The 56,927-nt window shown below is 70.7% G+C and carries 52 protein-coding genes (2 of these 52 only partly in view); 25 read left to right on the top strand and 27 right to left on the bottom strand.

The genetic code is table 11. The features are described from left to right. Positions 1-555: the 3' end of an alpha/beta hydrolase gene (locus DVK44_RS14860; protein ID WP_114660110.1), read on the top strand. Its footprint begins 576 nt before the window's first position; 555 of the gene's 1,131 nt are visible here — the last part of the coding sequence; the start codon falls outside the window, past its left edge; its stop codon occupies positions 553-555. Between the two features lie 44 nt (positions 556-599). Here DVK44_RS14860 and DVK44_RS14865 read toward each other — a convergent pair whose 3' ends face one another. Beyond that, a complete protein-coding gene (locus DVK44_RS14865) occupies positions 600-2,588 on the bottom strand; it encodes a YncE family protein (protein ID WP_114665138.1) in 1,989 nt (662 codons plus the stop codon). Between the two features lie 251 nt (positions 2,589-2,839). Here DVK44_RS14865 and DVK44_RS14870 point away from each other — a divergent pair, with 251 nt between their 5' ends. Next, a complete protein-coding gene (locus tag DVK44_RS14870; RefSeq protein WP_162793831.1) occupies positions 2,840-3,364 on the top strand; it encodes a GNAT family N-acetyltransferase in 525 nt (174 codons plus the stop codon). Between the two features lie 22 nt (positions 3,365-3,386). Here the strand turns inward: DVK44_RS14870 and DVK44_RS14875 are convergent, their stop codons facing one another. The 4 genes from DVK44_RS14875 to DVK44_RS14890 all read right to left on the bottom strand — a co-directional run bounded on the left by DVK44_RS14875 (position 3,387) and on the right by DVK44_RS14890 (position 5,480). Next, positions 3,387-3,752 (bottom strand): prevent-host-death family protein, encoded by a 366-nt coding sequence (locus DVK44_RS14875; RefSeq protein ID WP_228447152.1) that lies wholly within the window; start codon positions 3,750-3,752, stop codon positions 3,387-3,389. 71 nt (positions 3,753-3,823) lie between these two features. Continuing rightward, a complete protein-coding gene (locus DVK44_RS14880; protein ID WP_114660112.1) occupies positions 3,824-4,081 on the bottom strand; it encodes a hypothetical protein in 258 nt (85 codons plus the stop codon). After that, positions 4,078-4,425 (bottom strand): hypothetical protein, encoded by a 348-nt coding sequence (locus tag DVK44_RS14885; RefSeq protein ID WP_114660113.1) that lies wholly within the window; start codon positions 4,423-4,425, stop codon positions 4,078-4,080. Before DVK44_RS14885 ends, DVK44_RS14880 begins: the two co-directional genes overlap by 4 nt. Before the next feature lie 86 nt (positions 4,426-4,511). Beyond that, the gene (locus tag DVK44_RS14890) at positions 4,512-5,480 is read right to left on the bottom strand and encodes a helix-turn-helix domain-containing protein (protein ID WP_114660114.1); all 969 of its coding nucleotides are present in this window, start codon (positions 5,478-5,480) and stop codon (positions 4,512-4,514) included. Between the two features lie 414 nt (positions 5,481-5,894). Here DVK44_RS14890 and DVK44_RS14895 point away from each other — a divergent pair, with 414 nt between their 5' ends. Further along, on the top strand, positions 5,895-6,776 hold the full coding sequence (locus DVK44_RS14895; RefSeq protein WP_114660115.1) for a helix-turn-helix domain-containing protein: 882 nt from the start codon (positions 5,895-5,897) through the stop codon (positions 6,774-6,776). Continuing rightward, positions 6,773-6,982 carry a DUF397 domain-containing protein gene (locus DVK44_RS14900; protein WP_114660116.1) on the top strand — a complete coding sequence of 70 codons (210 nt, stop codon included), beginning with the start codon at positions 6,773-6,775 and terminating at the stop codon, positions 6,980-6,982. Before DVK44_RS14895 ends, DVK44_RS14900 begins: the two co-directional genes overlap by 4 nt. Before the next feature lie 20 nt (positions 6,983-7,002). Here the strand turns inward: DVK44_RS14900 and DVK44_RS14905 are convergent, their stop codons facing one another. Then, a complete protein-coding gene (locus DVK44_RS14905; RefSeq protein WP_114660117.1) occupies positions 7,003-7,860 on the bottom strand; it encodes a phosphotransferase in 858 nt (285 codons plus the stop codon). A gap of 114 nt (positions 7,861-7,974) precedes the next feature. Between DVK44_RS14905 and DVK44_RS14910 the strand changes: the two genes are divergently transcribed. The 9 genes from DVK44_RS14910 (at position 7,975) to DVK44_RS14950 (ending at position 19,978) form a co-directional block, all read left to right on the top strand. Beyond that, complete coding sequence (locus DVK44_RS14910; protein ID WP_114660118.1) at positions 7,975-8,391, top strand: hypothetical protein; 417 nt, start codon at positions 7,975-7,977, stop codon at positions 8,389-8,391. Positions 8,392-8,545: 154 nt separating this feature from the next. After that, a complete protein-coding gene (locus tag DVK44_RS14915) occupies positions 8,546-8,968 on the top strand; it encodes a PepSY domain-containing protein (protein WP_114660119.1) in 423 nt (140 codons plus the stop codon). An 88-nt stretch (positions 8,969-9,056) separates the two neighbouring features. Further along, the gene (locus tag DVK44_RS14920; protein WP_228447154.1) at positions 9,057-10,046 is read left to right on the top strand and encodes a serine hydrolase; all 990 of its coding nucleotides are present in this window, start codon (positions 9,057-9,059) and stop codon (positions 10,044-10,046) included. A gap of 321 nt (positions 10,047-10,367) precedes the next feature. Further along, on the top strand, positions 10,368-11,858 hold the full coding sequence (locus DVK44_RS14925; RefSeq protein ID WP_114660121.1) for a diaminobutyrate--2-oxoglutarate transaminase family protein: 1,491 nt from the start codon (positions 10,368-10,370) through the stop codon (positions 11,856-11,858). Between the two features lie 6 nt (positions 11,859-11,864). After that, on the top strand, positions 11,865-13,604 hold the full coding sequence (locus tag DVK44_RS14930) for a pyridoxal phosphate-dependent decarboxylase family protein (RefSeq protein ID WP_114660122.1): 1,740 nt from the start codon (positions 11,865-11,867) through the stop codon (positions 13,602-13,604). A gap of 77 nt (positions 13,605-13,681) precedes the next feature. Further along, positions 13,682-15,550: an IucA/IucC family protein gene (locus DVK44_RS14935; protein ID WP_162793833.1), complete on the top strand. Its 1,869-nt coding sequence runs from the start codon at positions 13,682-13,684 to the stop codon at positions 15,548-15,550. Beyond that, entirely contained in the window at positions 15,547-16,992 is a 1,446-nt protein-coding gene (locus tag DVK44_RS14940) for a lysine N(6)-hydroxylase/L-ornithine N(5)-oxygenase family protein (protein WP_181957460.1), read from the top strand. The genes DVK44_RS14935 and DVK44_RS14940 overlap by 4 nt, the downstream gene beginning before the upstream one ends. Further along, positions 16,989-18,494 (top strand): IucA/IucC family protein, encoded by a 1,506-nt coding sequence (locus DVK44_RS14945; protein WP_114660124.1) that lies wholly within the window; start codon positions 16,989-16,991, stop codon positions 18,492-18,494. Before DVK44_RS14940 ends, DVK44_RS14945 begins: the two co-directional genes overlap by 4 nt. A gap of 77 nt (positions 18,495-18,571) precedes the next feature. Continuing rightward, positions 18,572-19,978: a cation:dicarboxylate symporter family transporter gene (locus DVK44_RS14950; RefSeq protein ID WP_114660125.1), complete on the top strand. Its 1,407-nt coding sequence runs from the start codon at positions 18,572-18,574 to the stop codon at positions 19,976-19,978. Here DVK44_RS14950 and DVK44_RS14955 read toward each other — a convergent pair. From DVK44_RS14955 to DVK44_RS14965, 3 genes are all read right to left on the bottom strand, one after another. Continuing rightward, positions 19,959-20,699, bottom strand: coding sequence for an MFS transporter (locus tag DVK44_RS14955; protein WP_181957461.1), 741 nt, complete (start codon positions 20,697-20,699; stop codon positions 19,959-19,961). The two genes, DVK44_RS14950 and DVK44_RS14955, sit on opposite strands and share 20 nt — an antisense overlap. 84 nt (positions 20,700-20,783) lie before the next feature. Next, complete coding sequence (locus tag DVK44_RS14960; protein WP_114660126.1) at positions 20,784-21,779, bottom strand: ABC transporter substrate-binding protein; 996 nt, start codon at positions 21,777-21,779, stop codon at positions 20,784-20,786. Positions 21,780-23,473: 1,694 nt separating this feature from the next. Beyond that, positions 23,474-24,022 carry a hypothetical protein gene (locus DVK44_RS14965; RefSeq protein WP_228447155.1) on the bottom strand — a complete coding sequence of 183 codons (549 nt, stop codon included), beginning with the start codon at positions 24,020-24,022 and terminating at the stop codon, positions 23,474-23,476. Positions 24,023-24,153: 131 nt separating this feature from the next. Between DVK44_RS14965 and DVK44_RS14970 the strand changes: the two genes are divergently transcribed. The 5 genes from DVK44_RS14970 (at position 24,154) to DVK44_RS14990 (ending at position 29,776) form a co-directional block, all read left to right on the top strand. Further along, positions 24,154-25,185 (top strand): hypothetical protein, encoded by a 1,032-nt coding sequence (locus DVK44_RS14970; protein ID WP_228447156.1) that lies wholly within the window; start codon positions 24,154-24,156, stop codon positions 25,183-25,185. A gap of 168 nt (positions 25,186-25,353) precedes the next feature. Then, positions 25,354-25,812, top strand: coding sequence for a DUF7144 family membrane protein (locus DVK44_RS14975; RefSeq protein ID WP_114660127.1), 459 nt, complete (start codon positions 25,354-25,356; stop codon positions 25,810-25,812). 251 nt (positions 25,813-26,063) lie between these two features. Next, the gene (locus DVK44_RS14980; protein WP_228447157.1) at positions 26,064-27,257 is read left to right on the top strand and encodes an endonuclease/exonuclease/phosphatase family protein; all 1,194 of its coding nucleotides are present in this window, start codon (positions 26,064-26,066) and stop codon (positions 27,255-27,257) included. Positions 27,258-27,277: 20 nt separating this feature from the next. Continuing rightward, complete coding sequence (locus DVK44_RS14985) at positions 27,278-27,544, top strand: DUF2630 family protein (RefSeq protein WP_114660129.1); 267 nt, start codon at positions 27,278-27,280, stop codon at positions 27,542-27,544. A gap of 57 nt (positions 27,545-27,601) precedes the next feature. Continuing rightward, positions 27,602-29,776, top strand: a complete 2,175-nt coding sequence (locus DVK44_RS14990; protein WP_114660130.1) for an FUSC family protein — start codon at positions 27,602-27,604, stop codon at positions 29,774-29,776. On the opposite strand, the gene DVK44_RS14995 is transcribed toward DVK44_RS14990, so the two are convergent. Both DVK44_RS14995 and aspS read right to left on the bottom strand, forming a co-directional pair. Continuing rightward, a complete protein-coding gene (locus tag DVK44_RS14995; protein WP_114660131.1) occupies positions 29,759-30,334 on the bottom strand; it encodes an ATP-binding protein in 576 nt (191 codons plus the stop codon). The genes DVK44_RS14990 and DVK44_RS14995 overlap by 18 nt on opposite strands. Positions 30,335-30,567: 233 nt before the next feature. Continuing rightward, positions 30,568-32,361, bottom strand: a complete 1,794-nt coding sequence (gene aspS / locus DVK44_RS15000) for an aspartate--tRNA ligase (protein ID WP_114660132.1) — start codon at positions 32,359-32,361, stop codon at positions 30,568-30,570. A 160-nt stretch (positions 32,362-32,521) separates the two neighbouring features. Here aspS and DVK44_RS15005 point away from each other — a divergent pair, with 160 nt between their 5' ends. Further along, complete coding sequence (locus DVK44_RS15005) at positions 32,522-34,810, top strand: ATP-binding SpoIIE family protein phosphatase (protein WP_114660133.1); 2,289 nt, start codon at positions 32,522-32,524, stop codon at positions 34,808-34,810. A gap of 24 nt (positions 34,811-34,834) precedes the next feature. Here DVK44_RS15005 and DVK44_RS15010 read toward each other — a convergent pair whose 3' ends face one another. From DVK44_RS15010 to DVK44_RS15020, 3 genes are all read right to left on the bottom strand, one after another. Then, positions 34,835-35,938, bottom strand: a complete 1,104-nt coding sequence (locus tag DVK44_RS15010) for an AI-2E family transporter (RefSeq protein WP_114660134.1) — start codon at positions 35,936-35,938, stop codon at positions 34,835-34,837. A gap of 395 nt (positions 35,939-36,333) precedes the next feature. Beyond that, positions 36,334-37,281, bottom strand: coding sequence for a pirin family protein (locus DVK44_RS15015; RefSeq protein WP_114660135.1), 948 nt, complete (start codon positions 37,279-37,281; stop codon positions 36,334-36,336). Between the two features lie 169 nt (positions 37,282-37,450). Beyond that, a complete protein-coding gene (locus DVK44_RS15020; RefSeq protein ID WP_114660136.1) occupies positions 37,451-37,921 on the bottom strand; it encodes an SseB family protein in 471 nt (156 codons plus the stop codon). 151 nt (positions 37,922-38,072) lie between these two features. Between DVK44_RS15020 and DVK44_RS15025 the strand changes: the two genes are divergently transcribed. Together DVK44_RS15025 and DVK44_RS15030 are read left to right on the top strand one after the other, a co-directional pair. Next, the gene (locus DVK44_RS15025) at positions 38,073-39,899 is read left to right on the top strand and encodes an acyl-CoA dehydrogenase (protein ID WP_114660137.1); all 1,827 of its coding nucleotides are present in this window, start codon (positions 38,073-38,075) and stop codon (positions 39,897-39,899) included. 272 nt (positions 39,900-40,171) lie between these two features. Continuing rightward, positions 40,172-41,545, top strand: coding sequence for a M18 family aminopeptidase (locus tag DVK44_RS15030; RefSeq protein WP_114660138.1), 1,374 nt, complete (start codon positions 40,172-40,174; stop codon positions 41,543-41,545). An 85-nt stretch (positions 41,546-41,630) separates the two neighbouring features. On the opposite strand, the gene DVK44_RS15035 is transcribed toward DVK44_RS15030, so the two are convergent. Genes DVK44_RS15035 through DVK44_RS15045 form a run of 3 tightly spaced genes read right to left on the bottom strand, consistent with a single transcriptional unit; the run spans position 41,631 to position 43,885 of the window. Continuing rightward, entirely contained in the window at positions 41,631-43,442 is a 1,812-nt protein-coding gene (locus DVK44_RS15035) for an NHL domain-containing thioredoxin family protein (protein WP_114660139.1), read from the bottom strand. Between the two features lie 51 nt (positions 43,443-43,493). Continuing rightward, positions 43,494-43,691, bottom strand: coding sequence for a hypothetical protein (locus tag DVK44_RS15040; RefSeq protein ID WP_228447158.1), 198 nt, complete (start codon positions 43,689-43,691; stop codon positions 43,494-43,496). Continuing rightward, complete coding sequence (locus DVK44_RS15045; protein ID WP_114660140.1) at positions 43,688-43,885, bottom strand: hypothetical protein; 198 nt, start codon at positions 43,883-43,885, stop codon at positions 43,688-43,690. Before DVK44_RS15045 ends, DVK44_RS15040 begins: the two co-directional genes overlap by 4 nt. Positions 43,886-44,166: 281 nt before the next feature. Here DVK44_RS15045 and DVK44_RS15050 point away from each other — a divergent pair, with 281 nt between their 5' ends. Continuing rightward, the gene (locus DVK44_RS15050) at positions 44,167-44,748 is read left to right on the top strand and encodes an XRE family transcriptional regulator (RefSeq protein ID WP_114665143.1); all 582 of its coding nucleotides are present in this window, start codon (positions 44,167-44,169) and stop codon (positions 44,746-44,748) included. Positions 44,749-44,815: 67 nt separating this feature from the next. Here the strand turns inward: DVK44_RS15050 and DVK44_RS15055 are convergent, their stop codons facing one another. The 4 genes from DVK44_RS15055 to DVK44_RS36350 form a co-directional block, all read right to left on the bottom strand. Continuing rightward, positions 44,816-45,394 (bottom strand): recombinase family protein, encoded by a 579-nt coding sequence (locus tag DVK44_RS15055; RefSeq protein WP_114660141.1) that lies wholly within the window; start codon positions 45,392-45,394, stop codon positions 44,816-44,818. A gap of 336 nt (positions 45,395-45,730) precedes the next feature. Then, complete coding sequence (locus DVK44_RS37885) at positions 45,731-46,654, bottom strand: HNH endonuclease (RefSeq protein WP_114660142.1); 924 nt, start codon at positions 46,652-46,654, stop codon at positions 45,731-45,733. 154 nt (positions 46,655-46,808) lie between these two features. Further along, on the bottom strand, positions 46,809-48,350 hold the full coding sequence (locus tag DVK44_RS15065) for a recombinase family protein (RefSeq protein ID WP_114660143.1): 1,542 nt from the start codon (positions 48,348-48,350) through the stop codon (positions 46,809-46,811). Positions 48,351-48,382: 32 nt separating this feature from the next. Next, on the bottom strand, positions 48,383-48,547 hold the full coding sequence (locus tag DVK44_RS36350) for a thioredoxin domain-containing protein (RefSeq protein ID WP_162793575.1): 165 nt from the start codon (positions 48,545-48,547) through the stop codon (positions 48,383-48,385). Between the two features lie 138 nt (positions 48,548-48,685). Between DVK44_RS36350 and DVK44_RS15070 the strand changes: the two genes are divergently transcribed. After that, positions 48,686-49,180, top strand: a complete 495-nt coding sequence (locus tag DVK44_RS15070) for an LURP-one-related/scramblase family protein (RefSeq protein ID WP_114660144.1) — start codon at positions 48,686-48,688, stop codon at positions 49,178-49,180. 72 nt (positions 49,181-49,252) lie between these two features. Here the strand turns inward: DVK44_RS15070 and DVK44_RS15075 are convergent, their stop codons facing one another. Beyond that, the gene (locus tag DVK44_RS15075) at positions 49,253-50,092 is read right to left on the bottom strand and encodes a carbon-nitrogen family hydrolase (RefSeq protein WP_114660145.1); all 840 of its coding nucleotides are present in this window, start codon (positions 50,090-50,092) and stop codon (positions 49,253-49,255) included. Positions 50,093-50,288: 196 nt separating this feature from the next. On the opposite strand from DVK44_RS15075, the gene DVK44_RS15080 reads away from it, so the two are divergent. Continuing rightward, a complete protein-coding gene (locus tag DVK44_RS15080; protein WP_114660146.1) occupies positions 50,289-51,113 on the top strand; it encodes a maleylpyruvate isomerase family mycothiol-dependent enzyme in 825 nt (274 codons plus the stop codon). Between the two features lie 86 nt (positions 51,114-51,199). Here DVK44_RS15080 and DVK44_RS15085 read toward each other — a convergent pair whose 3' ends face one another. From DVK44_RS15085 to DVK44_RS15095, 3 genes are all read right to left on the bottom strand, one after another. After that, positions 51,200-52,513 carry an MFS transporter gene (locus DVK44_RS15085; RefSeq protein WP_114660147.1) on the bottom strand — a complete coding sequence of 438 codons (1,314 nt, stop codon included), beginning with the start codon at positions 52,511-52,513 and terminating at the stop codon, positions 51,200-51,202. Next, entirely contained in the window at positions 52,510-53,184 is a 675-nt protein-coding gene (locus tag DVK44_RS15090) for a GntR family transcriptional regulator (protein ID WP_114660148.1), read from the bottom strand. The genes DVK44_RS15085 and DVK44_RS15090 overlap by 4 nt, the downstream gene beginning before the upstream one ends. Before the next feature lie 81 nt (positions 53,185-53,265). Continuing rightward, a complete protein-coding gene (locus DVK44_RS15095) occupies positions 53,266-54,519 on the bottom strand; it encodes a glycosyltransferase (RefSeq protein WP_114660149.1) in 1,254 nt (417 codons plus the stop codon). A gap of 226 nt (positions 54,520-54,745) precedes the next feature. Here DVK44_RS15095 and DVK44_RS36355 point away from each other — a divergent pair, with 226 nt between their 5' ends. Then, positions 54,746-56,479 carry a hypothetical protein gene (locus DVK44_RS36355; RefSeq protein ID WP_162793837.1) on the top strand — a complete coding sequence of 578 codons (1,734 nt, stop codon included), beginning with the start codon at positions 54,746-54,748 and terminating at the stop codon, positions 56,477-56,479. A gap of 58 nt (positions 56,480-56,537) precedes the next feature. Here DVK44_RS36355 and DVK44_RS37890 read toward each other — a convergent pair whose 3' ends face one another. Next, positions 56,538-56,729 carry a ferredoxin gene (locus DVK44_RS37890; RefSeq protein ID WP_408055319.1) on the bottom strand — a complete coding sequence of 64 codons (192 nt, stop codon included), beginning with the start codon at positions 56,727-56,729 and terminating at the stop codon, positions 56,538-56,540. A gap of 171 nt (positions 56,730-56,900) precedes the next feature. After that, positions 56,901-56,927, bottom strand: partial view of a GNAT family N-acetyltransferase gene (locus tag DVK44_RS15110; RefSeq protein ID WP_331461601.1) — the end only. 516 nt of this gene lie beyond the right edge of the window; only the last 27 of its 543 coding nucleotides appear in the window; its start codon lies beyond the right edge, outside the window; its stop codon occupies positions 56,901-56,903.

Here is a 56,927-nt window from a genome sequence, read left to right on the forward strand (position 1 = left end):
CACCCCGACACCGGCGGGCTGTACTGGGACGCCAGCGACATCCCCGGCCAGCCGAAGATGGGCACCTGGCTCACCGAGGACGTGCCCGACCTCATCAAGGCCAACTTCCGCACCCTCAGGTCCCGGGCCGGCTGGGGCATCATGGGCTCCTCCACCGGCGGGTTCGCCGCGCTGAAGTCCGTCCTCCAGAAGCCGCGCCGCTTCGAGGCCGCCATCGCCTCGGGCCCCGACATCAGGCCGGACTCCCGGCTCTGGGCCGGGCACGCGGCGCAGCAGCGGGCCAACGATCCGACGGTGCTCGCCCCGGAGCTGATCCGGGCCGGCGGCCCCGATGTCTACCTCGCCTTCCAGGTCGGCACGGTCGGCTCGGACGCCGAGGACCGGCCGAAGGTCGAGGACTTCGTCCGTACGTATACGAAGGGGCCGGTGCGGACGAAGCTCAGCGTGATCCAGGGCGGCGGCCACAACGCCCGTACGTACGTGCCGAACATGGCGGCCGGGGGGCTCATCCAGTGGATCAGCGCGCACATGCGGGGCCCGGTCCCATCGACCTGACCCCGCACGCAACGTAACTACCTCACCTACTTCACCTACTTCACCTACTTCGTGAAGATGAAGTACTTCCAGGCGCCGTGCGTCGTGTAGTTGACGTTGTCCCCGGAGCCGCCCTTGATGTACGAGGAGCGCGTACGGATCCGCAGGTCGGTGTCCCGCTCGCCGGCCAGCTCGATGGCCGACTTCCCGTTGGTCCCGATCAGGAAGTACTCGGTGCCGACGTCGTACCACCGGCCCTCGTAGTAGATCTCCAGCGCGAACCGCTGCGACCGGCCCTTGTAGTAGGTCATGGTCGTCGTGAAGAGCGGGTTCGTCTTCTTGTGGAAGTACGCGTACGTCGTGGAGCCGATCTTGCCCGTCTTGTAGTGGCGGGAGACGGTGGTGGTGACCTTCGCCCGCGCCTGCGCCGTCGACTTCACCGACTTCGAGGTGTAGCGCGCGTCGCCCGCGAAGACGGCGGTGACCGTGGTGTTGCGGGTCATCTTGACGGTCGCGGACAGATTGCCCTTGGAGTTGACCTTGCCGCTCTTGATCAGCTTCTTGGGCTTGTCGGCGCCGTACGGGTCGGCCCAGATCTCGACCACGCGGTTCTTGTAGGTGGTGCCGAGATGGGCGGTGAAGGCGACGTTCTTGGCGTAGTCGTACACCTTGCCGTTACGGTCCAGCGACAGCTTGGGCGTCGCCCGAGAGACGTTGACCTTGGCGGACGCGGCGGCGGCGGTGTGCGTGGCGCTGCCCGCGTACGTCACCTTGTAGGTGACCTTGCCGCCGGCCGGCGGGGTGTCGGTGAAGGAGAACGTGCCCTTCGCGTCGGTGGTCTTCTTCGTCCCGAGCGACTTGCCCTTCGGGGACTCCACATCCGTACGGGTGACGGTCAGCGGGGTGCCGGCCGGGAGCGCGACGGACGCGGTGATCTTCCCCTTGACCGTGAGGGACTTGGCGCGGGGCGCGGAGGCGGGGGCGGTGACCGTGAGGGTCGGGACCGACTTGGTGGGGTCGGTCAGGACCCGCAGGGAGTACACCCCCTCGCTGTTGCTGGACACGGCGAACAGCCGGCCGCCGCCGGGCTCCCAGGCGAGGGCGCCGTTGGCCAGGGTGTCGCTGCCGCTGTGTGTGCCGGTGTTGGGGAAGTCGTACTGCCGTACCGCCTTCTTGGCGTTGGGCAGGAAGACATTGACGTCCGTGCTGTACCAGGAGGAGCTGCCGGCCGCGACCGTACCGTCGGCCGCGACATCCACGGCGTTGGCGGAGTCCGAGGTGGTGTAGGACCCGGTCTCCGCGAGGTCGGACGTCCGCTTGATCCAGTGGTGGCCGCCGCCGTTGGCCGTGATGAGCCGGCTGCCGTCCGGGGTGAGCGCGAAGTCGACGTACCGGCCGCGCGACCCGGCGTCCGTGGCGGTACGGACCGCCGTGCCGCCCGAGACGTCGTACACACCGAGCCGCGACGAGGACGTGTTCGGGTCCCCGACGACCAGCAGGCCCGGGGCGCCGGGCGTGGCGTCGAGCTTCGGGGTGCCGTACCAGCCGCTCTCGTCGTCCTGGCCGAGGGCGACCACGGGCTCCTCGCCGGACACCTCCAGCGAGCCGATGTTGCCGCTCGTCCCGGAGCTGTACGAGAACCAGATCTTGCCGCCGGCGAGGGCGATGTCCTCCGGGGCGGTGTCCTCGCCGGTCGAGTAGCGGGCGGACGGGGCGAACGTCCGCGTGGAGACGGCCACGACGGAGTCGTCCCCGGGCACCGCCGCGTACAGCTGCTCCGAGTCGTCGGAGAGCGCGAGCCCTTCCACGCTGGGCAGCCCGGAGACGGTCCCGAGGACCTTGCCCGCGTAGTCGGTCGCGACGACCTTGCCCTGGGACGGGTCGCTGATGAAGACCCGCTTGTGGACGCCGTCCACGACGATGTCCCCGGTGGAGCGGACCGGCAGGACCTTGCTGGAATCGGCCGCCGCCGTGCCCGAGGCGAGCACCACCGATCCGAAGAGGACCGCGAGCGCTGTCGCGGTCGGAAGTACTGCGCTTCTGCGCGTACGCATGATGAGTTGGCCCCCCATACTCATAACCCGCCCCTGAACCGGGGCAGGCGGATGAAGTGCAGATTAGGTCATGGCTCTGACAACTCGGACACGGGCCCCGTACTGCTTCACCCCTCCGCCCCGGCGGTGGTGAACTCGCGTGCGGTATTCACGTACCCCTCTCTGTCCTGCGACGATGTACCTCCGCGCGGTGGTGCACCGCGCGACGGGCGCGGGAGGGGCACGCGGTGGCAGAGGTGTTCATTCGACGCTTGAGCCGGTGGCAGGCGGAGTCGCAGCGGGAAGCCGTGGCGAAGGTGTACGTCGAGTCGTACGGCACGGAAGATAGCGCGGCGGATCGCGCGTCAGATCGCGAGGAGTTCCTGGAAACCTTCGCCGACGATGTGCAGCGGCCCGGCTTCGACATGGTGGTCGCCGCGAGCGGCCCCCGCCCGGTCGCATACGCGTACGGGTTCCCGGTGGGCGACGACGGCCCGTCCGGCATCGCGGAACTGACGTCCGGCGGCCCGGTTTCCGGTCCCGTCTTCGTACTCGCCGAACTGATGGTCCTGCCGGACTTCCGACGCGACGGGGTGGCGACGCGCCTGATCGAACAACTGCTGATGCGCACGAACGCGGCGCAGGTGACCGTACGGGTACATCCGGCGAACGAGTCGGGCGTGAGCGCGCTGCGGGCGTGGGGCTGGACACGGTTGGGGACGGTCGAGCCGACGGGAGGCGTGGTGACGGCGGTGGACACAGCGGTGGAGATCTGGAGCCGCACCCTCACAACCTGAACTTCCGCCCGCCCTCCCGGCTTTAGGGTTGCTCCGGCTTCAGGGCTTGCCCGGCTTCAGGGTTGCTCCGGCCTGGTTCGTCGTGCGGTTCACTGTTGATACGGGCCGTGGCCCGCCAGGAAATGATCGCGCGCTGCACAGCCTCCCCCGCGTCCAGCTCCGCAGCGTCGGAAAACGCCCCGAGAAGCTCGACGGTGAAGGCCCGAACCTCCTCCGCGTCAAGATGCCGCACCCAGGGAAACACCTCGGGCAGCGCGAGGAGGGGAGACCCGGCGCCGTCATCCTGCTTCATCAGCGGGAGACGCCCCAGGGCAGCGGCTCTGGCCGCGACGCCCTTGGGGTTACGGGAGAGGTCGGTGAAGGAGACGGACTCGGTCTCTGATTTCAAGTGGGCTCCATCGTTCAGGTGCCACCGATACGGTGACCGGGCACCCAAGCGGGGACAGTGAAAACTGCTGGTCAGAAGCCCAGGTACGTGATCTGGACGATGTAGACGCGTTCGCTGCGTACGACGATCTGGTACGTGAACATGCCACCGGGAACGGGAAGATCCCCGCCCTTCGGATCGAGACCTTCGTGGCTTCGGCCATGCACGTGGAGTGCCTCGGCCGCTCTGACCAGCTCAGCCGCTTTCTTCTCCACTCCGGCCAGGAAGGAGCGCGGTGCGGTGCGGGCCGCTTCCTCCGCCCCGAAGGCGTACTCCCAGGTCCAGCTCAAGCGCGTACTGCTGTCATCGCCTCGTCCAGCACCATGCTCAGCTCCCGCAGCGCCTCCCGGGCGACGGCCGGATCCTCGCTCTCCAGGTTGCTGTTCGCCCGGTAGTGCCGGGCGGACAGGTCAGGACGGCGGGCGATCTCGATATCCCGGGCCCAGGCCAGCACCCAGCCGCGCACCGGGCTGAGCGACTGCCACTCGACAGCCTTGGCAAAGGCATCGTCCTTTGTCCGCTGCATCTCGGCCAGGCGGCCGGGGGCCACGACGGCGAGGGCGGCCCGCAGGGCGTCCGGCGTCTGCTCGGGGCGGGGGACCAGCTCATGTCCGTGGTCGGCCTGGGTGCTCATGGTGTCCTCCTGGGAGTGCACGGGCCAGGTTAGTCGTCCGGGACGGCTGGGACATGTTGTCGCGACCATGGATCTCAAGGTCCTGTTCATGGGTGGATGGAAGGGTCGAGAACGCCCTGGCAGCCGCCGCAGGACCCCGGTTCCGGTCCGCGATAGGCGCGGTCGCAATGGTCGCAGTTACGGAGCGGATACCGGACGGCGGCGGGGGCGGCCGGCGCGCGGAAGGGGGGTGCCGGGGGCAGTTGGTTGGTCAGGCGGTACGCGAGCAGGGCGGCTGGGCGTCGGGGGCCGTCGGCCGGGAGGTCTGCGGTGAGGGCGTGGCGTACGGCGGCGGGTGTCACATCCCGCTCCAGCCAGGCGGCGACGCCGGGCGCGAGGTGGGCGGTGTCGCAGGCGGAGAGGAGAAGGCGCGGGTCGTGGATGTGCAGGTCGGCGAGGACGGCGGTGGCGGCACTGAGGAGGTCCGGGGAGGAGTATCCGGGCTGGGGTACGTCGGGCAGGGGCCGCTTTTTGCGGGGCGCGGGCGGCGCGGGCCGGGCGGGCTCGGCGCAAGTGTCGGGGGGCTCGGTGCGGCGGACCGCCGACGCCGCCGCAGCCGTAGCGCCACCGGTCCGGTGGTGCCGTACCGCCGCCGCTGCGGGCTGATTGCAGGAGATCGTACGGGTGACGATCCGCCCACCGGGGGTACGTTCGCGCAGCCGCCGCAGATAGCCGTGGGCCTCAAGTTCCCGCAGCCCGGCGGCAATTCGCGTCGGTCCTTCGGGAAAGCGTCCCGCGAGGGTCTTGATGTCGACGCGGGCGCCGGTGGGCAGTGACTGGATGTGCAGCCCGAGGCCCATGGCGACCAGCGACAGCTTGTCGTGCTGGGCGAGGTGGTTGCCGATCACGGTGAAGCGTTCGGTGTGACGGGAGTTGTCGTGCTCGATCCCGGCGGGACGGGCGTCCGGGGAGGCCGATGGCCGAACACCGGGACGTGGATTAGCCCGTGCGGGGCGCTGCGAGTCGCGTAAGCCGGACGGGGAGTGCGGGGGCGCGCTAATGTCGTTGGTATCCATCAGGAAGCTCTCTTCTTCCGCGGTGGTCAGGCCCTCGATCGGGATTCAGCGTCCCGGCCGGGGGCCGACGTATGTCGTCGGTGGGTGTGTCTGGTGTGTCTGTGCTCTCGCAGAGCGTAAGGCAGTCACCACACACGAAATCCACCAAAACCAGGGATGTTCACCCGCCCGAGTGAGTGTGAACGACGGGCGGGTGGGGTGGGGCTTGGTAGGGGTTCTTTCTCTCCGTCACGTCCTTGGAGGGACCACCCGAACCACCGGAACCCGCCGGAGCGAGTTCCGGTGAGTAACGAAAAAACTCCGTACGGTCACTGTCCAGCGCTTGTCCGGTGCTGTCCTGTCTGTCCGGACCGTTCCTACGGGTAGAGCGCAGTGCGCCGAGGGACGGCGCGACCGGACAGGAGGAACGGGCGGATGTCGGTGGACGACGAGGCGAAACAGCCCAAGGACGAGACGGACGAGCCGGGCTGGGAGGTGGACCCGGACGACGAGTGGGGCATGGCCGTGATCACCACGGTGGGACGGCAGTTGAAACTGCGCCGGGAGGCGGCGAGCCTGCGCACCGGCGAGTTCGGGAAGGCCGTCGGCTACGGCGAGGACATGGTGTACAAGATCGAGGCCGGCAAGCGGATCCCCCGGCAGGACTTCCTGATCCGCGCCGACGCGGTGCTGGGAGCGGACGGCCTGATCGCGGCGACGTGGGAGGACGTCAAGAAGGTCCGGTACCCGAAGAAGGTACGGGCACTGGCGAAGATGGAGTCCGAGGCGGTCGAGATCGGGGTGTACGTGTGCAACAGCATCAGCGGGTTGTTGCAGACCCCCGACCACGCGCGAGCACTCTTCCGGGCCGCGCAGCCGCCGTACTCACCGAACGACGTGGACCGCATGGTGGCCGCGCGCATGGCGCGGCAGTCAATCTTCGAACAGGACGACCCGGCGCCCGCCATCAGCTTCGTCCTGGAAGAGGCGACACTGTGGCGCCCGGTCGGGGGCACAATGGTGTGGCGCCAGCAGCTCGAACGTCTGTTGGAGGTGGGCCAATTGCACAACGTCACACTTCAGGTGATGCCGACGAAGAGTGATGCCCACCCCGGGGTGGACGGCAGGATCGAATTGCTGAAATTCGAGAACGGCACGGCGTTGGGCCGCTCCGACGGCGCGTTCAACGGCCGGCCAACCTCCGACCCGAAGCAACTCCGCATCCTTGAGCTGCGGTATGGCACCATCCGGGCGCAGGCTCTCACGCCTCGGGAGTCGCTGGCTTTCATCGAGCAACTACTGCTGGGAGAAACATGATCCGCAAGACCACTGTCGGGGACGCCTCCGGGCTGAGGTGGTTCAAGAGCAGCTACAGCGACGGCACCCAGGGCGACTCCTGCGTCGAGATCGCCACCACCCCCGGCACCGTACACATCCGCGACTCCAAATCCCTCAAAGGCCCCCACCTGACCCTCGCCCCCAACGCCTGGGCGGACTTCATCACTTACACCGCCCAAAGCTGACGCGGCACCGGACGACACCGTCAGCGCTGAAGCTCGGTCAGCAGGCGCTCGGTCTCCTTTCGGGCCGGGGTCAGCAGCGGATCTTCGTCGTAAGCGTGGGGGCCGACGACCTTCGACAGGAAGAACAGCGCCATCAGTCTGCCGTCCCGGCTCTCCAGATCCGCACTTCGTTCTTGGCGGACGCGGTCCGCGAGCGCGGGGACGGCCAGGGCGTTGCCCCACAGGGTTGCGGCGTCCAGGCCCCGGGGTGCCATGCCCCAGTCCTCCCAGTCGATGAGGGAGAACTCCGGTCCCATCACGTTGGCCCAGGTCAGATCGGCATGAGCCGGCACCCACCGCTCGATCCGGGTATCGGTGATGCCGGGGAAGACCTCCCCGAGTGTCCGCGTCACCTGCTCCTGCGTGATGGTCACCGTGTCCGGTGTCGCGAGCCGTGGCGTCCGCTGGTCAGCCAGGGCGTCCAGCGAGGCATTCAGCGCCTCCCACCACGCGTCCGGCAGGTCCGGGGCTTCGAGGACCAGAGCGCCTTGGGCGACGGGCGGCGACGGCATCAGCTCCAGCTCGTCCGCGCGCCACATCACCGGCGCGCCCGGCTCGCGCCACGCCACGCCCTGGTACCACTCGGGCATCGCGATCCCGTGCAGTACGGCGGCGGCCTCGGTGCCGTTCCAGCCCTGTGAGCCGATCCGCTCGAATCCCCGCCGCTCGACACGTACCCACGTACCCCGCTCCGTACGGCCCCCCAGGGAACGGCGCTTGCGTACCAGCGCCTGCCGGTCCAGTCGCACATGCAGGGCCTCTTCGACGCGCTTCAGCACGTCTTCCACCGGCTGACGGCGTAGATCAACCTGGGCAGCGACGGGCAAGGACCCATTCATCACGACCTCCTCGGCGGACGGACGACCGTAGCAGGAAGGGGGCGCGCGTACTGCTGTTGACGGGGGCTGTGGGGTCGGTAGCCTGCCGTCGGCTGTGTTTCGGGGGGAGCTGGCATGGTGGATGTTCTGTCTGTGGCCATTGGCGCTGGTTTTGGGCTGGTGGGGGCTGTGTTCGGGGCTTGGTTCGCTGCGCGGCGGCAGGATCGTATGTGGTTGCGTGAGCAGAAGTTGAAGGCCGGGGTCGGCTTCAATGCCGCCGTGGTCCAGCTCATCGACCACCTTCGGGAAACACGGCTGGGTGACGACGGCGCCGGGGCCAACGAGTTGGTGGGGCGGATGCAGGAAGCCCGGTCGGCTCTCTATCTTCTGTGTGCCGACGACACCGTCGCTCTCGCCGACGCACTCGCGCGTCGGGTCTGGGGCTCCCGGCCCAGCGAGGGCAGGGACGATCGCCGGGCCGAGCAGCGGGAGACGGAGGATCTCCTGCGCCGCTTCACCCATCAGCTCCGGCACGAGATCGCCGGGACGTAGGCCACGGCCTTCAGTGGGAGCGGGCTGAACTTCCGCTCGGCTACGCGAAATTTAAGGTTCCTCTAGCCTTGCGCAGCCTGTCCGCGAACCATCCGCTAGTACGCGGCTCGTTAGCGTTCTTGCACATCACGGGAGCACTCCACAGGAGGAACCGATGCGCAAGACCAAGCTGCTCGCCCTGGTTGGCGGGGGACTGCTGCTGTCCGTCACCGTGGGCGCCGCCTTCGCCTCGGCGGGGCAGGCCGAACGGGCGCCGGCCGGTGGGCAGGCGACCGTACGTGCCGCCTCGGACGTCGGTTTCGAGATCGAGATCGATCCGGAGCTGGACGCCCAGTTCGGGCCGCGTCCGGTCAACGCCGTTCAGGCCGCCCAGATCGTCATCGCCGGCAATCCTGGTGCCCGCGTGTTCAAGGTCGAGCTGGACGAGGAGGGCGGCAGAGCCGTGTGGGAGGTGGAGGCTCGGGTCGCGGCCGGGGGGATTGAGGTCCTCGTGGACGCCTTCAACGGCCGGATCGTCGGCCAGGACGGCGACGAGGATGGCGAGGACGATGACGATGAGGACGGCGACGACGACTGAGTCGTTCCGTTCCGCTTCGGTCCAGGTTTTCAGGCGCAGCTCAGCTTGAGCACAGGTCCGCCACAGGCGGCGTTCCTAGCCTCGCGCCATGTCACGCCACCGGATCGCCCCTTCCGCGAGGCGCCGGGCCATGTCGCCCGCCGTCATCGGCCTCGTCCTGCTGCTGGCGCTCGCGCTGTCCGCTTGGGTGGTTACGCACAGAGGGACGGGGTCAGGGGCGGGGGCGTCGGGGCTTCCCCCTACGAGCGGGGCGTCCCGTAACGCCTCGGACGCCACGGCCGCGGACACCGCCGCCGTGGTGTCCCCGTCGCCCTCCGACGACGCGGACGCTGACGAGGCCCTCTCCACCCGGCTCGCCTCCGCCATGGGGCAAGTGACATCCGCCTCCGCCTCGCTCCAGGTCGCCGTACTCGATCTGGACGCCACTGACGGCGCCACCGCGTCCTCGGCCGCGTCGTACAGCGCGGAGGACGGGGCGACGTACGACACCGCCAGCATCGTCAAGGTCGACATCCTGGCGGCCCTGCTGCTCCAGGCGCAGGACGAGGGGCGCGTCCTCACCGCGCAGGAGCGTACGTACGCCTCCGCCATGATCTGCAGCAGCGACAACGCCGCCGCGAACGCCCTGTGGACCACCATCGGCGGCGCGACCGGGCTGGACGCGGCGAACCGGCGGCTCGGGCTGACCGGTACGACCGGTGGCAGCGGCAAGCTGTGGGGGCTCACGCAGTCGACCGCGTCGGACCAAGTGGCGCTGCTGGCCGCCGTGTTCGCCGAGGACGACGCCGATACTCCGCTCAGCGCCGCCTCGCGCGCGTACACGCAGGAGCTGATGGGCGCGATAGCCGACGGCCAGGACTGGGGCGTGTCGGCCGCCGGTACCGCGACCGGGCTGAAGAACGGCTGGCTGTCGCGGAGCGCCACCGGTCTGTGGGACATCAACAGCATCGGCCTGATCGAGGCTGACGGACACAGTTATCTGCTGGCCGTGCTCTCCGACGGCAGCGGCAGCATGGAGTCCGGGATCTCCCTCGTGGAGCGGGCGGCGAAGGCGGCCATCGCGGCCGTCTCCGCGTAGCAGACAAGTTGGCTGAGGGCTCAGGGCCCACTGCGCACCCGCGCGGTGGGCCCTGTCGCATGCCCGCGCGAGCGCGACACACCATGGTCCGGCTTCACACTCACCACCGCCACAGGTTAGGTTAGGGTTACCTAACTTGATCTGAGGGGAGGGCAGCCACCCGTCCGCCGAAGGCGTATCAAATTCCTGGCGGTGCAAGCTATTTGGCATGCGCACGAACCGTACCGGCGACTTGATCGTTTTCTACGCGAGCGAAGTGCGCCGCGCGAGCCACCCGGGCGTCCGCTCTGAGCCCTTTCCCCGATACTCCGGAGCCATGTCATGACCGTGCCCCCCGCCCCCCAGCCCGCCAAAGCCGCCGACTCCGCCACCGGTGGGGAAGCCGCCGCGGGTGACGAAGCTGTCGCCGCGGGCATTCTGCGCCGCCAGCGCGCCCGGGAGTCGTCGGCGCGTACGTACGCCCGATCGTTCCCGATCGTCCCGGCCCGCGCCAAGGGCATGACGATCGAGGGCACCGACGGCCGCCGCTATCTGGACTGCCTCTCCGGCGCGGGCACGCTCGCCCTCGGCCACAACCACCCCGTCGTGCTGGAGGCCATACAGCGCACGCTGGAGAGCGGTGCGCCCCTGCACGTCCTCGATCTCGCGACCCCCGAGAAGGACGACTTCACCGACGCGCTCTTCGACACCCTCCCCAAAGGCTTCGCCGACCGCGCCCGGATCCACTTCTGCGGCCCGGCCGGTACGGACGCGGTCGAGGCCGCGCTGAAGCTGACGCAGACCGTGACCGGGCGGCGCGGGGTGCTCGCGTTCACCGGCGCGTACCACGGCATGACGGCCGGGGCGCTCGCGGTGACCGGCAACGTCGCGGCCAAGGAGCGGATCGCGGGCGGCGCCGGGGGCGCGGCCGATGTGACGCGGCTGCCGTATCCGTTCTCGTACCGCTGCCCCTTCGGCGTCGGCGGCGAGCGCGGCGCCGAGCTGTCGGCCGCGTACACGGAGCGGCTCCTCGACGATCCGGCCGGCGGGGTCGTACGGCCCGCCGCGATGATCGTCGAGCCGGTGCAGGGCGAGGGCGGCGCCGTGCCCGCGCCGGACTCCTGGCTGCGCGCGATGCGCCGGATCACGGCCGAGCGGGACATCCCGCTGATCGTGGACGAGGTACAGACGGGCGTCGGGCGCACCGGCGCGTTCTGGGCGGTCGAGCACAGCGGCGTCACCCCGGACGTGATGGTGATGTCGAAGGCGATCGGCGGCAGTCTGCCGCTGGCCGTCATCGTCTACGACCGGGATTACGACGCGTGGCTGCCCGGCGCCCACACGGGTACGTTCCGCGGCAACACGCTGGCCATGGCGACGGGCGCGGCGACACTGCGGTACGTGACCCGGCACGGCCTGGCGGAGCGCGCGGCGACCGTCGGCGCGCGGATGACGGCGCGGCTGGAGGGGCTGCGCCACGAACTGCCCGCGATCGGCGATGTCCGGGGGCGCGGGCTGCTGATCGGCGTCGAACTCGTCGACGCCGAGGGGCCGGTGGACTCCTGCGGCGCCCATCCGGCCGCCCCGGATCTCGCGGAACGGGTCCGCGCGGCCTGCCTCGACCGGGGTCTGATCATCGAGCTGGGCGGACGCTTCAACGCGACGGCCCGCCTGCTCCCGCCGCTGACCATCACGGACGAACAGGCGGAAGCGGTCCTCGACCGGTTCACGGACGCGATCGCGCGGGTTTCGGCGGAGGCGCGGGCTCAGGGGCAGGCGCAGCCTCAGCCTCAGGCGCCGACGCAGCAGGCGCGGCAGAAACAAGGACGGTAAAGGGTCATGACGACGACTGATACGACTGAAGCGAACGGCACCAGTAGCGCTGGTAGTTCGGGTGGCGCTGCCGGTACGGGTAGCGCTCACGGCACGCACAGCGCTCATGAATCGGCTGCACGCGTACCCCGCCAGACCGCCCGCCACAACGGGCCACCCGCCACCACCACCACCGCCGCCACCGCCCGTAACGGCGACCACACCGCGCTCTCCGGCGGCGTCGACGGCCCCGACGACCTCGCGCCGCTGATCGCCACCGTGCTCGACGCCCTGTCCAAAGGCGCGAAAACCCGGGGCGGACCCCTCGCCCCCGGCCGGCCCGAGGACGCCGCGACGGCCGTCGCCGAGGTGTTCGGCACCGACGTGCTCGGCGCCGAGGCGGGCGGCACCGCGACAGCCGCCGGAAACGGTCCCGCCGCCCTCGACCGGCTGACCGAACTCCTCGCCCACGGCAGCGCCGACCCCGCCGACCCCCACTGCGCCGCCCACCTCCACTGCCCCCCGCTCGCCGTGGCCGTCGCCGCCGACCTCGCCGTCTCCGCGCTCAACCCCTCCCAGGACTCCTGGGACCAGGCGCCCGCCGCGACCGTCCTGGAGACCCTGCTGCTACGGGAGCTGGCGGCGCTCGTCGGGTACGACGCGGACCGGGCCGCCGGGGTGCTCACCTCGGGCGGTACGGAGTCCAACCTCATGGGCCTGATGCTGGCCAGGGACCGGGTGATGGGCGCGGCGGCCGGCCGGCAGATCGAACTCACCGGCGTCCGGCGTACGTTGGGCACCCGCCCCCGTATCCTCGCCTCCGCCGCCGCCCACTTCTCCGTCCAGCGCGCCGCCGCCCTCCTCGGGCTCGGCGAGGACGCGGTGCTCTCCGTACCGGTCGACCACCAGCACCGTATGGACACGGACGCGCTCGCCGCGATCCTCGAAGGCTGCGCCGAGCGCGGCGAGCTGCCGATCGCAGTCGTCGCCACGGCCGGCACCACCGACACCGGCGCCATCGACCCGCTGCGCGCCTGCGCCGCGCTCGCCGCCGAACACGGCGCCTGGCTGCACGTGGACGCGGCGTACGGCGGCGGCGCGCTGCTCTCCGACCGGCTCGCGCCGCTGCTGGACGGGCTCGCGCTCGCCGACTCCGTATCGCTGGACTGGCACAAACTGGGCTGGCAGCCGGCCGCCGCCGGGGTGTTCCTCGTCCGCGAGTCGGAGACGTACGCCTCGCTCGCCCGCCGGGCGGTCTATCTCAACCCGGCGGACGACGAGGAGGCCGGTTACCCGAGCCTGCTCGGGCTCTCGCTCCGGACGACCCGGCGCGCCGACGCCTTCAAGATGGCCGTCACCCTGCGGACGCTCGGCCGGGAAGGGCTCGGCCGGCTAGTGGACGCCTGCCACGACCTCGCGGTCGCGGGCGCCGCCGCCGTACGGCAGCACCCCTGCCTGGAGCTGCACGCCGAACCGGTGCTGACGGCCTTCGTGTTCCGCTACCGGCCGGTGGACGGCGACGAGAAACACGGCGACGACGAACACCGGAGCGACGAGATCAACGCGGCGCTGCGCCGCCGGCTGCTGCGCGAGGGGCAAGCCGTCGTCGGCCGTACGGAGCTGCCGGGCGACGGGCCCGGTCGCGTACGGCTGAAGCTGACGCTGCTCAACCCGCACACCACGGCGGAGGACGTCGAGCGGCTGCTCGCGGCAGTGGTGGCGGCGGGGCGCGCGGAAGAGGACGAGGCGGAGGCGGGGGCGTGGTGACGGCGGCAGCGGGTACGGAGGCGGGTATGGAGGCCGGGGGGACGATTTCGGAGCACTCTTCCCATGCCAACAAGCCCTTGAACTCACCCCACTCCCCCAATCCACTGGACGAACCCGACGCCGCCCGCGCCGGCGACACCGCCGCCACCGAGACGCTCCTGCGGACGTACGTACGCGAGACCGGCACCGCCGTGCCGCCGACCGGGCAGGTGCTGTATCTGACGCTGCCCATGAGCCGGCTGACGCTGCGGATCCGGGTGCGGTACCACTCGCCCACCGGCCGGCACCGCTTCGGCAGGGCGCGCGTGGCCACATCGGCATACGAGCACGGCGGTGGCGGCGGTGGCCGTGGCGGCTCGCTGCCCGCCGATACCGCGCTGGTCGCCGCCGCGCTCGTACGGGAGTCGACAACCGGCCGGGGCCTGCCGCCGCACCGGGGCGCGGACACCGTACGGCGCGTGCTGGACTCCTCGGGCCGTACGGCGGCGCACATCGCGCGCCGCCGCGCGGAGGAGGGCGGCGCGCGAACCGACGGTGCACGGACCGGGAGTGCCCGGACCGGGAGCGGGCGCGGGCTGACCCCCTTCCTCGACTCCGAACAGGCCATGCTGCTCGGCGACCCCTTCCACCCCGCGCCCCAGAGCCGCGAGGGCGCCACCGAGCGCGAACTCGACACGTACTCCCCCGAGTCGCGCGGCTACTTCGCGCTGCACTGGTTCGCCGCGCACCCCGAGATCGTCGTCGGGGAGTCCGCCGACGACCGCACCCCCGCCGACCTGCTGCGTCCGCTCGTCGCCAACGCCGGGCTCGATCTGCCACCCGGCATGGTGCCGCTGCCCGCGCACCCCTGGCAGGCGCGCGAGCTGCTGGGCATGCCGGGGGCGGCGGCGCTGCTGGACGCGGGGCTGCTGAGGCCGCTGGGGCCGGCGGGGCCCGCGTGGTATCCGACGTCCTCGGTACGGACCGTCCACCGGCCGGGCGCCGACGTCATGCTGAAGCTGTCGCTCGGCATGCGCGTCGCGGGCTCCGGCCGCCTCAACCACCGTACGGAGCTGAGCCGGGGCGTCCGGCTCGCCCGGCTGCTCTCGGCCGCGTGCACGGGACCGGCCGGGCCGGGCGAGTGGCTGCGGGCGGAGCATCCGGAGTTCGGGGTGCTGCGGGACTTCGCGTGGGTGTCGGTGGGTCCGGAGTCTCCTGCTGACAGCACGGCCTCCGGGCCAGAAACCGGGCTGGAGACCGCCTTCCGCGACAACCCGTTCAACGGTTCGGGCCGTGGCCCGGAGGGCCTCAGCGTCGCCGGGCTCCTCGCCGAACGCCCCGGCCCCGGCGACGGCACCCCGCCGCGCCACCGCGCGCTGCTGTCGGAGGCCGTCGCCCGTACGGTCCGCGCGCACGGCATCGGCACCGCCGAGGCGTCCGCGCGCTGGCTCGGCGCGTACCTCGATGTGCTCGCCGTACCGCTGATCCGGCTCCGGGCGCGGTACGGCGTCGCCCTCGCGCCGTACCACCGGAACACGCTGGTCGCGCTGGACGCGCACGGACTGCCCCGGGCCGGCTGGTACCGCGACGGCCGGGGCTACCGCCTCGCCGCCTCGCGCGCCGAGGGCATCGAACGGCTGCTGCCGGGCGCGACGGCGGACGGCGCGGAGGTGGTCCAGGACGACGCGCTGGTCGACGAACACCTGGCGCGCGCCCTCGGCATCGGCAATCTCCTGGGCCTGGTGGGCGCGTTCGGCGCGCTCGGGCTCGCCGACGAGGCCGCGCTGGTGGGTGTGGTGCGCGGGCGGCTGGCGGAGCTGCGGTCGGCGGAGCCGGGCGCGGAAGGGCTGCTGGACCTGCTGCTCGACGCGCCGGTACTGCGCTGTGAGGCCCCCTACTTGACGTGCGTGGAGGGGCGCCCCGTACAGATAGCCGTACCCAATCTTCTTGCGGAGGGCCATAGATGACGACCAATGAGCACGTGAACGGCAGCGACGGCGGCAGCGACGGTGAGATGTACGACGTGGTCGGCGTCGGCATAGGACCGTTCAACCTGTCGCTGGCGGCGCTGGCGGACGGTGTGGCGGATCCCGGTCTTCGCGGCCTCTTCCTTGACGCCAAACCCGCCTTCTCCTGGCACCCGGGACTGCTGCTGGACGGCACGACCCTCCAAGTCCCCTTCCTCGCCGACCTGGTGACGATGGCCGACCCCACGAGCCGCTGGTCCTTCCTCAACTACCTGCGCGCGCACGACCGGATGTTCCCGTTCTTCTTCTCCGAGCGCTTCCACATACCCCGGCGCGAGTACGACCACTACTGCCGCTGGGTCGCCGAGAACCTCCCCTCCTGCCGCTTCGACGCCCGCGTGACCGAGGTGGCGTGGGACGGCACGAGCGACGCGTTCGCGGTCACGTACCGCTCGTCGGCCGGTGAGGTCGCGCGCGTGTGGACGCGCCGGATCGTCCTGGGCGTCGGTACGGAACCGGTGGTGCCGGAGCCACTGCGTGCCCTGCTGGACAGCGCGTACGAGGGCGCCCGCGCGGGTGCCCACGGGGGCGCTCACGAAGGCGCCCAAGGGAGCGCCCATGAGGGCCGCGTCCTGCACAGCGCCGACTACCGCACCCACCGCGCGCGGCTGGCCGGGCTCGACGATGTGACCGTCGTCGGCGCGGGCCAGTCCGGCGCCGAGGTCGCGCTCGATCTGCTGCGCCACCAGGACGGCACCGGCGCGGGCGGCCCGTACGTCCGCTGGCTGGCCCGTACACCGGCCTTCGCGCCGATGGAGTACTCGAAGATCGGCCTGGAGCACTTCACCCCCGACTACATCCGCTACTTCCGCGCGCTCCCGGAGGAGCGGCGCGAGCGGCTGGTGCGCGAGCAGTGGCAGCTGTACAAGGGCGTGAGCGAGGAGACGCTCGCCGAGATCCACGACGAGCTGTACGAGCGCACCATCGGCGGCACGGAGCCGCGCGCCGCGCTCCAGCCGGGCGTGGCGATCGAGGGCGCGCGGGCGGAGTCGGCGGCGGACGGCGGCGGTTACGTCCTGACGTGCCGACACACGGAACAGGACAAGGTCTTCGAGGTCCGTACGGCGGCGATCGTGTCGGCCACGGGCTACGCGGCGGCGCGCCCGGACTTCCTGGACGCGCTGGCGAAACTCGTGGACTGGGACGACCGGGGCCGCTACCGGATCGACGGGGAGTACCGGGTCTCCCTCGACCCGACGGTGACCGGGGCGCTGTACGTGCAGAACGCCGAACTGCACACGCACGGCGTCGGCGCCCCGGATCTGACCCTGGGCGCGTGGCGGGCGGCGACGATCCTCAACGCGGTGGCGGGACGGACCGTGCTGCGGGTACCGGAACGGGCGGCGTGGACGACATTCGGAGTGCCGGGGGGCAGCACATGAGGGAAGCGGAGTGGGCGGAAGCGGGACGCCGGCTGCTGGCCGGGCTGGTGGAGGAGTACGCGAACGAGGGCCGGTTCGAACCGGAACCGGAATCAGGTGGGCACTTCCGACTGACGCTGGGAGAGTCGCGCTGGACGTTCCGGGCGGCGGTACGGGGCGAGCACGGGGAGCACGGCGAGCGCGGGGCCTGGCGGGTGGAGCCGGGGAGCGTACGCCGATGTAGCGAGGGCGCCGAGGGTTCCGAGGGCGCCGAGCCCGAGACACTGCTGCTGGACGCCGGCCCGACCGTACTCGGCTGGACCGGCCCGGCGCTCGCGGAGGCCCTCCGCGCCCTGACCGCCGCGCGGCACTCCGAGGCCGTACGGCTCAGCCAGGCGCTGCCCGCCGCCGACCTGGCGAACCTGGGCCGGCTGGAGCTGGAGGCCCACCGCCCACCGGGCGCCCCCGGGCCGCTGCTCACGCGGGGCCGCCCGGGTCCGGGCTTCGCCGCGTCCGATGTCGCGGCGTACGCGCCGGAGAGCGCGCGTGCCGTACGGCTGAGCTGGGCGGCGGTACACGAGGACCTGGCCACGTACGGAAGCCACGGGAGCCACGGCGGCCCGGCCGGCGCACCGGGACCGGGCCTGTCGGCCGCGCGGCTGCTGGCTGAGGAGCTGGACCCGCGTACGTACGAACGCTTCACGGCGGCGCTGGACCGGGCGTGCGCGGCAAGCGGACTGCCGGCGGGCGCGTTCCACTGGCTGCCGGTGCATCCGTACCAGTGGGACGAGGTGGTCGCGGCGCACTTCGCGGCGTATCTCGCGGACGGCCGGGTGGTGGCCCTGGGCCAGAGCGGGGACCGCTACCGGCCGCTGGCGTCGGGGGATACGTACGTGAATCTGGACCGGCCGCACAGAAGGGAGGTAAGGCTGCCGCTGCTGCCGATATCCCCAAGCCAACAGCCAGAACCGGAACAACAACCGGAACCGGCACCGGAACCGGAGCTGGAGCGCCACCACATACGGCGACCGATGGCGGCGGTGACCGTAACGCATCCGCTGTACGCGTCGATCCCCGACGCCCCGCCCGCCTTCCGGAACCTCCTCGGCGCGGTCTGGTACCCGCCGGTCACCGCGCTGCTGCGGGGCCGCGAGCGGGCACGCGCTCTGTCGGCGCTGCTGCTGACCGGCTCCGACGGCCGTGCGCTGATCACCGAACTGGTCGCCCGCTCCGGCCTGTCGGCGCGCGCCTGGCTGGAGCGCCTCTTCGCCGTACTGCCGCAGCACGGCCGGTACGACGGCGACGCGGTGGTGCTCTTCGACGGGCGGAGCACCCCGGTGGGCACGGCGGTGACGACAGTGACGCCGGGAGACGTCTCTCCTCCCGACCAACGGCCTTACGTATTAGGGGCGTTGGCGAGGCTGGCGGCCGACCACCTGGACCTGCCGGAGGCCGACTTCTGGTCCCTGGCGGAGGGGAGCCCCGGGAAACGCGGCGTTTACCTGCGTGAACCGCCCATGTGATCGGGCCTTGGGAGATTTCCTGTCGGAAAGAAACATCCGCGATCCGGAAATCGGCCCGTCCCCCAAGGAGCCTCTCCATGACCGGCACCCCCACTGCCGCATCGCCAGTGCCGCCACCGTCGCCATCGCCATCACCGGCGCCGTCACGGGGCAGGGCCCGCGCGCTGTTGTTGTCGCCGTTCGTCCAACTGATCGCGGCCGTGGCACTGGGGGTGGCCGTCGGCGCGATCTGGCCGGACAGCGCGGACTCGCTGAAGCTGATCGCGGACGGTTTCCTCAAGGCGATCAAGATGGTGATCTCGCCGCTGGTCTTCTGCGTCGTGGTCCTCGGTATCGCGAAGGCCGGGGATCTGCGGTCGGTCGGCCGGATCGGTGTGAAGGCGCTGATCTGGTTCGAGGTGATCACCACGCTGGCGCTGCTGCTCGGCCTGGTCGTGGGCAACCTCGTACAGCCCGGTGCCGGTTTCGCGGGCGGCCACCCGAAGCTGGACGAGAGCGCGGTCGACAGTAAGACGGCCGGGGCCGAACTCCCGGGCCTCTCGGGCTTCTTGCTCGATGTCATCCCGACGAGCCTGGTCGGCGCGTTCGCCGACAACAAGCTGCTCCAGGTGCTGCTGCTCGCCGTCCTGGCGGGCGCGGCGATCCTGCACCTGGGGCGCGAACGGGTGCCGCTCGTCCTCGATTTGGTCGACCAGACCGGTGAGCTGATCTTCAAGGTCGTCGCTTACGTGATGAAGCTGGCGCCGGTGGCGGCGTTCGGCTCGGCCGCGTATCTGATCGGTCAGTACGGGCTGTCGGCGCTCTCCTCGTACGGGAAGCTGATCGCCGCCTGCTACGGCGCGGCGCTGCTCTTCATCGTCGGACTCGCGGTCCTGATGCGGCTGTTCACCGGGCTGAGCCTGTGGCGCTTCCTCGTCTATACGCGCGCGGAGTTCTCGCTGGCGATCGCGACGGCGTCGAGCGAGTCGGTGATGCCGCGCATGATGCAGAAGCTGCGCGGCGCGGGCTGCGGCGAGGCGCCGACCGGGGTCGTCCTGCCCACCGGCTACTCGTTCAACCTGGACGGCGCCTCGATCTACCTGTCGATGGCGACGCTCTTCATGGCGCAGGCGGTGGGCGTCGATCTGTCGCTGGGCCAGCAACTCACCGTCATCCTCGTCCTGATGCTCACCTCCAAGGGCATGGCCGGCATCCCGGGCTCCGCGTTCCTCGCGCTCTCCGCGACGGTCGCCGCCCTGGATGTCCTCCCCCTCGGCGCCGTCGCCCTCCTCCTCGCGGCCGACCGCCTGATGGACACCATGCGCGTGGTCACCAACCTGCTCGGCAACTGCGTCGCCACCTTCGTGGTGGCGCGCTGGGAGGGCATGCTCGACACCGACAAGGCAAAGGCGGCTTTCGCGGGCACAAGCCACGCCGCCCAGCAGCCGGAGGCCCTGGAGCAGCCCCTGGCCCCGGAGACGACTCTCAGTCCAGCAGGCCGCTGAGGGTGACGTACAGCCGGACCTTCTGGGCCTTGGGCTGGCCCAGTCCCGGGGCCGGCGGGTCCTCGACCCCGATGCACAGGGGCCGCCGGTCCAGCAGCCAGCCGTTGGGGCGGCAGACTTCGTGCGGGAGGTCGAGTCTGCGGAGGATCTCGTCGCGGGAAAGCCCGGTCCCGTTCCCGGTTCCGGTTCCGTTCCCGGTCGTACTGCCGATCTCGACGAGGCGATAGCAGTTCCCCGAGCCGCAGCCGGTCTGCTGCGAGAGCACGGTCAGACCGGCCGGCAGCGCCGGGACGGCGTGCGCGGGCGGTACGGAGGGCCCGGTCACGAGTACGTACAGCAGACACGCCCAGAGGGTGAGCATGGACTGCGTACCGAGGAGCCCAATGGCGGCGTTGCGCTGGTGGGGCCACTCGGCGGGATCGGGGTTACGGCGGGTGCCGGAGCGGGCCCCCGGGCCTTTCCACCAACGCTCCAGATACACCCCGGACACCACGAGCAGGGGCGCGCCGAGGACATAGACACCGTGGGCGTCCGCCCTGGGCGTGATCAGCCAACCGTGCTGTACGGCCACCAGCGCAGAGGCGCAGCCGAACAGCGCGCCACCGACCACCGCGCCGACCTCGCGGGTACGGGCGAGCTTGCGCCAGGCGATCAGCGGGAGGGCGGCGAAGAGCAGCCCGACGACGGTCCACACGATCCAGACGAACCAGGAATTCCCCATGTGGGGAGGGGACGCCGCACGACGGCAGCGCAGTTCCCGCTCGGCGGCCGCGCGGCAACCGCCCGGCCGCCGCTCACTGCTCCACTACTTCTTCGCGTTCTGCTCGATGGTGTCCAGGATCTGGCCCGCGCCCGTATAGCCGATGCCGAGCATCCAGAGGTTGTCGTCGACCTTGAACGCCTGGTCGTTCTTGACCGCGCCGATCTTCTTCCAGAGCGGACCGGCGGTGATCGACGTCTCCTTGGCCTTGTCCACGTCGCCGTAGGTGGAGTAGTAGATGACGTCGGCGGCGGCCTGGTCGATCTGCTCGGGGCTGACGTCGAGCGAGAAGCCGTCCTTGTCCTGATTGGCGGGCCGGCCGACCTGGAGGTCCTTGAAGAGGGAACCGACAAAGGTGTCGTTCAAGTACAGGCGGGTGTCGGCGCCTTCCAGGAACCGTACGAAGCCGAACTTCGTCTGCTGCGCCTTCGCGGCGCCGCCGAGCGCGTCGGTCACGCGCTTGACGTGGGCTTCGTAGTCGGAGACGACCTGCTTCGCCTCGTCCGCCTTGCCGAGGGCGTCGGCGTGCAGGGCGAAGTTGGCGCGCCAGGGGCCACCGGTGGACTCGGTGAGGACGGTGGGGGCGATGGCGGAGAGCGACTTGTAGTTCTTCTCGTCGCGGACCTTGCTGCTCAGGATCAGGTCGGGCTTCAGCGCGTTGATGGCTTCGAGGTTGGGGGTGGCGATGACCCCGACCGGCTTGATGTCCTTCGTCTTGTCCGCAGGAAGGTACGCGGCGAAGGGAGCCTTGTCGGCCACGGTGGTGGCCCCGACCGGGGCGATCCCCAGGGTGATGGCCGAGTCGAGCGAGTCGGTGTCGAGCACGACGACGCGCTGAGGGGAGTCCTTCACCTCGACGTCACCCATGGCCGTCTTGACGGTACGAGTCCCACCCCCCGCACCGGAACCCGCGCCGGAAGCCCCGCTCTTGGCCGAACCCGCGTCGTCACTGCCGCTGCCCCCGCACGCGGTGAGAGCGACGGCGAGCACGGCGACGACGGCAACGCCCAGGGTGCCACGGCCGGTGGAAATTCTGAGCACGTGAGCCTCCCTGACGACAGCCCGGCTTCCTCCGGACCAGTAAGGCAAACCTAATCTCGCACCCACCCACACAACAAGTCACTTTCGAATCACGGTCGGTGGGGGCGGGGAGGGGTGAGGGTGACGCGGTCCCTGCGGGTCAGTACCAAGAGGTAAGCAGGGGTGTACGGGAGCGAGGCGCTGGGCGCTTGGTGCTTGCCGGGCCGCCCCTCCTCCTGCCAGTGTCGCGCCTCCAGGGGAGGAGTAAAGGGCGCTCCTTCGTCGCGTCGGCTGCGCCGACTCCGCTGCGCTCCGCCCTTGACACCTCCCCTTCCGGCGCGTGTACGGAAGAGGGGGGGCGGCCGGGGGGAGGGGGCCCAAGGGGTCCGCTGCACTGCCACTCGGCTAAGGGGCTGGCAGGCGGGTGGGCCCTGCGGGGCTGCGCAGCAGAGGAATGGGGTGACTCGGCACCGGCTCAGCGGCTGACGGTTCGCCGTTTGCTGAGACGCAAGCCCCGCTGGTCACCGATGCGTTGTGGTGCCCGGAAGGCGGACGGGTTCTGCGGCCCGGCCGGGTCTGCGGGCCGCCCCCTTGCCGATCTATCCCGTATGCGCCTGTTTGGAAGGCTATTGAGGGTCCCTTCGGGCGGCACATGTGTCCTCAGGTGCGTTAGCAGCCCTCCGGAACGCATAGACGACCCCCAGGGGCCCACTTGGCACCACGCGCGCCCCAGTAGGCACCTTCCCGCACCGCCGGGCGGAGCCCGCCGCCCGGTCGGCCTCCCGGGCCATCCACCCCCACCCACATGCTCCATATAGACCGGTTTGGCGACCCGTTGAGGGTCTCCTCGGGCGGCACATGTGTCCTCAGGTGCGTTAGGAGCACTCCAGGACGCATGGACAGCCTCCAGAGGCCCACTTGCCGCCACCCGCGCCCCAGAAATCCCACGACCCACACCACGGTGACCAGCGGGGCATGTGTCTGAGGAACTGGCGGCCGTCAGACGCTGAGACGAGCCGGGCAGCCCCATTCCTCTGCCGCGTGCCCCGCAGGGCCCACCGGCCCGCCAGCCCCTGAGCCAAGTGGCAGTACGGCGCCACCTCTTGGGCCCCCCTTCCCCCCGGCCGCCCCTCCCGCACCCGCACTTGCGCTGGAGGGACGGGTGTCAAGGGTGAAGCGCAGCGCAATCGGCGCAGCCGACGCGACGCAGGAGCGCCCTTTACACCCGGCCCGGAAGCGCGACACTCAAAGGCCGGAGGGGCGGCCCCACGCCCAACAACCTCCGCCACCGGCACACCCCCGACAGAGTTCCGCTCTGACCCGCAGACAACAACCCCACGGCGCCCAGCGGGGCATGAGTCTCAGCAAACAGCGGACCGCCGGCCGCTGAGCCGGTGCCGAGTCACCCCATTCCTCTGCCGCGCGCCCCGCAGGGCCCACCCGCCCGCCAGCCCCTGAACCGACCGGCAGAACAGCGGACCCCCCGGGCCCCCTCCCCCCGGCCGCCCCCCCTCTCCCGTACACGCGCCGGAAGGGGAGGTGTCAAGGGCGGAGCGCAGCGGAGTCGGCGCAGCCGACGCGACGTTAGGAGCGCCCTTTACACCTCCCCTGGAGGCGCGACACTGGCAGGAGGAGGGGCGGCCCAGCGCCAAGCACCTCGCCCCCGCACACCCCGGTCTACCTCTTGGTACTGACCCGCGCCCACCCGCGTCACGTCACGGTTCTCGTGCGTACAGCGCGTAGTACACCGTCGCCGTGACGCCCGCCGCGATGATCAGGCCCAGGCCCGAGGACGAGAAGACGCTGTGGCCCGAGAGGCAGACCAGGAAGCCGACCGCCGCGCCCGTCAGCGCGCCCCAGGCGGCGGCGCGGGGTTCGCGTGGCAGGGAGTGCTGTACGAGGAGGAGCCCGACCAGCAGGGCCAGCAGCACCGCTCCGGAGATCAGCGCCAAGGCCAGCTGGCCGTTTGTGGCCGGGCCGCCGTCGCGGGCGATGGATGCCGCGTACGCGCCGTAGATGATGCCCAGGACGAGAGAGACCGCCAGGGCTAGCGGTGACAGGCGGCGGTGGCGGCGGCCGCCGTGCGTGGCGGTGTCGCGTACGACCGTGGCACCCGCCATGGGCCTGCTGGCCCTGGTCCTGGTCGAGGTCGTGGTGCCGTACCGCGTGGCGCCCTGTGGGCCGGTGGTGACGGCGGCGGACCGTGCTGCTGCGCGGTGCCACGAGACGCGGTGCCGCGTCGACATCCGTACGGGTGTGGCCATGACCGGGGCTCCTTCCCTGCGCCCCCCGTTTATCCCCACTCCAGAGCACACCCGGCCGTCCCGCGCGTCAACCTCACCGGGTCGGCGGCGCCCCGCTCGCGCCCGTCGCCCGCGCGCCATCCCCTGGGAGAGTGCCCCCCTCTCCCGCTCGCCGCCGCGTCCGCCACGCCCGCCGCTCCCACCCCCACCCCCACCCCCTCGTTTCGGGCGCCCTGATCGTCCTGCTCGCGCTGCTCGTCCCCGTCAGCGCCATCGCCGCCTGGTCCGACCTGGAGGTCGGTGACACCGGCCGCTTCATCTCGACCGTGGCGCCGCTCGACTCGGACCCCCACGTACGGCAGGCGGTCGCCGACCGGATCACTGACGAGGTGATGACGCAGGTCAGAGTGGGTCCGCTCCACCAGAGCGTCCGGAGTCTGCTGCACGAGGCCGTGCTGTCCTTCGCGACCACCGAAGCCTTCAAGAACGCCTGGCGGACCGCCGCCCGCGCCGTTCACTCCGCCGCCGCCGAAGTCCTCAGCGGCGACCACAGCAACGGGAAGAACACTCCCGGCGGGCACCGCAAGAACGGCCAGAACGACCGGACCGTGACCATCGACCTCGCGCCCATCGCCGAGCAGGTGAAGAGACAACTGGTCACCGACCACGTGCCGTTCGCCAACCGCATCCCCGTACGGCACACGGAGATCACCGTCCTGGAGTCCAACGGCCTCGGCGTCTGGCGCGTTGTCGCCCAGGGACTCCGCACCGCCGGTATCTGGCCGGCCGTGGGGACGGTGGTTCTCGCGGCGGTGGCCCTCCTGCTCGCCGCCGACCGCCGCCGCGCGCTGATCCGCGTCGGCGCCGCCTTCACGGCCGGTGCCGCGCTGCTGGTCATCGCGGTCGCGGTGGCCCGTGGTTCCGTACTGGCGGACCTGCCCAACAACGGCGACCGCTCCGCCGCCCGCGCGCTCTACGACGCGCTCACCGTCTCGTTGCGTACGGCCGCCTGGTCCGTCCTGGCCGCCGGGCCGGCCCTGGCCCTCGGCGCATGGCTCACCGGCCGCCGCCGCGCGCCGCGGCACCCGGCGCCGCCACCGTCCGCGCCCACCGCCCCGACCGCCCCGACCCCCACCGCTCCCCGTATCCCGCGCCGTACCTCCCGTCGCCCATCCCGCACCTGACCAGGCGACATACCGTCCTTTACTTAATCTTTATGCCGATACCACCCACTCGAATGTCCCTTTTGTTCCATCTGGAGCACCATGGGCTGTATGAGCCAGAACACAGCACACAGGCCCCCCACCTCAGGCACGGGCATGGGCACAGGCACAACTGGCACAGGAAGGGGCATGAGTACGTCGTCGGACTTCGGCACCACCAGTTACGGGTCCGGCACCGGCGCGCATGCCGAGCGCAAGGCCGCCTGGGCTGTTGGCGGCAGCATCCTTGCCGGTGTTCTGATGGTGGTCACCGGGGCGACCAACATCCTCCAGGGCATCACAGGCATCAGAAGGGACTCTTTCCTCGACCGGGTCACGGGCTACGCCTACCGGTTCAACATCACCTCGTGGGGCTGGATCCACTTCGCCCTCGGCGTCCTGCTTCTCCTCGCCGGGCTGGCACTTCTCGCCACCCGCGCGAAGTGGGCACGCTACGTGGGTATGGGGATCGCGGCACTGAACCTGGTCGCACAGTTCATGTACCTGCCGTACAAGCCGGTCTGGGCAGTCGTGGGTATGGCGCTGTCGGCGTACATCCTCTGGGCGCTGGCGAGCAACCACGGACTCGGATCCGGTGCAAGGACCTGACGCCCGGCCCCGACTCCGACCAAGAACAGCACAACCTCCCTCCACAACACACAACGCACACACGCAACGCACAACACGCAATGCGCATATGGGGACAGCGGCAGACGTCGTTGTCCCCATATGCGCGTCCTCCGTGCTGTTGGGGGCTACGACAACGGGGCAACGGACAGTCCGCACACCGCGTCTGATGGGATGGGACGAGGGCGCGAGCCCTTGTGTTGTGTTGTGTCGAGCGAGTGAGAGGCCCGCCCGTGAACGTGCCCCGGTTACCCACCATCCAGCCCGGCGTCCGCCCTGACGTCCAGACCGAAGACCGGCCCACGTCCCGCCCCCCGCACAGGCGCCTGCTCGCCGCCGCCACGGGGCTCTTCCTCGTCGGCGCCACCCTTCTCACCGGCTGCCGCCTCCTGGGCACCGACGCCGTCACCCCCGTACCGCAGCTCCTCGCCTTCCTCCCCTGGCTGCTCGTGCCCCTCACACTCGCCGCGCTCGCCACGGCGCTGCTGCGCTGGCGTACGGGGATGGTCTGGGCGCTGGTGGTGCTCGCCGCGACGGGGTGGTCGGTCCGTACGTACGACACGGACGGCGACCGGTCCGGTGACTACGCCGCAGCCGCGCACACAGGCCCCGCCCCGGACGGCCCCGCCTCCACCCGTCTCCGCGTCCTGACCTCCAACGTCGAGTTCGGCCAGGGCACGCTCGGCCTCATCGACACCATCCGCCGCGAAAAGCCCGACCTCGTCTTCGTCCAGGAGTGCGAATTCGTCTGCGCGCGCCTCCTCGCCGACCGGATCCCGGCCACGGACTACCCGTACCGCAACGTCGTCACGGCCGACCGCGCCGCGGGCTCCGCCATCCTGTCCGTCTTCCCGCTCACCCCCGCCGCCGGTGTCAAGGGCACCCTCGCCATGCCGGGCTCCACCGCCCGGATCGGCGGCCGTACGGTCCACCTCCAGCTCGCCCACCCGCTGCCGCCCATCCCCGGCATGGTCGACGACTGGCGTAGGGAGCTGGGCCACCTCCGTACGTACGCCGCCGCCACCCGCGAGGACGGCGCCCCGGTCATCGTGGCGGGCGACTTCAACGCCACCCGCGACCACGCCGCCTTCCGCGCCCTCCTGAAGAGCGGCGGGCTGCGCACCAGCGCGCTGGTGGCGGGGGCGGGCCGGACCCCGTCCTGGCCGGCGGGCGTGCCCAGGCCGCTGGGGGCGCAGATCGACCATGTGCTGGTGAGCGAGGACTTCTCCGTACGGAGCGCCCGTTTCATCGACCTCGCGGACACGGACCACCGGTCGCTGCTCGTCACACTCGACCTCCCGGCGGCCGACACGGACCGGGAGCCGGCCGACGCGAAGCGGGAGCCGGCCGACGCGGAAGGCCCCGACGCGGAGCCGGCCGACGCGGAACGCCCAGACTCCGAGCCGACCGAGGTGCAGGCGCGGTAGTACGGCGGGAGGATCGAAGCATGAACTTCGCAAACCCCTCGGGCGGCGACGACGCGGTCCTCCGGAACATCAACGACCTGGTCGCCGAGGAACGCGCCCTCCGCGACCGCTCCACCGAGAGCCACGGCCTCACGGCCGACGACCAGCAGCGGCTGCGCTCCGTGGAGATACGGCTCGACCAGTGCTGGGACCTGCTGCGGCAGCGCCGCGCCAAGTCGGAGTTCGGCGAGAACCCGGACGAGGCGCGGCTGCGGCCCGCGGGCGAGGTCGAGGGATACCAGACCTGAGCCGGCGACTCGACGACGCGGCGACGCGGCGACTCCTCGTACGGCAGTGTGCGGGCCATGAGTGACAACGGCGAAGGCGACGACAAGACGAACGGGGGCACGGAGAAGCCGGACCGCTCCCCCCGCCTCGCCCCACCCGCATGGCTCCTCGCGAACCTGCGCCCCCGCCCCGCCCCCGTCCCCCGGGCCGCCGTCGTCCGCGCCTCCGTCGCCCTGGCCGCGCCCCTCGCGGTCGGTCTCGCCACGGACCGGACGGACTACGGCGCGCTGGTGTCGATGGGCGCGCTGTTCGCCATCCTCGGCGACACCGCCGACGCGTACCGGATGCGGATCTTCAACATCGCGCTCCCGCAGCTCTTCGGTGCCGTCGGCGTGACGATCGGCACGCTTGTCCACGGGCAGGGCGGCTGGCTCGCCGTCGTCGTGCTGACGCTGGTCGCGCTGGTCTCGGGGATGATCTCGTCGATCGGCGCGGTGGCCTCCGTATCGGGGCTGCTGCTCCTGATCAACGCGGTGGTGGGCGCGGGTCTGCGGCTGCCGGATCCGTGGTGGCTGGCGCCGCTGCTGCTCTCGCTGGGCGGGCTGTTCGTCCTCGCACTGTCGCTGCTGGCCTGGCCCCTGCGCGGCCGGGAACCGGAACGGGCCGCCGTCGCCCGGACGTACCGCGCGCTGGCGGACCTGCTGGAGGCGGCGGGCCGTACGCCGGCGGACAGTGGTACGTACGACACGAAACGCCAGGCCGTCACCGACGCCCTCAACCACGCCTACGACCTCGTCCTCGCCCGCCGCGCCCGCGAACACGGCCGGTCCGCCGGGCTCGTACGGCTGCTCGCCCAGCTCAATGTGGTCATCCCGCTGGTCGAGGCCACCCCCGCCGTCCATCTGACGGCCGGTGGCCGCCCGCTGCCCGCCGCCGTCCCCGCGGCGGTACGGGAACTGGCCGACGCGGTCGCCACCGGCCGCCCCGGCGGCCCGCCCCCGGAGCTGCCGGTGCCCGGGACACCCGCCGAGCGGGCGGTGGACACGGCGCTGCGGCACGCGACGGCGGTGGTACGCGAGGCAGCAACGGGCGGCACCCCCACACCTACGCCCACCGGCTCATCCACCGCCTCCGCCACATCCACCGCCACCTCCGACACCGACGACCGCCTCGGCCGCCCCGACGCCCTCCGCGTGCGCGCCCGCCGCGCCGCCCGCGCCGTCCTGTTCTCCGCCGCGTCCTGGCGCTACGGGCTGCGGCTCGCGCTCTGCATCGGCCTCGCCCAGGCGCTGGTCTCGCTGGTCGCCGTGCCGCGTTCGTACTGGGTCGCGCTCACCGTCACCTTCATCCTCAAGCCGGACTACGGCTCGGTCTTCTCGCGCGCCGTGCTGCGCGCGCTCGGCACGGTGGCCGGGCTGGTCGTCGCGGCGGCGGTGCTGTCGGCGACACCGCGCGGGTGGTGGGACGTGGTGGTGATGCTGGTGCTCGCGGGAATCGTCCCGGCGGTGTCGGCGAAGGGGTACGCGTTCCAGACGGCTGCCATCACCCCGGTGATCCTGCTGATCTCCGACACCCTCAACCACGAGGGCTTCGACCTGGTGCTCCCGCGCTTCGTGGACAGCATGATCGGCTGCGCGATCGCGCTGGTGGCGGGGTATCTGCTCTGGCCGGAGAGCTGGCACACCCGGGTCGGCACCCGGCTGGCGGACGCGGTGGACGACACGGCGGAGTACGTACGGAGCGCGTTCGCGCCCGGCGCCGACCAGCCGGAGCGGGTGCGGCAGCGCCGCCGTATCTACCGTGAACTCTCGGTCGTACGGACCGAGTTCCAGCGCGCCCTGACCGAACCCCCGCCCACCGGCACCCGGGCCATGACCTGGTGGCCGCTCGTCGTCGCGGTGGAGCGGATCGTGGACGCGACCACGGCGGCCCGCGTCCGTATCGACCACGGCGCCCGGCCGCCCGCCCCCGCCGAGGTGGCCGGCGTCGAACGCCAACTGCGCGAGCTGGCCGCGGCCGTACGGTCGAGCCGCACGGCGGTACGGGCCCGGGACCGGGCCCAGGAACGGGCACGGGTACGGCCTGATCCGCACCCACACCCGTACGAAGCCGAAGCCAACGCCGACACCGACGCCATCACCGAAGCAGCCAACGCCCACACCCACGCCGAAACCGACGAGCGGAGCCCCCTCGCCCCCCTGCGCCACGAAGTCGGCGCCGCCCGCGCGATCGTGTCAACGACCTGGCTGTGACGCCCGGTCGCGCAGATCGGGCGGCTCGGGGCGCAGCGTCCGACAGCTTCGGCAGCCGCGCACGCCCGACCCCACGCCCGCCCCCATCCCTGCCCCTGCCCCTGCCCCCGGATCCCCCCGCCCCGCCACTTCGAGCGTCGCCCACACCCGCTTGCCGGGCCCGCTCCGGGGTGCCACCCCCCAGTCGGTGGCCAGCGCGTCGATCAGCGCGAGCCCGCGCCCGCACTCGTCGTCCGGCTCCGAAACGCGCGGCCGGGGCAGGCACTCGCCCGCGTCCTCGACCTCCAGCCTGAGCAGCCCTTCGACCCGGAGCAGGGTGACGGCGATCTCCCGCCCGCGCGGGCTCCCGTGGCGCAGGGCGTTGGTGACGAGTTCCGACAGCAGAAGCGCGGCGGTGTCACCGGGTTCACCGGGCAGTCCGAAGTCACGCCGCAGCACGTCCCGCGCGCGGCTGACGCTTCTGGGGTGCCCGGGAAGCTGAAAAGTCACACAGTGGTCGTGCAGGCGGCTCCGGTCGTACTGGTCGTACTGGTCGCGCTGTTCACCGTCGTGGTTCATGGAAAAGACCTTTCCCCGTGACAGCGGTTTTACTTTCCGTAAATCAATGGTGACTGTGGGCATTCAAGTGGAACGGCAGGTCAACCCGACAACCCCCTTCACCCCGGGCCCAGTTGTTCGCACCGCCACACAAAAAAAGCCCTCTGCCCCTGTCCCGTCCGTCAACCACGACGACGGAGGGAACAGAGGCAGAGGGCCACAGAGGGCCGCAGAGGCCCACACCCAGAAAAACGCTACTCGGCCGACCCCGCCGCCTTCGCCGACGGCTTCGCGACCGGCTTGCGCAGCGCGATGTTCAGCTCGCGCAGCCGCGACTCGTCCAGCTCCGTCGGGGCGCCCATCATCAGGTCCTGGGCGTTGCCGTTGAGCGGGAAGGCGATCGTCTCGCGGATGTTCGGCTCGTCCGCCAGCAGCATGACGATCCGGTCGACGCCCGGGGCGATACCGCCGTGCGGCGGGGCGCCGAGGCGGAAGGCGCGGAGCATGCCGGCGAACTCGTGCTCGACGGTCTCGCGGTCGTAACCCGCGATCTCGAACGCCTTGAGCATCAGCTCGGGCTCGTGGTTACGGATCGCGCCGGACGACAGCTCGATGCCGTTGCAGACGATGTCGTACTGCCACGCCAGGATGTCCAGCGGGTCCTTCGTCTCCAGGTCGTCCAGGCCGCCCTGGGGCATCGAGAACGGGTTGTGCGAGAAGTCGATCTTCCCGGTCTCCTCGTCCTTCTCGTACATCGGGAAGTCGACGATCCAGCAGAACCGGAACACGCCGTCCTCGAAGTGGCCCGCGCGCTTGGCCGCCTCGACCCGGACCGCGCTCATGATCTTGGAGACTTCGTCGAACTCGCCCGCGCCGAAGAAGATCGCGTGGCCGGGGACGAGCGAGAGGCGGTCCGTGAGGACCTTGACGTCGTCCTCCGTGAGGAACTTGGCGATCGGGCCGCTCAGCGCGCCGTCGTCGCCGACCCGCACCCACGCCAGGCCCTTGGCGCCGTGCTCGACCGCGTACTCACCGAGGCCGTCGAAGAACTTGCGCGACTGGCCCGCCGTGTCCGGCACCGGCAGCGCGCGGACGTGCTTGCCCGCGAACGCCTTGAAGCCGGAGTCCGCGAAGACGTCCGAGATGTCGACCAGTTCGAGCTTGGCGCGCAGGTCCGGCTTGTCGTTGCCGTACTTCAGCATCGACTCGCGGAACGGGATGCGCGGGAACGGGGAAGTGACATGACGCCCGCCGCCGAACTCCTCGAACAGCTCGGTCATCAGCTTCTCGATCGGCTGGAAGACGTCTTCCTGCTCGACGAAGCTCATCTCGACATCGAGCTGGTAGAACTCGCCCGGCGAGCGGTCCGCGCGCGCGTCCTCGTCGCGGAAGCACGGCGCGATCTGGAAGTAGCGGTCGAAGCCCGAGATCATCAGCAGCTGCTTGAACTGCTGCGGGGCCTGCGGCAGCGCGTAGAACTTGCCGGGGTTCAGCCGGGACGGGACCACGAAGTCACGGGCGCCCTCGGGGGAGGTCGCGGTGAGGATCGGGGTGGCCATCTCGTTGAAGCCGAGCGCGGTCATCTTGTGCCGGATGGCGGAGATGACGGCCGTACGCAGCATGATGTTGCGGTGCATGCGCTCGCGGCGCAGATCCAGGAAGCGGTACTCCAGGCGCCGCTCCTCGTTGACGCCGTCCTCGGCGTTGATCGTGAACGGCAGCGGGCCGGCCGCGCCCAGGATCTCGACCTCGGAGACCTCGATCTCGATCTCGCCCGTCGGCAGCTCCGGGTTGACGTTCTCCGCGCCGCGCGCGGAGACCTTGCCGTCGATCCGGACGACGGTCTCCTTGGTGAGCTTGGACAGCTCGTCGTTGGCGGCGGTGCCGGGACGGGCGACGAGCTGCACCAGACCGTAGTGGTCACGGAGATCGATGAAGAGGATGCCGCCCAGGTCTCGGCGATTGTGCAGCCAGCCGCTCAGCCGGACGTCGGCACCGACGTCGGAGGCGCGGAGCTGGCCGCAGGTATGGGACCTGTACCGATGCATCGTCGTTCATCCAGTCTTAGCAATCGAGGGGTGTGCCAGGAGACACAAGGTTAGCGCCCGGCACGGACACCCCTCCCGGCAGAGCACCGCAGAGGCCCCCGGCTCTGCTCTTGGCCGCTCTCGGTGGCGTTCGGTCTGCCGGTATTCATAAAGTGGGGCAATGCGCACCGAGGAGGTCCTGGCCGCCATCGCCACCGGCGTATGGCGCTGGGAGAGCGCGTCCAACACGGTCACCCTCGACGCCGAAGCGGCCCGGCTCTACGGACTGCCCGCCGAACCGGCCGTCCTGCCGGAGAACGTCGTCCGCGCCCGCTACCACCCGGTCGACTGGAACGAGATCATCAGCATCATCAGGCTCGCCATCGCCGAGGACACCCTGGCCGAGGCCCGGATGCGGGTCGTGGACAGCGAGGGGCGGGTGCTGCGCACCGTACGGTCCCGCTGCCGGCCCACCGTGCGGATCCGGCCCGACGGCAGCCAGGAGACCGAGCTGAACGGCACCGTCCAGGAGGTGGTGTCCGAGCCGCGCCCCGGTACGGCGGTCGAGGGGACGTCGATCACCGGCGACTGGCGCCGCTCCCGCGAGGCGTTCCTGCTGGACGCGGGGCGGGCGCTGGCCGAGGCCCGTTCGACCGGCGAGGTGCTGCGCGTGGCCGCCTCGCTGTCCATGCCCGGTTTCTCGCCGGACGGACTGGCCGTCTTCAGCGTCTCCGGCGAGCGGCTGCGGCTCATCGGGCACCACGGGCACGACGCAGGGGACGTCGTCCCCTTCGAGGAAATGGCGCTGAACACGGACTACCCGGCGGCGGAGGTGGCGCGGACCGGCCGGGCGATCTATCTGCCGGCCCCCGAGGCGTACGAGAGCCGCTATCCGACCACCTGGCAGTACGTCCGGCGCTTCGACCGCCGCTCCTGGGCGTTTGTGCCGCTGATTGTCGCGGGCCGGACGCTGGGCACGTGGATGGCGGCCTTCAAGCACCGCGTCGCGTTCTCGCCGGACGAGCGGTCCGTCCTGACGACGGTGGCGCGCATGCTCGCGCAGGCGCTGGCGCGCGCCGGGGTCGCCGAGTCGGAGCGCGAGCTGTCCCTCGGCCTCCAGCGCTCGATGATGCCGACGACGGGCCCGGCGATCCCGGGGATGACGGTCGCGGCGCGGTACGTGCCGACGGGCGGCGGGCTCCAGGTGGGCGGCGACTGGTACGACATGATCCCGCTGCCGGGCGGACCGGGGGGCGTGGGCACGGGCACCGGCACCGGCACCGGCACCGGCACCGGCACCGGACGGTTCGCGCTGGTCATCGGGGACGTCCAGGGGCACGACGTACGGGCCGCCGGCCTGATGGGCCAGCTCAGGATCGCGCTGCGGGCGTACGCCTCCGAGGGCCACCGGCCGGACGCGGTGCTCTCCCGGGCGTCGCGGTTCCTGGCGGGGCTCCAGCTGTACGGCACGGAGGCGAGCGCGGACGGAAGCGCCGCCGGTGGCGCCGAGGAGCCGGGGACGTACGAGCCCCGGTCGGTGTACTCCTCCCGGGAGGCGTACGAGAACCACGGCCCGCGCTTCGCGACCTGCCTCTACCTGGAGGTCGACCCCGAGACCGGGACGCTCGACATCGCCCGCGCCGGCCATCCGGACCCGGTGATCCTCTCGGCCGACGGTACGGCGGTCATCCGGCAGACCCTGGGCGGGCTGCCGCTCGGTATCGAGGCGGACTCGGACTATCCGACGACCCGGCTCGGCCTGGAGCCCGGAGAAACGTTGCTGCTCTGCACGGACGGGCTGATCGAGACCGGCGGCCACGACATGGCGTCCGGCTGGGACCGGCTGCGGCCCGTCATGGAGGAGCACCGCGCGTCGCCGGGGGACCCCGGCGATGCCAGTTCCGGGCTGGAGAAGCTCGCGGACGCGCTGATCCAGGCCGTCCACGGGCCCGGATCGCACTACACCACTGGACCGCTGGCCGACCGCCGCGAGGACGACATCGCGCTGCTGCTGCTCGCGCGCGACAGCGACCGGGGGGCCGCCCGGGGCGGCGCCCCCGCCGCCGTCGCGACGACCGCCCGGCGCACCGCCCTGACCGTCGCCCAGGCGGAACCGGAGCGGATCGCGGGCGCCCGGCGGCAGCTGCGTCAGCTGCTGCACGACTGGACGGATCAGGAGCAGGTCGACGCGGCCGAGCTGCTGGTCTCCGAGATGCTCACGAACGTCCTGGTCCACACCGACAACGACGCCCTGCTGGTCGCGGAGGCGCGCGGCGAGCGCGGCGGGCGCCGGCTGCGCGTCGAGGTCGCCGACGCCGGCGACCAGCTGCCGCACCGCAGACGTCCCGGCGAGCTGGCCTCCGGCGGGCGCGGGCTGCTGCTGATGGAGATGCTGGCGGACGCGTGGGGCGTGGACCCGAGGGGCGAGGGGAAGTCGATCTGGTTCGAGCTGTACGAGCACGAGGGCTGACGCACCGCCACCGCGCCACCCACCTCAAGCAGGCTGCCCGCGCTCCTGCCCCTGCCCCTGCCCGTCCCCCGGCGGCCCCTGCCCATGCCCGTACCGCTCCCGCAGCTCGGAGAGCACCCCGAACGCCGCCGCAGTGAGGGGTACGGCGAGCAGCATGCCCAGGATCCCGGCGACGCTCGCGCCCGCCGTGATCGCCAGCATCACCACGGCGGGGTGCATCTGGACCGTACGGCTCTGGATCATCGGCTGGAGCACATGCCCCTCCAGCACCTGCACGGCGAGCACCACGCCCAGCGCCCAGAGGCCGATGATCCAGCCCCGGTCGGCGAGCGCCACCAGCACGGCGACGGCGCCGGAGATAAAGGCGCCGAGATACGGGATGTACGCGCCGACGAACACCAGCGCGCCCAGCCCGACCGCGCCGGGCACCCGCAGGATCAGCAGGCCGATGGTGATGCAGATGGCGTCGATCAGGGCGATGACCGTGGTCCCGCGCATAAAGCCCTCGACGGCGTGGAAGGCGCGCCGCGCCATGGCCTCGACGGTGTCGCCCGTCGAGCCGGGCGCGAGAGATCTGAGCGAGCCGGCGACGCGGTGGGAGTCGCGGAGGAAGAAGAAGATCAGCAGCAGCGCGAGCACGGCGGTGGCGATCAGCTCACCGACGACGCTGATCCCGGTGAGCACCCCGGAGGCGGCGGTGGCGCCGAACTTCCCGAGCAGTTCCTTGGCGTTCTTCGCGACGTCGTCGAGCGAGGTGCCGGCGGCGCCGAAGTGCTTGGACAGGTCCTTCGCGGCCTGCCGCAGCGAGGCGAGGATCTGATCGCCGCTGTCGATCAGCGCGCTGACGACGATGTACCCGGCCCCGCCGACCACCGCCACCACGGCGACACAGGTCAGCCCGGCGGCCAGCGACCTGTTCAGCCGCATCCCGACGAGCCGCCGGTAGAGCGGGCCGAGCAGCGCGGTGCCGAGGATGGCGAGCAGGACGGGGGTGACGGTCGTCTTGAAGGTGACGCACAGCCAGACCGCGACGGCGCCCACCCCGGAGACCAGCAGCAGCACCCCGCACCAGGCGGCGAGGCGCCGAGCGCTCTCGGGCAGCAGAACGGGAGAAGACGACGTCCACATCCCCCCACCCGAACACGCCCCCACGCCCCTGTCCCCCGGAACCCGCCGCCCGAGTGACGCGCCGTCACACCGACAGGGGGGATATCCGGTGGAACCGGGGCCGTGGCTCCTGATCTCCTTGCCGACGTGAGCGACGCACCCATACCTCCGTTACCTCCGCAGCCGCCGGCCCCGCCGTGGCACCCGCAGCAGGGCGGGCACCCGGCGTACCCCTCGTCCCCGTACGGCGGCCCGGCCTGGACCGGTTACGGGCCTCCCGTACCGCCGCCGCCCGGTGAGGGGCCGCCGCATCCTGTGGTGCTGCTGGGACAAGCCGTACCGCCAGTGCCTGCACGACAAGGTCGTCTCCAGCGTCGTGATCACCCAGCGGTAGCAGCGCGTACGCGCATACGCGCCTACGCCGCCGGAATCGTCCCCAGCCGCCCCGCCTGAAAGTCCTCGAACGCCTGCTTCAGCTCGGCGTGACTGTTCATCACGAACGGACCGTAGTGCGCCATCGGCTCCCGGATCGGGCGCCCGCCGAGCAGCACGACCTCCAGGTCGGGCGTGTGCGCGTCCTGCGTCTCGTCCGCCCGTACGGTGATCGCGCCGCCCGCGCCGAACACCGCCGTCTGCCCGGTGCGCACCGGGCGCCGGTCCGTGCCGACCGAGCCGCGGCCGGCCAGTACGTACGCGAGGCCGTTGAAGTCCTCGCGCCACGGCAGCGTGACCTCCGCGCCGGGCCGCAGCGTCGCGTGGATCATCGTGATGGGGGTGTGGGTGATGCCGGGGCCCTCGTGGCCGTCCAGCTCGCCCGCGATCACCCGCAGCAGCGCGCCGCCGTCGGGCGAGGTCAGCAGCTGGACCTGGCCGCCGCGGATGTCCTGGTAGCGCGGGTTCATCATCTTGTCGGACGCGGGCAGGTTCACCCAGAGCTGGAGCCCGTGGAACAGCCCGCCCGACATGACCAGCGACTCCGGCGGCGCCTCGATGTGCAGCAGGCCGGAGCCGGCCGTCATCCACTGGGTGTCGCCGCCGTGGATGTTCCCGCCGCCACCGTTGCTGTCCTGGTGGATGAAGCTGCCGTCGATCAGGTACGTGACCGTCTCGAAGCCGCGGTGCGGGTGCCAGGGGGTGCCCTTCGGCTCGCCGGGCGCGTACTCCACCTCACCCATCTGGTCCATCATGATGAACGGGTCGAGGTGCTCGTACCGTATGCCCGCGAAGGCGCGCCGCACCGGGAAGCCCTCTCCCTCGAAACCGCTCGGCGCGGTCGTCACGGCGAGCACGGGGCGGGCCACGGCCTCGGCCGGAGCGGCCACCCGGGGCAGGGTCAGCGGGTTTTCGACGGTCACTGCGGGCATGGTGGGCCTCCCCTGATGTTCTTCACGGTCCTTCTTTACGTTCAATTTAGTTGAACGCTGAACATTCTGCAAGGCGCGCACCAGACAGCAGGGCCCGCCCCGGACAGACAGCAGGGCCCGCCCCGGCTTACACCCGGGGCGGGCCCTGAGAAATGAATAAAGAAGAAGGTCAGCCGTACATGCGCCGCATCGCGAAGTCCACCATCTGCTCGACCGCCTTCGCGTCGAACACCATCCGGTGGTCGCCCTCCATGTCGAGCACGAAGCCGTACCCCGTCGGCAGCAGGTCGATCACCTCCGCGCCCGTGATCACGAAGTACTTCGACTCCTTGCCCGCGTACCGCCGCAGCTCCTTCAGCGTCGAGAACATCGGGATCACCGGCTGCTGCGTGTTGTGCAGCGCCAGGAAGCCCGGATTGTCGCCGCGCGGGCAGTACACCTTCGAGGTCGCGAAGATCTGCTGGAAGTCCTCGGCCTGGAGCGACCCCGTCGTGAACGCCCGGACGGCGTCACCCAGCGACGGAGGCGACGGCTCCGGATACAGCGGCTGCTCGCCGTAGCCGCCCATGGGCTGCTGCGGCTGCTGGGTCTGCTGCGCGTACTGCTGCTGGGCGCCAGGACTCTGGTCGTAGCCGTACATGAGCGCAAGAGTAGCCGTCGGGCGCGTCACACAAACCCTGACGGGGTTGCATCTTATTACCCATGGGTAGCATCATCGTAGCTACTACCCAGTACCTCTCTCGGTACTGCCCGATCTTCCCTACCTTCCCGGACCATACGGAGTCGTCGCCATGGGGCACTACAAGTCGAATCTCCGCGACATCGAGTTCAACCTCTTCGAGGTCCTCGGGCGCGACAAGCTGTACGGTACGGGCCCGTTCGCGGAGATGGACGTCGAGACCGCGAAGAGCATCCTCGAAGAGATCACCCGCCTCGCGGAGACCGATCTCGCCGCGTCGTTCGCGGACGCGGACCGCACTCCGCCGGTCTTCGACCCGGAGACCGGCACCGCTCCCGTGCCGGCCGCCTTCAAGAAGAGCTACCAGTCCTTCATGGACTCCGAGTACTGGCGGCTCGGCCTGCCCGAGGAGATCGGCGGCACCCCCGCCCCCCGCTCGCTGATCTGGGCCTACGCGGAGCTGCTCCTCGGCGCGAACCCGGCCGTGTGGATGTACGCGTCGGGCCCCGCCTTCGCCGGCGTCCTCTACGACGAGGGCAACGAGGCGCAGAAGAAGGCCGCGGCGATCGCCGTCGAGAAGCAGTGGGGCTCCACGATGGTCCTCACCGAGCCGGACGCCGGCTCGGACGTCGGCGCGGGCCGTACGAAGGCCGTCGAGCAGGAGGACGGCAGCTGGCACATCGAGGGCGTGAAGCGCTTCATCACCTCCGGTGAGCACGACATGTCCGAGAACATCATTCATTACGTGCTCGCCCGCCCCGAGGGCGCCGGCCCCGGCACAAAGGGCCTCTCCCTCTTCCTCGTACCGAAGTACGAGTTCGACTGGACGACCGGCGAACTGGGCGCGCGCAACGGCGTGTACGCGACGAACGTCGAGCACAAGATGGGCCTCAAGGCGTCGAACACCTGCGAGATGACCTTCGGCGACCGCCACCCCGCCAAGGGCTGGCTGATCGGCGACAAGCACGAGGGCATCCGCCAGATGTTCCGCATCATCGAGTTCGCCCGCATGATGGTCGGCACAAAGGCCATCGCGACCCTCTCCACCGGCTATCTGAACGCGCTGGAGTACGCCAAGGAGCGCGTCCAGGGCCCCGACCTGGCGCAGTTCATGGACAAGGCCGCGCCCAAGGTCACCATCACCCACCACCCGGACGTGCGCCGCTCGCTGATGACGCAGAAGGCGTACGCGGAAGGCATGCGCGCGCTCGTCATGTACACCGCGTCGGTCCAGGACGAGATCGCCGTCAAGGAGGCCGAGGGCGAGAACGCCAAGGCGCTGCACGGCCTGAACGACCTGCTGCTGCCGATCGTGAAGGGGTACGGCTCCGAGCGGTCGTACGAGCAGCTCGCGCAGTCCCTCCAGATCTTCGGCGGCTCCGGCTACCTCCAGGAGTACCCGGTCGAGCAGTACATCCGGGACGCCAAGATCGACACGCTCTACGAGGGCACGACGGCGATCCAGGGCCAGGACTTCTTCTTCCGGAAGGTCGTCCGCGACCAGGGCCAGGCGCTCAACACCCTCTCCGAGGAGATCAGGACGTTCCTGGCGGTCGCCACCGGCGGTGCGGAGCTGGCCCCGGCCCGCGAGGCGCTCGGCACCGCGGCCGGCCACCTGGAGGCGATCGTCGCCGCGATGCTGGCCGATCTGACCGCCACCGGCGACGACGTCAAGAACATCTACAAGGTCGGGCTCAACACGACGCGTCTGCTGATGGCCTCGGGCGACGTGGTCGTCGGCTACCTGCTGCTGCGGGGCGCCGCGGTGGCCGCGGAGAAGCTGGAGACGGCCGCGGCGAAGGACGTGGCGTTCTACCAGGGCAAGATCGCGGCGGCGAAGTTCTTCGCGGCGAACGTGCTGCCGGGGGTCGCGACGGAGCGGGCGCTGGCGGAGGCGGTCGACAACTCGCTGATGGAGCTGGACGAAGCGGCCTTCTGAGCCTGCCCAGTTGGCGAGCCCGGGTGCGGGCGCTCTTTCAGAGGGCGCCCGTGTCTTCGCCGTATCCACACTGTTCGCTGTTTCCACACCGATCGCGCACCCCGTGCGCACGATGTCGGCACCCCGTGCGCACGATGTCGGCACACCGTGCGCACGATGTCGGCACACCGTGCGCACGATGTCGGCCCGCGGTCGCCCCGTACCGGCCTTGGCACATGCCGTTACCGCCAGTGCCAAGGCCGCTGTCCGAGCCCGTCGTTATGGTGAACCCCATGAGCACTTCCCCCCGCTTCGACCGCGGCCACACCGACGACCTCATGACCTTCCTGGCGGCGAGCCCCACGCCGTACCACGCCGTGGCCAACGCCGCGGAGCGCCTGGAGAAGGCGGGCTTCCGGCAGGTGCGGGAGACGGACGCGTGGGACGGGTCGACGGGTGGCCGGTTCGTGCTGCGCGGCGGGGCGCTCATCGCCTGGTACGTCCCGGAGGGCGCCGAGCCGCACACCCCCTTCCGGATCGTCGGCGCGCACACCGACTCGCCGAATCTGCGCGTGAAGCCGCTGCCGGACACCGGCTCGTACGGCTGGCGCCAGATCGCCGTCGAGATCTACGGCGGGACGCTGCTCAACACCTGGCTCGACCGCGATCTCGGGCTGGCCGGCCGGATCAGCCTGCGGGACGGTACGCACCGGCTGGTGAACGTGGACCGGGCGCTGCTGCGCGTCCCCCAGCTGGCCGTCCATCTGGACCGCTCGGTGAACACCGACGGTCTCAAGCTGGACCGGCAGCGGCACATGCAGCCGATCTGGGGGCTCGGACGGCCCGAGGAGGGCGATCTGATCCGCTTCGTGGCCGAGGAGGCGGGCGTCGACGCGGAGGACATCACCGGCTGGGACCTGATGCCGCACGCGATCGAGCCGCCCGCGTATCTCGGCCGCGACCGCGAGCTGCTGGCCGGGCCGCGGATGGACAACCTGATCTCGGTGCACGCGGGTACGGCGGCGCTGGCGGCGGTCGCGACGGCCTCGGACGCGGCGGGGGTGGCGGGCGGGTCCGGCAGGTCCCGTAAATCCGGCAGAACCGGCGGACGCGCCGCCGCCGGATCCGCCCCGCTCCCGTACATCCCGGTGCTGGCCGCGTTCGACCACGAGGAGAACGGCTCGCAGTCGGACACGGGCGCGGACGGCCCGCTGCTCGGCACCGTGCTCGAACGCTCGGTGCTGTCGCGCGGCGGCTCCTTCGAGGACCGCGCGCGGGCCTTCGCAGGAACGATCTGTCTGTCGTCGGACACCGGCCACGCCGTGCACCCCAACTACGTCGACCGGCACGACCCGACGCACCACCCGCGCGCCAACGGCGGCCCGATCCTCAAGGTCAACGTCAATATGCGGTACGCGACGGACGGCAGCGGCCGGGCCGTCTTCGCCGCCGCCTGCGAGCGGGCGGGCGTGCCGTGGCAGACGTTCGTCTCCAACAACTCGATGCCGTGCGGCACGACGATCGGTCCGATCACCGCGGCGCGGCACGGCATCCAGACCGTCGACATCGGGGTGGCGATCCTGTCGATGCACAGCGCGCGCGAACTGTGCGGCGCGGACGACCCGTTCCTGCTGGCGAACGCGCTGGTGGCGTTCCTGGAGGACTGAGCGCGGTCCGGCGGGGAAACGCCCCTTCAAGGAGCGCCACCCCTCCGTCCAACGGCTACGCGTCGTCGAGCTACGCGTAGTCGAGCTACGCGTCGTCGAGCCCGGCCAGTACGAGCCCCAGCCGGGAGACCCCGTCGGCGCCGACACGGACCGGAACGCCCCAGTCCTGCTGGTGGACATGGCAGGCGGGGTACTCGTTGAGGGGATCGTCGTCGCAGGACGCCGCCATCGCGGACACGTGCAGCACCCCTTCCGTGACACCGTCGGCGAGCACCAGGTCGCGGCTCAGCTCCGTACCGGCGCCCGCGCCGTCCGCCAGCAGTCCGGGCGGGGTGGCGGAGACGAGCAGCCGGGTCGAGGGGCCGTAACGGGTGTCGAGCTTCTGGCCGGTCGGCGCGGTGAAGACGATGTCCAGCCGCAGCGCGCCGGGCGCGACCTCGGTGGCGGCCCGCTGGGTGCGGTGCGCGACGGACTCGACGCGTACCGCCTCGTCGGGCAGGCGCAGCCGGGTCAGCCGGTGGCGGGCGGACTCGACGACAAGGATGTCGTCACCGACGAGGACGGCGTCGCTCGGCTCCCGCAGGTCGGTCGCGAGGGTGGACACCTCGCCGGAGGCGGGGTCGTACCGCCGCAGGGCGTGGTTGTACGTGTCCGCCACGGCGACGGAGCCGTCCGGCAGCGCGGTGACGCCCAGCGGGTGCTGGAAGAGCGCCTGCCCGGCGGCGCCGTCGCGGTGGCCGAAGTCGAAGAGCCCGGTGCCGACGGCGGTCCGCACGGCGAACCCGCCCGTGGCCTCGTCCCGCTCGACGTAACGGAGCGCGCTGGTCTCGGAGTCCGCGACCCAGAGCCGCCCGCCGGCCGGGTCCGCCGCGAGCCCGGACGGCTGCGCGAACCACGCCTCGGCGGCCGGCCCGTCCACCAGGCCCTCGTTCGTCGTCCCGGCCGCGGCCTCGACGGTCCCGGTCGCCGGGTCGTACGTCCACAGCTGGTGGACCCCGGCCATCGCGATCCACACCCGGTCCGCCCACCAGGCGACGTCCCACGGCGAGGAGAGGTCGACCTCCCGCGCGGGCCCGGCGGTCGGTGAGCCCTGCCACCACTGCCGGCCGGTCCCGGCGACGGTCTCGATCACGCCGCTGACCGGGTCGTACGTGCGCAGCGCGTGGTTCACCGTATCGGCGACGATCACCCTGCCGTCGGGCAGCAGCGCGAGCCCCTGCGGCTCGCTGAAGGCGTCAGGACCGAAGCCGCGCCCGCCACCGCCGATCCGGCGTACGACGCTCTCGCCGTCCGCGGCCAGCTCGACCAGCTGATGGCGGGTGGAGTCCGAGACGAGGAACGTCCCGCCCGGCAGCGCCAGCACCTTCCCCGGGAACCGCAGATCGCTCGCGACGGGCTCCGGCGGCACATACGGCCCGTCCCCGCGCCGCAGCGTCCCCTTCGCCGCGTGCTCCTCCTCCAGCTCCTGGACAAGCCTCGCGAGGGCGTGCGCGTGCCCCTCCCCCGCGTGCTGCGCGACGACATACCCCTCGGGATCGATCACGACCAGCGTGGGCCAGGCCCGCACGGCGTACTGCTTCCAGGTCGCCAGCTCGGGATCGTCGAGCACGGGGTGGTGCACCTCGTACCGCTCGACGGCGTCGACGACGGCCCGGTGATCGGCCTCGTGCACGAACTTCGGCGAGTGGACGCCGATGATCACCACCGTGTCGCGGTGCTTCTCCTCCAGCTCACGCAGCTCGTCGAGGACATGCAGACAGTTGATGCAGCAGAACGTCCAGAAATCTAGCACCAATGTGCGACCTCGGAAGTCCGCGAGGGACAGTTCCTTACCGCCGGTATTGATCCAGGATCGCCCTTGCAACTCAGGGGCGCGGACGCGTGCGCGCTTACTCATGACGTCAAGGGTGCCACTACCGCCACGGCGGCCATGACACCCCCGGACCCGCTACACCCGCCTCACATCGTCCGGGGGCACCAGCCACTCGGCACCCCCGCCCGCAGGCCGCAGGAACGCGGTAGGACGCTTGCGGCGCAGCCACGAGGGCTCGGCGGGGTCCTCATAGTCGGGGATCACGTCGCGCAGGATGCCGACACGTCCGGTGGCGTCCTCCACCTGTGCGCCGATGTCGTCGCGCGCGATCACCCGTGCCCCTCCGGGTGCCGCCTCATGTAGACGTTGCAGTCGGACACCGTGGTCATGTCGCCACCGGTACGCGCACGGTCCCGCACGTTCGCGAGTTCGGTGCAGCCCGGACACCCCTCCACCGGGGTCGGCTCCAACTCCATACGTAACGGCAGTTCCACCGGCATGGTCTGGTAACGCGTCGGTTCGGTCATTCCGTGATCGTGATGCGCCCTCATGGACGTATCCACTCCGAGCGGACGACAGTTGAGCCGTTGTTCGCTACGGTCACAGAAAGGCCCAAACGTCTGCGGGAGACCTCTTGAACTCAGCCCTACGATCAGCTATGGCAGATGCCGGTGTCAGTACACGTCAGCTTGCCGTGCATATTGGTGTGACTGGCAAGACAGTCGAACGATGGCTGGCGGACGCTGAGCTGACGCCCCACGCACGGAACCGCGATGACGCCTGCCGGGCGTTGGGAGTGGACGAGGAAATGATCTGGCCCCAGGTAGTCAAAGACCGCATCAAGAGCGGCCACGACCGCGAACTAGTCCACAGCTACCCGTACCGCTCCGCATGCCCGTCGACGGTGTGGAACGAGCTGATCAGCGATGCCGGCGCCGACCTGTTCTTCGCTGGATACACGAACTACTTCCTGTGGACCCAGGTTCCCGCGTTCCCCGAAATACTGCGCCGGAAAGTCGCTTCGGGGTGTCGCGTCCGCTTCCTGCTGGGAGACCCCGACGGCGAGGTGACCCGCCAGCGGGAGAGCATCGAGGATGTGGCCCTGACAGTCTCCACACGCATCCGCATCACACTGGAACACCTTGACCGCCTTGGCCCATTGGACGGCCTTGAGACACGCCTCAGCGCTCCGGAAGACGCGATCAACCATGTGAGCCTCTCCGTGTTCCGGTTCGATGCCGACGCCCTCGTAACTCCCCACCTTGCACGTCTGGTTGGCCATGATTCGCCGCTCCTCCACCTCCACAGGCGTGGTGACGGTGGCATGTTCGACCGCTTCAGCGAGCACGGCGAAGAGCTTTGGAACAGCGCGACACCCAAGAGGTCTTGACGTCGACACCCGGACACGAGAAAGACCGCCCACCCATCGGTGAACGGCCTCTCGGGCTGAAGTCGGATCACTCCGTGTCGGCAAGCGCCCGGTACAGCGTCGCACGGGACACACCCACCGCCTTGGCCACCGCCGTCACACTCTCCCCCTTCGCCCGGCGCGCCTTGGCAGCGGCGAGCTTGTCAGCGTCCATGACCGCCGGACGTCCACCCGTACGGCCCTGAGCACGGGCAGCGTCGAGACCCGCAATCGTCCGCTCCTGAATCAACGACCGCTCGAACTCCGCCATGGCTCCGACGACTTGGAGCATGAGGCGACCGTCCGGGGTGTTCGGATCGATGCTCGCCAGCGCACCCGTGAGCACCTTGAACCCGATACCCCTCGCGGCAAGAGCATCCACCATGTTCACCAGGTCGATCAGCGACCGCGCGAACCGGTCCAGCTTCCACACGCACAGGGTGTCCCCGGGGCGGACGTAGTCGAGAACGGCCGTCAACTCCGGGCGCTCCGTGCTCTTCCCGCTCGCCTTGTCGGTAAAAACCCGGGCGCAACCCGCTTCCGTGAGCGCATCGAGCTGCAACTGCGCTTCCTGGTCGTCGCCTGAGACGCGCGCGTAGCCGATGAGGTGTCCCGTGTTCGTGTCCATGACGAGACAGTCTCACAACCCGTCTCATAACGGTAGGGGTTCCCGGCAGGTTTTGAGACGGGTTTTGAACGCCGACCCGGGCCCCTGGGGGCATCCGGCGGACCGTCTCATAAACCATCGTTTGATGGACGCCCCGCCGGTGATCACTCAGAGCAACACCCGTGCAATCAGGGCCAGTCGTGGCATGCAGGCTCCACCTCCCAGCCACTCGCCCATCCGCAGAAACGCCCTAATGAGCCATGGGGGAGTTTCCCCTCCCACACGCGCAGGATCCGAGGGGAGGGGGAGTACCCGCCTGGGGGTGCCAAGCCACCGCGCATACCGCGCCAGTTGCGGCTACGCGTCGTCGCCTCCCACACGCGCAAGGATCACCGGCGCCCACTCGTCCAAGAGCCGATCTTTCTTCGACGCGTTGCACAACACGCACACCACGCGCATGTTGGCCACCGTCGAAAGACCGCCCCGCGATATCGGGATCACGTGATCAATCACGCCCCCCTCAGGCAGCGCGGCAGAGCAATGGAAGCACCCGGCATCCCCGTGAGCCGCACGCACCTTGCGCTGAAGCGTCACCCGCCTGGCAGCAGTGCGCTGCTTCCCCTGACACGAACGGCACACCCCATCACGGAACTTGAGAACCACGGGGGTGCCGCAGCGCCGACACGGCACGGGGCCCGGCTTGGTACGGGCACGCTTCCGCACGTACTCGGCGGCACGGGCGCACTCCTCCGAGCAATACAGGCGGTCACGGCCACCGGACACGCCTACAGGGTTCGAGCACGTCGGCCCCTGGCACGGCTCACGCCCCGCTTCCTCCCGTCGCTGCTCCGCCTCCTTGCGGCGATCCGAGCGACGCGACTCATCCACCTCCGCAGCACAGTGCACGCAATACAGCGCCCATGACTCCCGCTCATGGGGTTCGTCGCAGCGATAACAGCGCGGAGCACCAACAGCGGCACGTGCCGCCTCACGCGCACGACGGGCAGCCCCCTGCAACCGTGCCGACTCCTTGCACAGCGCCGCGCCACACGTCCCACGGTCGGCACGGGGACGCGGACCACCACACTCCGAACACGTGGCGCGCGACTCATCCAGGGCAGTCAAGCGAGACCCTACCTCTCCATTTTTGTTGATCATGGACCGTCGTGATGACCGTGCTACAGGCCAGTCACCGCAAGGGTCAAGGGTGGGCGTGCGACAGGGTGCAAGGAGGCCAATCAGGAGAACCCCAACCCCACCCGGCCAACGCCACTTCACCATTCCCCCGACGAAAACACGACCGAAGAACGTCACTCACGCTCGACCCTAAACGCCCCCTCGGATCACTTGCCGGACCCCAAGCGCCCCAGGAACGCCAAACGGCCCGCCACCGGAGGTATCCCAGCAACGGGCCGCGAACGGCGCCCAGGCAGGCTTACGCCCCCAGGTCCCCCGAGTGGTCCGCCCACGCGATGGCGCAGCGCTCGTGGCCAACGAACCGCGCACCCCGTCGCCCCTTGCTGACGGTCACGGAGTCCATCGCGAGCCGGAGCCGTTCACGCCGCCCCGCCGTATCGCTGGCTTCCCACGCTTCTCCGAGAAGTTCCCCGTCCAACAGCGGGGTTATATCGATGGTCGGCGCCGGCATCTCAGCGAGCCCCATACGCAGTCCCTCAATACGCCCTCGGAGCCTTCCCGCAAGCCGGTTGTACCGGTCGATGGCGTCCGCTCCGCTGAACTCCCCGCGCACGTACCGTGCTTCCTCAAGGTCAGCGAGACGCGCTCCCTCTTCTCTGATCTCCGCCTCAACCGCATCGCGCTTCGCGAACACTTCCGGGTCTTCCTGCTTCACCCAGCGCTCCGCGATGACAGCAAGCAGGTCGTCGTCGGGCTCAAGCGCGGGAAGACGGCTCAGAAACGCGTCGCTCACGTAAGCGTCAAGGCTTTCAACCCGTGCGGTGACTCCGACGCAACCCCGCCCCATCCGGTTCGAGGAACAGGCATACGACGTTCCCGCCTGACTCATGCGTGCCCCGCACAGGCCACAGCGGGCAATCCCGGTGAGGAGCGCCGTTCCCTGCTTGTGTCCGTGCCGCTTTCCGGCGAGCGGGAAGGTGCGGGACTCAAGCTGCCTGATGATGAGTTCGCGTTCTCCCACTGTGATGATGCCTTCACCGATGCTCACGGTGTCCAGCGTCTCGGGATCGCGGTACGGAATGACCTTCGAGCCGTACTTCCGAGTTCCGTCCGCTGCCTCTTCGTACATGGTCTGAGGCATGAGACCTGCGAAAGCGGGTCCGCGAAGCAACTGCATCACGCTGGACGAATTCCACTTCCCACCACGCGACGACTCGATCCCATGCTCATTCAGGAAACGCGCCACATGGACGAGCGCCTTTCCCGAGAGTGCTTCGTCAGCGATCAGACGCGCGTAAACGGCTGTCTCCGGGTCGTGCACGAGCCTTTTCGTGTCCGGGTCCACCTTGAGCCCGTACGGGGGCTGACCGCCGATCCACTGGCCACGCTGCCGCAGGAACCGCTTCGCGCTGCTGACGCGCATGCCCAGGTTCCGGGACTCGTTGCGGGCAAGCTCAGCGAGAAGCGCGATGGTGACGCGGGCGCTGTCGTTCGCCGTATCGAGACCGTCCATGACGGAGACGAGCCGTCCGCCCACACGGCTGAAGTCGTCCAGCGCCTTGCCGACTTCACCGATGCCCTTACGGCTCAACCGGTCGAGCTTCCACACGATCAGCACGCCGACGACTCCCGACGTCACAGCGGTGATCGCAGCGTCGAAGCCCTTGCGGCTGACGCTCTTGTACCCGGACCGTCCCCGGTCGATGTGGACCTTGCGAACCGTGATCCCGTTGCGCTCCGCCCACGCGCGGCAGTCCGCTTCCTGGCGGTCGATCGCCGTCTTGCCCTCCCTGTCCAGTGACAGGCGGAGGTACAGGTCAGCGATGGTGTGGTGATGCACGGATTCACCTTATCTGGAGTTTCCTCAATGGTTCAGGACATCCAGAAATCCAGGATGACGATGCGTCCCCGCAGGTCGGCAAGGGTGTACGAGGCGTCGCCGGTGTTCAGCCAGCCGCCCTTGCCGATCAGCTCGGGGGCACGGACGCGGGCGCGGCGGGACGCGGAGGGAGCGGGGGCGGGAGTCGCATCGGTCATGGAACAAGGGTGCCACCCCGGTGCCCGTGGGGCCGCATCCGTGGGACGGCACCCCCGGGGCCCGTGGGACGGCACCCGTCCGCGTGCACCTGCGCCCGGGGCGGCCATGGCGGGGTGCCGCCGGGGTACCCGTACCGCATGAAATATCTCGTGCGCGACAAGATCTTCGCGATCGGCGACGACTACTGGATCGAGGACGAGCACGGCCGGCACGCCTATCTCGTCGACGGCAAGGCGCTGCGGCTGCGCGACACGCTGGAGCTGAAGGACGCCGACGGCCGGGTGCTGGTCACGCTGCGGCAGAAGCTGCTGAGCCTGCGGGACGCGATGACCATCGAGCGGGACGGCGAGACGCTCGCGACCATCCGCAAGAAGCGCCTCTCGCTGCTGCGCAACCACTACCGCGTGAGCCTCGCCGAGGGCACCGAACTGGACGTCAGCGGCCGGATCCTGGACCGGGAGTTCGTGGTCGAGTACGACGGCGAGATGCTGGCGCACATCTCGCGGCGGTGGCTGCGGGTGCGGGAGACGTACGGCGTGGAGGTCGTACGGGAGGACGCGGATCACGCGCTGCTGATCGCGGTGGCGGTGTGTGTGATCCGGATGGCGGAGAAGGAGCGCGAGGAGGACTGAACGAGGAGTGGAGCGGACGGCACCCGTACCGGCCGCCTTACCGGCCCCCCTTACCGGCCGCCTTACGGGGAACTACCGCGCGCCGGGCGCGGTCAACCCCAGCCGTCGGTCCCGCAGCACCGGGAACTGCTCGCGCGTGCGCGCGACCAGCGCCAGGTCCAGTTCGACCGTCAGCACCTCCTCGCCCGTCCCCGCCTCCGCGAGCACCTCGCCCCAGGGGTCCACGACGACGCTGTGCCCGGACTGCTCGACGCCCGCGTGGGTGCCGGCGGTGGCGCAGGCCAGGACGTACGACTGGTTCTCCACGGCGCGCGCCCGCGCCAGCAGCGACCAGTGCGCGCGCCGGCGCGCGGGCCAGCCGGCCGGGACGACGAGCACCTCGGCGCCCGCGTCGGTGAGGCCGCGGAACAGCTCGGGGAAGCGGAGGTCGTAGCAGGTGGCGAGGCCGAGGGTGGTGCCAGGACCGCGCGGGGTCGGCGGCAGCGGGACGGTGACGAGTTCCTCGCCGGCGTCCATCAGCGTGGCCTCGCCCTTGTCGAAGCCGAAACGGTGGATCTTGCGGTACGTACGGACGAGTTCACCGGCGGGGGAGAGGACGAGCGAGGTGTTGAAGAGCCGTCCGTCGGCGGTCCGTTCGACGATGGAGCCGGCGTGCAGCCAGACACGGGCGTCACGCGCGGCGGCGGACATCGCTTCGCACGTGGGTCCGTGGGCGAGGCCGCGCGCGTCGTCGCCGACCGCCTCCGCTTCCTCGGCGAAGGAGTCGAACGAGAAGGCGCCGACCGGCCACAGCTCCGGCAGGACGACGAGATCGGCGCCACGTTGGCCGCGTACCAGCGAGGCGACCCGGCGCCTACGGGAATCGACCGATTCCTCCGGGTCTACCGCGATCTGGAGCAACGAAGCGCGCACAGTACCACCGTCCTGGCATTCGAGCCGTCAACACGGGCCTACGATCGTCACACGAAAGCACTGCCGGGGTGCCATCGGGCAGCGTAACTTAGCTGCCGAGCCTCCCCGCAGCAGCCGACGCCGCAAGCCGTAGCCAGCAGCCCGCCAGCCCGCCTGACAAGCCAGCCCGCGTACCGCAGAACCGCCGAGGGGTCCCGTGACCGTCCATCCCAGCCTTCAAAACTACGCCGATGCCTGGGCCCATTCCATCGAGGCCATATTCGAGTTGGTGAAGCCACTCGTCGACAGCGACTGGAACCGGCGCACACCATGCCCGAGTTGGTCCGTACGGGACGTGGTCTCTCATGTCATCGGCATGGAAAGCGAGATGCTCGGGGATCCACGGCCCATCCATTCCCTGCCCCGCGATCTGTACCACATCCAGAGTGACTGGGCCCGCTACATGGAGCTTCAGGTGGATGTACGGCGCCACCACACGGCGCTGGAGAACGTCTCCGAGCTGGAGTACACGATCATCCGGCGCAACCGGCAGCTGCGCAACGAGAACCGCTCCCCCGACACGATGGTCCCGGCGCCGCTGCGCAAGCAGCAGACGCTGGAGAACGCGATGCGGGCGCGGGCGTTCGACGTATGGGTGCACGAGCAGGATCTGCGGTACGCGCTGAACCGGCCGGGCAACATCGACTCGCCGGGCTCCCAGATCGTCCGGGACGTGCTGCTGGCGGCGCTGCCGAAGGTCATCGCGAAGGACGCGGGCGCGCCGCCGAACTCGGCGATCGTGATCGATGTGACGGGCCCGCTGGAGTTCCTCCGTACGGTCCGGGTGAACGCGGACGGGCGCGGCACGATCGACGGCTCGCCTTCGCTCGGGCCGGTGGTGACGCTGGCGACGGACTGGGAGACGTACTACCGGCTGGCGTGCGGGCGGGTGCGGCCGGCGGTGGTCGCGGACCGGGTGAAGCTGGACGGTGACGAGGAGCTGGGGGCGGCGATTCTGCGGGAGTTCGCGGTCACGCCGTAACGCGGTCACGGCGTGACGCGAGGACGCCGTAATGCAGAACCCCCTGCACACGGGACGCAACGAGAAGGCTCTGCACGCACCCGGCCTCACACGGGTACGTGCACGGCCTCCACCCGGCTCGCGACCAGCCGTTCCCGCTCCCGCCGGGCCGTGCGGGCGCGCAGCCGCAGGATCTGTACGGCCCCGACGGCTTCGAGGACGAAGACGGACGAGAAGGCGATCCGGTAGTTGTCGCCGGTCGCGTCGAGCAGCACCCCGACCGCGAACAGTGTCGCCATCGAGGCCATGAAACCACCCATGTTGACGATTCCGGAGGCCGTGCCCTGACGCTCCGGCGGGTTGGCGGGCCGGGCGAAGTCGAAGCCGATCATCGACGCGGGGCCGCAGGCGCCGAGGACGGCGCAGAGGGTGATCAGCAGCCACAGGGGGGCGTGGTCGCCGGGGTGGAGGAGGGTGACCGCCCAGGCCAGCGCGGTCGCCGCGACCGTACCGAGGGCGAGCGGGGCCCTGGCGGCGTGGTGCCGGGCGATGACCTGCCCGTAGACAAGACCCACGACCATGTTGGAGAGCACGATCAGGGTGAGCAGCTCGCCCGCGTCGGCACGGGACAGGCCCTGGTCCTCCACGAGGAACGGCATTCCCCAGAGCAGCAGGAAGAACATGGCGGGGAACTGGGTGGTGAAGTGCACCCACATCCCGAGCCGGGTGCCGGGTTCTCGCCAGGACGCGGCGATCTGCTTCCGTACGAAGGCGGCGCCCGCGTGTTCGGCGGGGGGCGGCTCGTGTCCTTCGGGGTGGTCCTTGAGGAAGAGCACCAGCAGGACGAAGACGACCACTCCGGCGAGGGCGCTGCCGGCGAAGGTGGTGGTCCAGCCGAGACCCTGAAGGGTGCGGGAGATGAAGATGGTGGAGACGAGGTTGCCGGCCATGCCGAAGAGCGCGGCGACCTGGGCGATCATCGGCCCGCGCCGGGCGGGGAACCAGCGGGTGCCGAGCCGCAGCACGCTGATGAACGTCATCGCGTCGCCGCAGCCGAGCAGGGCGCGGGAGGCGAGGGCCGTGCCGTACGAGGGGGAGAAGGCGAAGCCCAGCTGTCCGACGGTGAAGAGGATCACGCCGAGGGTGAGGACCCGCCGGGTGCCGAAGCGGTCGACCATGAGGCCGACGGGTATCTGCATGCCGGCGTACACGAGCAGCTGGAGTATGGAGAAGGTCGACAGGGCCGAGGCGTTGACCTGGAAGCGGTCGGCGGCGTCGAGTCCGGCGACGCCCAGGCTCGTACGGAAGATGACGGCGACGAAGTAGACGGCGACGCCGATGCCCCAGACCCAGACGGCGCGCCGGCCGCCGGGGGGATCGCCGGGCAGGCTGACGGTGGCGGACCGGTGCCCCGTACTCACCGGGCCTCACCCCGGACCAGCACCTTGACCCGGCCGACATGGCGCCGTACGCACGCGGCGGCGCCGTCCGCGTCGCCCGCGCGGATGGCTTCGAGCAGCTCGGCGTGTTCGGTGACGTTCTTGGCGATCCGGTCGGGGTGGGCCTCCATGACGGCGACGCCCATGCGCAGCTGCCGGTCCCTGAGCTGGTCGTACAGCTTGGACAGGATCTGGTTGCCGGCGTTGCGCACGATCTCGGCGTGGAAGCTGCGGTCGCTCACGGCGACGGCCGCGAGATCGCCCTCCTCGGCCCGTCCGCGCTGCTCTTCGAGCAGCTCCTCCAGCCGCGCCAGAAACGGCGCCGACGCCGGTACGGCCTTCCGTACGGCGAACTCCTCGACCAGCAGCCGTGTCTCGACCACGTCCGCGATCTCCTGCGCCGACACGGCGAGCACGAGCGCGCCCTTCTTCGGGTAGAGCTTGATCAGCCCCTCGACCTCAAGCTTCAGCAACGCCTCCCGCACGGGCGTACGCGAGACCCCCACCGCCTCGGCCAGCTCCCCTTCGGTCAGCAGGGTGCCGCCTTCGTACCGCCGGTCGAGCACGGCCTCCTTGATATGGCTGTAGACACGGTCGGCGGCGGGCGGTTGCTTGACGGGGACGACGGGCGCGGGGGCGGGCGCGGATGGCATGCGCACAGCATAGATACAACAGAGGTGCAACAGAAATCCCATTCCACCATCCGGACAGAACCCTCCGGACAGAGCCCTTGATCACCGCGCCGGACGAGCGCACGGCTCCGCGTTGCGTGTCATGCCCGCGGCGGCGACAATGTCCGCCAGATCGGCGGCGACGCGGGTGACATCGGGCAGGGCGAGTACGGCGAGCCGGGCGGCGCGCAGTCGCGCGGCCGTGGCGGCGTCGTCCAGCAGGTCCTGGCACATCGCGGCGAGCGCGTGGGGGGTCGGGTCGGTGAGGAAGCGGCCGAGGCCGAGTTCCTGGACACGGCGGGCGTTGTGCGGCTGGTCGGCGAAGTTGGGGACGACGGCCATGGGGGTGGCGGTGCGCAGGGCTTCGCCGACGCTGTTGTAGCCGCCGTGGGTGACGAGGAGATCGGCGCACTCCAGCAGCAACGGCTGCGCGATACGGTCGACGAGACGGATGTTGGACCCCGGTCCGATGCGGCCGCGACCAGAGCCGCGGCGGAGATCATCGCCGAGATCGATGCCCGCCGTAGCGACGATCGCGTTGACGTCCAGCCGGGACAGCGCGGCGACGATCGTACGCAACTGCGCGGCCGGATCGGTGAGCCCTTCGGGCATACGCCCGTCGGGCGACCGGCCGCGGATCGCCGGCAGGGAGGTGCCCACGGAGGCGAAGACCAGCGGCCGGCCGGGCGGAAGCCGGGTGACCCAGGAGGGCAGCGCGGTGGCGTCCACCGATGTGCTCTGCCGGTAGGCCAGCACGGGGACCGGGAATTCCGCGAAGGAGTACTCCGGCGGGACGTAGTCCAGCCGCCCGTACGGATAGAGCGAGCCCGGGTCGTCCCGCGCGGGCAGCCCGGCCTCGGCGCGCAGCCCGTTCAGCGCCGGGAGCAGCGCCGCGGGGTCGGCCATGTTGACGAAACCGCAGGGGACGGGCAGATGGGGCACGCCGAGTTCCTCCGCGAGGAGGCAGGAGCCCAGGTCCATGCCGTGCCGCAGGACGACATCGGGGCGTACGTCCCGCGCGACACCCCGCAGGACCCCGAGGATCTCCAGCGCGTACGGCCCGGTGAGCTGCGCGACGCGCGTACGGAACCGCGCGGCGGCGTCGCCGGGGGCCGAGGCGCTCCCGGACGCCCGCGGCGGCGGGAGCAGCGGCATGGACGTACGGAGACGGATGCCGTCGGCGCCGGTGATGAGGGGCGCGATGGTCTCCGTGGTGACCACGGTGACCTCGTGCCCGTCCCCGGCCAGCGCCCGGATCAGCGGCAGCAGGGCCCGGCCGTGGGACGGCGCGCCCGTCGCGGTGCACAGGACACGCATACGGCTCCTTGAGGCAGTGCCGGGTCCCGGGGGGACGGCCCGCTGACGGGCCCACTGACGCAGGCCCGACAACCATGAAACCAGGACCAACTCACCCATGGGGCAGAAAGCGGCCGTAGTACACGGGAGTGCGCGGAATGCTCGCAACGCAGTCGCTCACGGCTCGTTAGAGGGGGGATGGCGTCGGCGGGACCGCGGGCGCCCCGCACGCTCCAGGGAGCTGACCGTGGACTTCACCGTGAAGCCGTCCACCACCATCCGCCTGCCGGACGGCACGGAGCTGGCCTGGGAGGGCTTCGGCACCGGCCCCCTCGTGTACGACGGCGACTTCGCCGGCCACAGCGAACGCCTCCTGGGCCTCTCGCCGAGCGAGGTCGCCGAGCAGACCTCGCGCCGGCTGCTGCCGTACCGCGCAGGCGGCGAAGGTGACGCGCCCGCCCTCATCCTGCACTCCGCCACCCGCGCCACCAAGGGCTTCGACGGCGACGTGAGCGACCTGGCGGCCGGCCGGACCCCCTACGACTGCGCCACATATCTGGAAGCACGCGCGGTCTTCCTCGCGCGCCCCGGAGACCTGACGGTCGGGCGCACGGCTCCCTGGAAGGAGTCCGTACGGGTCTTCGGCATCGACTCGGTCGACCTGGGGGACCTGGAGCACTACTACCTCTACCAAGCGCTGCTGGAAGCGGCGGTCCGGCACCCGGAAGGCACCGGGTCGGGCGCCACGGGCACCACCCCGAAAGCCACCACGCCCGCACCACTGACCCGCATCATCGACTGGGTCCGGGCCCGCCCCCACGCGATCGTCCGTACGTACGCGCTGGACCGGGAGATGCAGATCTTCCTGCTGTGGCTGCTGCGCCGTACCGGACGGGAGAGCCTGCGGATCGACGCGAACAACCATGTGGTCTCGCTCGACTGGAACCGCAAACGGCATATCCATCCCTTCGTCGAGGACGCCGAATCGCTCTCCGCGACCGGTATGCCCCCGGACGAACTCCTCGCCGCGGAACAGCGTCTCGGCGAGGGCTACCGCCGGGTGGGCATGGCCATCCCCGTCCTCCCCGGATACACGATGGCGCGCCCCGACGCGCCCGCCGAGCGCTTCGTGGAGGAAGCGGTACGCGCCGCCGCACTCCTGCGCCGGCGCTACGGGCTCACCCACGCGTTCCTCAAGCCCAGCCAGTCCGGCAGCGGCGCCCGTATCGTCGGCCCCATCGGCCTTCAGGACCTCGCGCTCCTGCGCGAGGCCGCCGCGGACGCCCATCAGTACGGGGACGACTACCTGCTGGAAGCCGCCGTGGACTACGTCACCGTCCCCGGCGCCCTCACCCCCTGCCCCGTGGCCCCCTCGGGCCACATCCGCAACGGCGAGATCGCCCCCGGCCTGACCCTCCAGATCCTGGACCGCTACTCCTGGGAGGGCAACGCCTACATCGACCGCCCCGAGTGGGAACGGTGCGGACTGGCCGTCGGTCTGTACGACGACATGCGCCGGGCCATGCACGACATCCACGCCGCCTTCCGCAGCGAGGCCAGCGCCGCCGACGGCAGCCACGGCGGACTGGTGACCGGCGGCGTCGACTTCGCCGTCGGCCGCCTGGGAGGAGTGTTCGGCGACCGTGTCCTGACCGGCGCGATCGACTTCAACTTCTCTTCCCACGGAGCCGAGTTACTCCGCGCCTTCCACGAACGCATCACCGCCGACCGGCCCCCCGCCGAGCACTACACCGCCACCCGCGTCTACCGCCCCACAGCCACCGCCACCCTCACCGACACCCGTACGGCCGTCCTGACCGCCCTGCCCAGCACAGCACGGGCCGAGGTCGTCGCCTGCGTACCGAATCGATGGGGCATGGTGGCCGCCACCGGAACACACATGAACCACGCCATGGAACGCACCCAGGAGCTGATCGACACCCTGACCACAGCCGCCCTAGCCCAAAACCCAAAAGCCTGACCCCACCCTCCACCCCACCCCACCCACCCCACTTCACCTCACCTCACCTCACCTCACCTCACCCAAGGGCAATGGCCCGCGCAGGACAGGCCAACGCCCCCGCCGTCGCCTGGCTCTCAAGATCCGCCGAAACATCCGGATTGGGAACCACGCCATAACCTTCGTCATCCAAGCCATACACCTCGGGCGCCACCGCGTTGCACTGTCCGTGCCCCTCGCAGTTGTTCGAGTTCACCGAGACCCGCATCATCTTCTCCAGCCGACCGGACGGTTGCCCCTCGGAACGGGACCAGCCACACAGTTGGAGAGTAAGGGCGGTATAGCGCCAATTCCCGCAAAATCACCTGATTGGACCAATAAAGAAGCCCCCCAAGAACGCCACGGAGCACACGGCGGCCTGCGGAGGAGAACACGCCCCCGATCATTCAGACCCGACGATCCCTTGCGC

The sequence above is a fragment of the Streptomyces paludis genome (assembly GCF_003344965.1).
In the GTDB taxonomy this organism is placed as follows: domain Bacteria; phylum Actinomycetota; class Actinomycetes; order Streptomycetales; family Streptomycetaceae; genus Streptomyces; species Streptomyces paludis.

Bases quoted from the DNA above. Each gene is read 5' to 3' on its own strand.
- DVK44_RS14865 (WP_114665138.1), bottom strand. From the start codon at position 2,588: ATGCGTACGCGCAGAAGCGCAGTACTTCCGACCGCGACAGCGCTCGCG.
- DVK44_RS14885 (WP_114660113.1), bottom strand. From the start codon at position 4,425: ATGAGCACCCAGGCCGACCACGGACATGAGCTGGTCCCCCGCCCCGAG.
- DVK44_RS14890 (WP_114660114.1), bottom strand. From the start codon at position 5,480: ATGGATACCAACGACATTAGCGCGCCCCCGCACTCCCCGTCCGGCTTA.
- DVK44_RS14895 (WP_114660115.1), top strand. From the start codon at position 5,895: ATGTCGGTGGACGACGAGGCGAAACAGCCCAAGGACGAGACGGACGAG.
- DVK44_RS14900 (WP_114660116.1), top strand. From the start codon at position 6,773: ATGATCCGCAAGACCACTGTCGGGGACGCCTCCGGGCTGAGGTGGTTC.
- DVK44_RS14905 (WP_114660117.1), bottom strand. From the start codon at position 7,860: ATGAATGGGTCCTTGCCCGTCGCTGCCCAGGTTGATCTACGCCGTCAG.
- DVK44_RS14910 (WP_114660118.1), top strand. From the start codon at position 7,975: ATGGTGGATGTTCTGTCTGTGGCCATTGGCGCTGGTTTTGGGCTGGTG.
- DVK44_RS14915 (WP_114660119.1), top strand. From the start codon at position 8,546: ATGCGCAAGACCAAGCTGCTCGCCCTGGTTGGCGGGGGACTGCTGCTG.
- DVK44_RS14920 (WP_228447154.1), top strand. From the start codon at position 9,057: ATGTCACGCCACCGGATCGCCCCTTCCGCGAGGCGCCGGGCCATGTCG.
- DVK44_RS14925 (WP_114660121.1), top strand. From the start codon at position 10,368: ATGACCGTGCCCCCCGCCCCCCAGCCCGCCAAAGCCGCCGACTCCGCC.
- DVK44_RS14930 (WP_114660122.1), top strand. From the start codon at position 11,865: ATGACGACGACTGATACGACTGAAGCGAACGGCACCAGTAGCGCTGGT.
- DVK44_RS14940 (WP_181957460.1), top strand. From the start codon at position 15,547: ATGACGACCAATGAGCACGTGAACGGCAGCGACGGCGGCAGCGACGGT.
- DVK44_RS14945 (WP_114660124.1), top strand. From the start codon at position 16,989: ATGAGGGAAGCGGAGTGGGCGGAAGCGGGACGCCGGCTGCTGGCCGGG.
- DVK44_RS14950 (WP_114660125.1), top strand. From the start codon at position 18,572: ATGACCGGCACCCCCACTGCCGCATCGCCAGTGCCGCCACCGTCGCCA.
- DVK44_RS14955 (WP_181957461.1), bottom strand. From the start codon at position 20,699: ATGGGGAATTCCTGGTTCGTCTGGATCGTGTGGACCGTCGTCGGGCTG.
- DVK44_RS14965 (WP_228447155.1), bottom strand. From the start codon at position 24,022: ATGGCCACACCCGTACGGATGTCGACGCGGCACCGCGTCTCGTGGCAC.
- DVK44_RS14975 (WP_114660127.1), top strand. From the start codon at position 25,354: ATGAGTACGTCGTCGGACTTCGGCACCACCAGTTACGGGTCCGGCACC.
- DVK44_RS14985 (WP_114660129.1), top strand. From the start codon at position 27,278: ATGAACTTCGCAAACCCCTCGGGCGGCGACGACGCGGTCCTCCGGAAC.
- DVK44_RS14990 (WP_114660130.1), top strand. From the start codon at position 27,602: ATGAGTGACAACGGCGAAGGCGACGACAAGACGAACGGGGGCACGGAG.
- DVK44_RS14995 (WP_114660131.1), bottom strand. From the start codon at position 30,334: ATGAACCACGACGGTGAACAGCGCGACCAGTACGACCAGTACGACCGG.
- aspS (WP_114660132.1), bottom strand. From the start codon at position 32,361: ATGCATCGGTACAGGTCCCATACCTGCGGCCAGCTCCGCGCCTCCGAC.
- DVK44_RS15005 (WP_114660133.1), top strand. From the start codon at position 32,522: ATGCGCACCGAGGAGGTCCTGGCCGCCATCGCCACCGGCGTATGGCGC.
- DVK44_RS15010 (WP_114660134.1), bottom strand. From the start codon at position 35,938: ATGTGGACGTCGTCTTCTCCCGTTCTGCTGCCCGAGAGCGCTCGGCGC.
- DVK44_RS15015 (WP_114660135.1), bottom strand. From the start codon at position 37,281: ATGCCCGCAGTGACCGTCGAAAACCCGCTGACCCTGCCCCGGGTGGCC.
- DVK44_RS15020 (WP_114660136.1), bottom strand. From the start codon at position 37,921: ATGTACGGCTACGACCAGAGTCCTGGCGCCCAGCAGCAGTACGCGCAG.
- DVK44_RS15025 (WP_114660137.1), top strand. From the start codon at position 38,073: ATGGGGCACTACAAGTCGAATCTCCGCGACATCGAGTTCAACCTCTTC.
- DVK44_RS15030 (WP_114660138.1), top strand. From the start codon at position 40,172: ATGAGCACTTCCCCCCGCTTCGACCGCGGCCACACCGACGACCTCATG.
- DVK44_RS15035 (WP_114660139.1), bottom strand. From the start codon at position 43,442: ATGAGTAAGCGCGCACGCGTCCGCGCCCCTGAGTTGCAAGGGCGATCC.
- DVK44_RS15045 (WP_114660140.1), bottom strand. From the start codon at position 43,885: ATGACCGAACCGACGCGTTACCAGACCATGCCGGTGGAACTGCCGTTA.
- DVK44_RS15050 (WP_114665143.1), top strand. From the start codon at position 44,167: ATGATCTGGCCCCAGGTAGTCAAAGACCGCATCAAGAGCGGCCACGAC.
- DVK44_RS15055 (WP_114660141.1), bottom strand. From the start codon at position 45,394: ATGGACACGAACACGGGACACCTCATCGGCTACGCGCGCGTCTCAGGC.
- DVK44_RS37885 (WP_114660142.1), bottom strand. From the start codon at position 46,654: ATGGTGAAGTGGCGTTGGCCGGGTGGGGTTGGGGTTCTCCTGATTGGC.
- DVK44_RS36350 (WP_162793575.1), bottom strand. From the start codon at position 48,547: ATGACCGATGCGACTCCCGCCCCCGCTCCCTCCGCGTCCCGCCGCGCC.
- DVK44_RS15070 (WP_114660144.1), top strand. From the start codon at position 48,686: ATGAAATATCTCGTGCGCGACAAGATCTTCGCGATCGGCGACGACTAC.
- DVK44_RS15090 (WP_114660148.1), bottom strand. From the start codon at position 53,184: ATGCCATCCGCGCCCGCCCCCGCGCCCGTCGTCCCCGTCAAGCAACCG.
- DVK44_RS15095 (WP_114660149.1), bottom strand. From the start codon at position 54,519: ATGCGTGTCCTGTGCACCGCGACGGGCGCGCCGTCCCACGGCCGGGCC.
- DVK44_RS37890 (WP_408055319.1), bottom strand. From the start codon at position 56,729: ATGATGCGGGTCTCGGTGAACTCGAACAACTGCGAGGGGCACGGACAG.